Origin of the sequence: Dysosmobacter sp. (genome assembly GCF_034093755.1) — a bacterium.
GTDB lineage: Bacteria > Bacillota > Clostridia > Oscillospirales > Oscillospiraceae > Oscillibacter.
In genome coordinates this window covers 1-56,662 of record NZ_JAXEBZ010000036.1, presented here as the reverse complement: position 1 = coordinate 56,662, position 56,662 = coordinate 1, and the positions used below count along the sequence as shown (strand labels likewise).

The following is a 56,662-nucleotide window of genomic DNA, read 5'->3' as shown; positions in this document are numbered from 1 at the left end:
GGCCTGGTAGCCGGGTACGTGGGCCAGACCGCCATCAAAACCCGGAAGGTCATTGACCAGGCTCTGGGGGGCGTGCTGTTCATCGACGAGGCCTACGCCCTCAACGGCACCGGCGACAACGACTTCGGCCAGGAGGCCATTGACACCGTGCTGAAGGCCATGGAGGACCACCGGGACGATCTGGTGGTGATCGCCGCAGGCTATGACGGGCTGATGGACGATTTCATCCACTCCAACCCCGGCCTGGAGTCCCGGTTCAACCGCTTCCTCCACTTCGATGACTACACCCTGGACGAGATGATGGCCATCTTCGACATGCGCTGCAAAAAGGCCTGCTACACCCTGGCGGAGGAGGCCCGGGAGCCGGTCCGGGCCTGCATCGCCGAAACCAGCCGGGACGCCGTCTCCTTCGGCAACGCCCGGGGCGTGCGGAACCTGTTTGAAAAGCTGCTCACTGCCCAGGCCAACCGGGTGGCCGGTCTGGACACCGTCACCAAGGAGGAGCTGATGACCATCCTTCCCGCCGACGTGGCCGCCGTCCGGGAGGAAAAAAACGCCGAAATCTGATACCATTTGTAATAAAAGCACAAAAAACTCCCCTCTGTTTTCAGGCAGAGGGGAGTTTCAGCGTTTTTCAGATACGGAAGCACTTCTGGATGGACTTGTACCGTCCCAGCACCAGGACGGTCTTGTCCGCCGTCAGCACCGTTTCCGGAGTGACCTCCATGTTCAGCGCTCCGTTTTCCCGGACGCTGAGGACGTTGATGCCGTACTTCTTCCGCAGGTCCAGCTGCATCAGCGACTTGCCCTGCCACTCCTCCGGCACCGACAGCTCGTAGATGGAGTAGTCCTCGTTCAGCTCCACATAGTCCAGAATGTGGTTGGACGAGCAGCGGATGGCCGTCCAGGCCGCCAGCTGCTTTTCCGGATAGACCACCTCGTCGGCGCCGTTGCGCAGCAAAAACTTCTCCTGCACGTCGGTGGCCGCCCGGGCGAACACGTATCTGGCCCCCAGCTCCTTCAGCAGCGACGCCGTCTCCAGGGAGTCCTGAAAGCTGTCGCCGATGGCCACGATGCAGGCGTCGAAATTGCGGATGCCCAGGGAGGAGAGGAACTCCTCGCTGGTGCTGTCGCCGATCTGGGCGTTGGTGACGTAGGGCAGCACCGCGTTGACCCGCTCCTCGTCGCTGTCCACCGCCATCACCTGATGGTTCAGGGCATTGAGCTTCATGGCCACGTGTTTTCCGAACCGGCCCAGGCCGATCAGCAGTATGGATTTCATAGGCTCCTCCTTATCCAATGGTCAGTTTTTCCTGGGGCAGCCGGGCGGTGTTGCCCACAGTGCCGGAGGCGGCGGCGAAGATCAGCGTCAGGCCGCCCACCCGGCCGCAGTACATCAGCAGAATCAGAATGCACCGGGACACCGTCCCCAGCGTGGGGGTGACGCCCAGGCTCAGCCCCACCGTGCCCACGGCGGAGGCCGTCTCAAACAGGCACGTCAGCAGCGGCAGCCCCTCCACCCGGCTCATGATCAGCCCGCCGCCCAGAAACAGCGTCAGGTACATGGTCAGCAGCGTGGCGGCGTTGCGCACCGTGTCCTCGGCAATGCGGCGGCCGAAAAACTGGGTGTGCTCCCGCCGCCGGAACACCGATGCCGCCGTGGACAGCAGCACCGCGAAGGTGGTGGTTTTCATGCCGCCGGCGGTGGAGCCCGGCGAGCCGCCGATGAGCATCAGGATCATCATGACGGCGGTGCCGGTCTCGCTGAGGGCCGTCAGGTCCACCGTGTTGAAGCCGGCGGTCCGGGCGGTGACCGACTGGAACGCCGCCGCCCACAGCCGCCGGGACACCGGCAGTTCCTTCAGCTCAAAGAAGAAGAAATACAGCGCCGGCAGTACCAGCAGCAGTGCCGAAGTGGCGAGAATCACCTTGCTCTGCATCCGGTAGCGCCGCAGGCGCACGCCGTGGGTCCGCACATCATCCCAGGTCACAAAGCCGATACCGCCGATGACAATCAGCGCCATCACGGTGAGGTTCACCGCCGGATGGGCGGCATAGCCGGTGAGGGAGGAATAGGGGGAGCGATAGCCCATCAGGTCAAAGCCCGCGTTGCAGAAGGCGGACACCGCGTGGAAAACGCCGTACCACAGCCCCTTCCAGACCCCCAGCTCCCGGCCGAACACCGGCCACAGCGCCAGCGCCCCCAGCAATTCCATCACCAGCACCGTCCGCAGGATGAAGCCGGTGAGCCGGACAATGCCGCCCACCTGGGGCGCGGAGATGGCCTCCTGCATGGTGCTGCGCTGCCGGAGGCTGATGCGCTTGCCGGAGGCCAGGGACAGCGCGATGGCCACCGTCACCACGCCCATGCCCCCCACCTGAATCAGCCCCAGCAGCACCGCCTGGCCGAAGCCGGACCAGTAGGTGGCGGTGTCCCGCACCACCAGACCGGTGACGCAGACGGCGGAAGTGGCGGTGAACAGGGCGTCGCCGAAGGAGGCTCCCCCGCCGTCCCGGGTGGCGATGGGCAGCATCAGCAGAAGGCTTCCCAGCAGGATGGCCCCCGCGAAGCCCATGAGAATGATTTGTGAAGAGGAGAGTTTTCTCAGAGTTCCCATATCCCATCCATTTCCCGTCCGGTCGGGCGGCTTGCATTTTATCAGAATTTTATTATATAATATCGGTGTTCATAAGTATACCACATTTTGAAATTTTCCGGAAAGGATCTGCTGATTTGAACCGACACCATTCATTTCACCGGCTGCGCCTGCCCGTGTGGGGGACGCTGCTGCTGGCCGTTCTGCTGGCCGGCTTCTATACGCTGCTGTGCCTGTGGGCCCAGCCCAACAGCCTCCGGGCCATTGTGGCGGTTTTCCGCGGCCAGCCCCTGCTGATCGTCCTCAACGCCCTGCCTGTGGGGCTGACCATCCTGTGCCTGACCTTCCTCTTCCGGAATGTATTCGCCGCGGCTGCGGTGGGCGGCGGCGTGTGGGCGGTGCTGTCGGTGGCCAACCGCATCAAGATCGAGGTGCGGGACGAGCCGGTGTTTCCCCGGGACCTGGGGCTTCTGAAGGAGGCCGGTGCCGCCGCCGGCGGCTATGATATCCACTGGCCCGTGGGGGTCATCGCCGTGGTGGTGATGGTCACGCTGATCATGCTGGCGCTGGCGGCGCTGACAAAGTGCGGGCCCTTCCCCATCGCCGCCCTGCGGCGCTGGTGGTACCGCGCCCTGGGCGCCCTTCTCAGCGGCGGCGCGCTGGCGGTGCTGATTCTGACGGTCTACGCCTCCGGCGACCTGTACAACAGCTTTTCCGTGTCCAACGCCTACCACGTCCCCGTGGTGTTCAACGAGCTGGGCTTCCCCTACTGCTTCTGCCGCCATTTCACCACCTACACCGTGGACAAGCCGGCAGGCTATTCCCGGGCAGAGGCGGAGAGCTGGGAGACGGGAGACGTACCCGGTCAGGGAAAGGACGTTCACGTCATTATGGTGATGAACGAGGCCTTCTCCGACCTGACGGATGACCCGGCCTTTACCTACCCTGCGGACAATGATCCGCTGGCCAGCCTCCACGCTGCCCAGGCGAGTCAGTTCTGCGTCTCCGGCCGCATTGTGGTGCCGGGGTTTGCCGGCGGCACCGCCAACACGGAGTTCGACGTGCTCACCGGCATGCAGACCAACGCCCTCTCCGCCACCACCACCTCCGCTCTGCGGGCGGTGAACCGGAACGTGGACAGCCTCTTCCGGGTCTTTGACAGCGACGGCTATCAGACGCTGTTCATGCACCCCGGCGATGACTGGTTCTACAACCGGGAGAACGTGTACCGCTGGTTCGGCGCGGAGGAGACGCTGTTCGCCGACGAGATGGCGGATCTGCAGTACAAGGGCCGCTGGGTCACCGACGCATACATGGCGGACCTGATTGAAGAGAAGTTCGACGATGCCCTGGAACGCGGGGACGGCCCCGTGTTCAGCTTCACCACCACCATCCAGAACCACATGTCCTACACGGCGGACAAGTACGGCCCGGATTACGACTATCCCGCCGTGGAGACCACCGCAGCGCTGTCGGACCAGTCAGACACCCTGCTGCGGGTGTATATCGAGGGTCTCCGGGACGCCGACGCCATGCTGGGGTCCCTGATGGACCGCTTCTCCCGGCGGCAGGAGCCGGTGGTGCTGGTGTTCTTCGGCGACCACCTGCCTTACCTGGGGGACAACCAGCTGGCCTACCGGGAGCTTGGGTCCCAGGTGGCAGTGGCGGAGGAGGAGCGCACCGACCTGTACTGCCCCTATGAGGTGCCCTACGTCATCTGGGCCAACGATGCCGCCGCCGCGGCTCTGGACTGGGACAGCGCCGTCTCCTCCCTGGACCTGCCTGCCGATGGCCGCATCAGCGCCTGCTATCTGGGCCAGGCGGTGCTGGAGCTGACGGGCCGCGGGGAGGAAAGTCCCTGGTTCGCCTGCCTGGGGCAGGTGCGCCGGGAGCTGCCGGTGATCCAGAAGCAGACCGCCGCCCTGATGGACGGCACCGTGGTGAAGCAGGCGGAGCTGAGTGCGGAGCAGCAGTCTCTCATCTCCAGACTCCGCTGCTGGAGCTACTACAAGCTGAAGCAGAAAACCGTTCCCTGAACGCAAAACATCCCCTGGCCTGACGGCCGGGGGATGCTTTTTCCGTATTCACAGGGCCGTGCCACTCTTGGGTCGGAACAGCCTGGCCATGTCCACGCCCTCCGTCTCCAGCAGCCGGACCTTGGCGTCCAGCCCGCCGCCGAAGCCGGTGAGGCTGCCGCCGCTGCCCACTACCCGATGGCAGGGAATCAGAATGGCCACCGGATTGCGGCCCACGGCGCCGCCCACCGCCTGGGCGGACTGCCGCCGCCCCGTCTCCGCGGCGATGGCGTCGGCGATACGGCCGTAGGTGGTCACCTCCCCGCAGGGAATGGCCCGCAGCTTCGCCCACACCCGCTCCTGAAAGGCAGTGCCTTCCGTGCGGACAGGGGGCACCGGGCCGGGGTCCTCTCCGGCAAAGTAGGCCGCCAGCCACCGCTCCGTCTGCCGCAGCACCGGCAGCTCCGGCGCCCGCGTTCCCTCCGGTGCCGGCCGGGGGCGGCCCCGCCGCAGCGGAAAGTCCAGTCCTGTGACAGCCTCGCCGTCAGAGATGACGGTCAGCGTCCCCACAGGACTCTCCACTGTGGTGTAATACCTCACGCCGCACTCTCCGCCTCCGGCGTTGCGGCCTCCGGAGCCGCGGGAGCCTCCGCTGCCGCGACCGTCGCCCGGATGATCTCCACGCTGTACGCCGTGATGAGAGTGCCGGAGGTCTCGGTGTCATAACCGATCTCCACCCGGTCGCCCACGTTGAGGATGACGGCGTCGGCGGCGTCAGCGGCGCTGATGACGTAGTAGTGCTGATCGCCCTTCAGCCGCAGGAAATAGTGGCTGTCGCCGTTCATAACGGCGGTGCGGATCTCCTCGATGGTGCCGGACACCGTGTCCCGGCTGGGTTCGATGATCTCCGCCTGCTCCTCTTCAATGAGGCCGTTTTCCGCCAGCGCCTGGCGGTAATTGGTCTCGCATGCCGCCACCGTGGTGCCGGTGGAAACGATCTGATACTGCTCCACGTTCACCATGGCGTACATCTTCACCAGGCCCGCCGCGTCCTTCAGTGCCATGAAGTAGGTGGGCTGGTCGGCGATGTTCAGCAGCAGCGGGAAGGTGGCCTCATAGCGCATCTGCTGCACCTGGCCCTCGGCGGACCGCTGGGCAGACTCCTCGGTGGCGCCGGCCACGGAGTAGAATTTGGTCTCCTTTGTCCGCTGGTTGCTCAGCAGAAAGCCGATGTTGGACTGGTCCGAGGTAACGGAGGTAACGCCGGTATACATATACACGTCATCTCCGATGGCAATATAGTTATAGCCGTCGGTGGTCTGGGTCACGTCCCGCTGGCCCAGGATGGAGTTGAAGAAGCCGTTTTTGTACAGGCCGTAGTAGTCATACTGCTGCATGATCAGGTCCGCCACATACACCTGGTCCACCCAGGCGGGGACCTCCTCATAGTACTCGCTCTCGCCGGTAACGGCGTTCACCAGCACGGCGCCCCGGATGTCGGTGCCGCCGAACAGGCCGATGGTCCGCACCACCCGGGGGCAGATCCAGTAGGGGGTGCCCTCCTCGTCGATCTCAAACACGGGATTGGCGAACATATAGGTGGGGTAGCGGAACCGGATGTGCCGGTAGAGGTTGCGGTTGAAGTGCTCGGCGGTGGTGTATTTCATGCCCTCCTCCAGGCGCACCACCTCCACGTCCTGGGTCACCATGTCCACAATCAGGTAGGCTGGCAGGCCGTTGGAGCGGTTGGTGAACCACTTGATGATGTCGGCGTAGCCCAGGGAGGTGACCCGCACAGGCCGTCCCTGATAGTTGATCTGGGTGTAGTTGTCCATCACCTCGAACTGGGACACCATATCCGCCAGCTCGCCCAGCTTCCGGGCGCCCAGACGGGCGGCGGAGCTGCGGTCCAGCATGGGAATCTGGTGGAAGGAGATCTCCTCCACCTCCGCGGCGAAATCGCCGGGCTCCACCGTCAGCAGCTTGCTGTAGCTGTTGGCCCGCAGCACCACCCAGGAGGCGGCGGTGCCCACCAGAATCACGGCAAACAGCACCACCACCGCCGCGAAGGGGACGGTGCACTGCTTGCGCACGAAGGAGAGGTATCCCTTGACCCCCTCTCCCTGAAACCCGGAGGTGATGACGGCGCAGATACAGTACACCGCGCAGCAGAGGAACACAAACAGGTAGAAATCCTCGTCATGGAAATTCAGAGCCGGCAGTTCCAGATAGAAGTACACCAGCGCGAACACCAGCGTCACGCCGATGTTCAGCAGCGTGCGGGTGAAGGCGTTGCCGATGGGCTTGCGGGCCTTCCGGGCCTTCCGGGGCCGTTCCTGCTGGAACTGGGAGAAATCCGGGCCCGCCCCGCTTTGCTGAAAGCCGCCGAAGCCGGGGCCGAAATGGAATGAAAACGGCATAAACATGCTCCTTTCCTGTGTTGGCATTCGCTGTTGCGTTTATGATACAGGAAAAGTGTGAACAAATCAAGTCGCCGGGGGCGCCTCCCGCTCCACCCGCACGCTCTGCTCACCGGCCACCACCCGGGCGGTGTCGCCCCGCTTCAGTCTGCCGTCCAGCAGCTGCTCCGCCGCCGGGTCCTCCACGGTCTCCCGCAGCCTGCGCCGCAGGGGCCGGGCGCCGTACCGGGGGTCGTAGCCCTCCCGGGCCAGCTCCTCCACCGCCGCCGGGTCCGCCTGCAGTTCCACGCCCACCGCCGCCATCCGCCGGGCTGTCTCCGCGAGCATCCGCCGGGCGATCTCCGCCGTGTCCTCCTGCGTCAGCCGGCGGAACACCACAATGTCATCCACCCGGTTGAGGAACTCCGGCCGGAAGGTCCGCCGCAGCTCCTCCATAGCCGCCTCCCGGACCTGCCGGTCCCGTTCCTCCCCGGCGCCGCCGAAGCCCAGCCGTCCGCCGCCGGCAACCACCCGCTCCGCCCCCACGTTGGAGGTCATGACAATCAGGGTGTTCCGGAAATCCACCCGCCGCCCCCGGGCGTCGGTGAGAAACCCGTCCTCCAGCATCTGCAGCAGCAGGTTCCACACGTCGGGATGGGCCTTTTCGATCTCGTCCAGCAGCACCACGGCGTAGGGACGGCGGCGCACCTTCTCCGTCAGCTGTCCCCCCTCCTCATGGCCCACATACCCCGGCGGGGACCCCACCAGCCGGGACACGGTGTGGGCCTCGGCGTACTCCGACATGTCCAGCCGGATCATGGATTCCTCGCCGCCGAATACCGCCGCCGCCAGGGCGCGGCTCAGCTCCGTCTTGCCCACGCCGGTGGGCCCCAGGAACAAAAAGGACCCCATGGGCCGCCGGGGGTCCCGCAGCCCCACACGGCCCCGCCGGACAGCCCGGGCCACCGCCCGGACGGCCTCCTGCTGGCCCACCACCCGCTGCCGCAGCTCCTCTTCCAGGTGCAGCAGCCGGACGGACTCGCTCTCCGTCAGCCGGGCGGCGGGGATGCCCGTCCACCCCGCCGTCACGTCCGCCACGTCCCGGGCGGACACCGGCCGGTGTCCCCGGTTCTGCCGCCGCTGCCGCTCCTCCCGGAGCTGGCGCAGGTAGTTTTCCTCAATGCCCCGCAGCCGGGCCGCCTCCTGATAGTCCTGCCGGGCCGCCGCGGCCTCCTTGTCCTTTCCCACCTCCGCCAGCTTGCTCTCCAGACTCCGCAGCTCCGCCGATGGCTCCTCCGTCTCCATCCGCACCCGGGAGGCCGCCTCGTCCATCAGGTCCACCGCCTTGTCGGGCCAGAACCGGTCATGGATATACCGCCCCGACAGGTCCACCGCCGCCTCCAGCGCCTCGTCGGTGATTTTCAGACGGTGGTGCAGCTCATACTTCTCCCGCAGCCCCCGCAGAATCAGCAGCGCCGTCTCCCGGTCCGGCTCCCCCACGCTCACCGGCTGAAACCGCCGCTCCAGCGCCGGGTCCCCCTCGATGTGCCTGCGGTACTCGTCCAGGGTGGTGGCCCCCAGCACCCGGATTTCTCCCCGGCTGAGAGCGGGCTTGATGATGTTGGCGGCGTCCACCGCCCCTTCGGCGGACCCGGCCCCCACAATGGTGTGCAGCTCGTCGATGAAGAGGATCACATCCCCTGCCCGCCGGGTCTCCTCCAGTACCTTCTTGATCCGCTCCTCAAACTCTCCCCGGTACTTGGTGCCCGCCACCATGGCGGACAGGTCCAGGGACAGAATCCGCTTGTCCCGCAGCTCGTCAGGCACCTCTCCCAGCACAATCTTCTGGGCCAGCCCCTCCACAATGGCAGTTTTCCCCACCCCCGGCTCTCCGATGAGGCAGGGGTTGTTCTTCCGGCGGCGGGAGAGAATCTGGATCACCCGGGTCACCTCCGCCTCCCGGCCGATCACCGGGTCCAGCCGCCCGCCCCGGGCCTCCTCCGTCAGCTCCCGGGAGAACTCCCGCAGCGTCTTGATCCGGGTATCGTCCCGCTGGGCCGGGGCAGGCCGTGGCGCGGAGGAGGCGGAGGCCCGGGCAGCCTGCTCCCGGCGGCGCAGCAGCGCGCCGTACAGCTGGCGGCAGTCGCACCCCGCCAGCCGCAGCACCCGCAGGGCCATGTTCTCCCCCTCCCGCAGAATGCCGGTGAGCAGATGCTCCGTCCCCACCAGGGCGCAGCCGCCCCGCATGGAATCCTCCATGGCCAGCTCCACCACCCGCCGTGCCCGGGGCGTCAGCCCCAGAGCCGGGTCCGCCCCCGGCGTTCCCACGCCTACGCTGCGGCGGATGATCTCCCCCATCTGGCGGTCGGTGAGGCCCGCCTCCTCCAGCACCCGGTGGGCCGTGCCGGACCGCTCCCGCATCAGCCCCAGCAGCAGGTGCTCCGTCCCCACGTAGCCGTGGCCCAGTTCTCCCGCCGCCGCCTGGCTCAGCCGCAGGGCGGTCTCCGCCCCGGCGGTAAATCGTCTCTCGCCCATCTCCTCAGTTCCTCCTGTCCCGGCGGCCAGCGCCGCGTTTTCGGTTTACCGAGGTCATTTTTTCCTGTTTCCCTCCGTTTCATAACCGCCATTTCCCTCTGCCGCGGGCCTTTTTCCGGGTTTATGATTCAGTGCATTAAATTTCCCGTCTGAAATTTAACAGAATCCCTTGCTTTTTCTGCGGGGTGTGGTACAATGAATCGTACAAATTTTTATGGAGGTGCTTCCCATGGCCTACAAGATCACTTCTGCTTGCGTCAGCTGCGGTTCCTGCGCTGATGTCTGCCCCGCCGGTGCCATCAGCCAGGGCGACGACTCTTACGTCATCGACGCTGGTGCTTGCCTGGACTGCGGCAGCTGCAGCGATACCTGCCCCAACGGCGCCATCGTCCCCGAGGAATAATCGAGGATACATCTATGCCGCAAGGAGTTTTCCTTGCGGCATATTTTTTTGAAGCGTCCTGTGCCAAAAGCCCTCCGGCAGCTGCCGGAGGGCTTTTCATTCCGTCAGGGGATGATGATGTCATAGCCCCACCGGGCGAACTTCTGCTCCAGCGCCTTCCGCTCCCCGTCGGACAGGTCCTCCTGCCACAGCCGCGTCAGCAGCTTCTGCAGGTTGCTGAACGTCTCTCCGTTCCAGGTAAACACACCCTCGTCGGGGTCAAAGTCCAGCTGCGCCTTTCCGGTGTCCCGCTGCCGGACCTCCCAGGTCTGATAGGCGTCCCACAGTCCCGTCACGGAGTTGAAGCCGTAGCGCCGGTAGTTGTTGGCGATGAAGCTCCTGCTGTCCGCGCTGTCCCGGGCCGCCCGGAACAGTCCCTCGTAGTCCTGCTCCTCGGAGGGGGAATCGCTGCCGCCTCCGCCGGTTTTGGAGGCCGACTGGGTGCGGAGTTGGGCCGCCGCCTGCTCCGCCGTCATTCCCATGGCTGCCAGCTGGGCGGCGGAGGGCCGGATGCCCGCCTTCAGCAGTGCCGTGCCCGCGTCGGAGAGCAGCTTCTGCCGCTCCTGCTCCGCCGCCGCGCTCTGCTTCTGCGCCGCAAGGGTAAGCCGGCCGTTGTAGGTCCCCAGCAGCTCCCCCTCCTTCAGCAGAAACTCCTGCCGCCACTGGTCCAGATTCGCCTGAAACCTGGCGGTGTCCAGATTGTACTCCGCCGCCCACTTCTCCAGGCCGACCAGCTCCGACAGGCAGGACTGGCTCAGTGCCAGCAGTGCGTCGGCCTTTTCAAACTCTCCCTGGCTGCGCAGCTGCTCCATCTGACGGCGGGTCTCGTCCGCCAGTTCCGCCTGCCGCCGGTTCACCTCCAGCCGGCGGCCCGCCGCCGTGTTCTGCACCGCGCCGTACTGCTCCCGGCCCACGCCGCCCCGGTCTCCCCGCGCCTCGGCGTAGAGGGCCTGGTTGTCCAGGGCCTTCCGCTCGTCAATATCCGTCTGATCCCGCAGGGTCTGGAACTGCGCCTCCGCCTGCTGGCGGCTCTGCTCCAGGGCGGCAATGCCCCGGGCAGTCTCATAGTCGATGCGCTCCGTCTGCTGCCGGCCCGCCGCCTCCGCGGCCTGCCGCAGCGCTTCCCGCATCCCGCTGACGTCCGCCCCGGCCGACGATTTCTTCGCCGCGGTCACAGAGGACTTTTCCAGCGGGATGTACTGGTCCCCCTGCTGGCCGCCGGAATAGCCGTATTTGTACCGGATGGCCTCCGCCGCGCTGTGGGCGCTGGACACCCCCTGCTGATCCCCGGCCGCACTGGCCGCCTTGGCCGCCGCGCTGTACTTCTGCACCGCGTCCAGGTCCTCCTGACTCATCAGCTGCCGGTCGTACTGGGACACCACGCCCTCACTGCCGGAGGACGGGGCGCTCTTCTCCGCCGCGCCTCCGGACCCGGAGGCCGTTTTCGCCGTGGCCGCCGCCGTTTTCACCGCGTTGCTGATGACAGACGAGGCGATTTCCTTCAACAGATTTGCCATACACCCTCCTTAACCGGTCCAGCGGCTCCGCTCCGGCCGCACGTCCACATGGACAAAGGTCTTGTATACGCCGATGCCGCCCCGGTCCGCCAGCAGCGTCCCGGCCCAGGCCGCCGCCGCGGAGGGGGAGACCCCCTCCACCGCGATGTCCGCCGCCATGCCGTACTTGTGGCGGCTGTAGGCCGCGCCGCCCACCGCCTTGTTCTTCGCCTCCGTCCGGTATCCGCTGAGCACCCGCACCGGCCTGCCGAAATGGGTCCGCAGCTTCTCCAGCACCTCCACCAGCTCCGGCGAGACAAACACCGTGTCGGTGCCGTCGGAGCAGGCGAATTCCCGCACCTGAAAGTGGGGCGCCAGGCGCACCGCCCCGTCTTTGGCCCTGGAGTAGACCCGCACCGCCGCGCCGTTCATTCCCGGCCTCCCCGGGCCGCCGCGGCGTCCACCGCCCCCTCCGTGACGATGTAGCTCACCACCGACGCCAGCGTCACCATGCCGCCCGCCACGGTGGAGATCACCGACTCGTCCAGTCCAAAGGCCATGGCCAGTCCCGTCACCACGCCCGCCGCCGCGGCCCACAGCTTGCGGCTGGTCAGTTTGCTTTTCCAGTTCATTCTTTCTCCTTTCCGGCGGTCAGAGGCCGCCCCCTGCCGCCCATGCCATCACCGCCCCGGCCGCGGCGTACAGCAGCTTGTCCACCAGCCCCTCCCACCGCCGTCCGGGCTTTTCCGTCAGGGCCTTCACGTCGGCTTTGATCTCCTTCACGTCCGCCTGGATGTGCTCCTGCTCCTTGGCGAATACCGCCACGGCAGATGTCAGCTGATCCAGATCGTCCTGCCGCTTCTCCAGCGCCGCCAGATGCTCCGCCGTGTCCCCTGCCAGCTTTTCCACCGCCGTCAGGCGGTGCTCAATCCCCACTTCATCCATAGCTTACACCCCGCGCCCCAGCAGCTCCGCCAGCCGGCTGTACTCTTCCGCCGTCAGGCGGTCATTGGCAAGATAGGCGTCCATCTTGCCCTGCAGGCCCTCCGTTCTCCCCCGGAAGATCAGCAGCCTGCACAGGTTGAATACACTGCTCATGTTCATCACTCCTCTCACTCCGCCGCGCCCAGCTCCAGCAGGCACAGCCGGTACTCATGATCCGCCAGCAGCTCCAGCATGGTCTCCGCCGGGCTGACCGCCGTCTCCCTGTCTCCCTGCTCCGCCAGCCAGGCCGCTCTGGCCCCGGCATTCTCCTCCATGGCGGCGACGGTGTTCTCCCCGTCCACCGCCACCGTCACAAAGCCGTTGGCCGCCTCAAACCGTCCGTCATCCAGCGCCTCCGGCAGCCACGCGTAGCCGTCCGGCGGCAACTCTCCGCTCCAGCTCTGGATGGGCGGGCGGGAGCCGTCCGCCTCGGCCGCAATTCTCAGAATCCGCACTCCGTCACCTCCTCTCATCCGATGGCCGTCACCCGGTAGGTGGTGTTGAGTTTGTTGTTGGCTTCCACATAGTCGGTGCCGTTCCAGCTGACCGTCTCCCCGAACGCCGTCACGTTGATCTCAAACCCCTCCAGATCGCCGCTGCTGCCGTTTTGATAGAGGCCCATGGCCTGTCCCACGCCGTTGAACACCAGCGGCAGTGTGGACGGCGAATCGCTGGAACTGACGGACAGCACCTGCTGCACCACCACCAGCTTCGGAACAAAGCCAACCGCCGCGGAAACGCTCTTCGTTCCCGTTCCGGTGTACTCCACCGTACGGATCCGGGCCAGATTCACATCCGACAGATTGCCGGTGTGCAGGATGTTGTAGTAGGTCGACACGCCATCTTTCGTTTCAGCCAGCCGCAGGGCGTCGCTCAGCGAGCTTTTGTTGACCTTGTCGCTCAGCATGATCTGCCTGGAATTGCTGGTGCTTCCCGCTTCTGTGGCAATGATCTGCAAAAGATGGTTGAAATGCTGAATTTGCCCCACAGAGCCGTTGGTGGTGTCCCGGATAAACAGCTTGGGGTAGGACGCTCCGGCGACGGACAAGTTTCCCGTCATGGTGTCGCCGGTTTTGGCCACCGCGCCGATGGCCGCCGGGGTGACGGGATCACTGCCGGAAGCGCCGTGCTGGGCAGCATGGAGCAGCGCCGCCCTCTGGGAAGCCGTGTCCGCGATCTTCTGATCCAGACCGCCGCCCTCCTCCGCCCGGCTCACTGCCGCCGCCACACCGGCGGACAGCATGGTTTTCTCCACGCTGCCCGCCGGAATCTGGCCCATGACCGCCGCCTGAATGGCCGCCGCTTGGGCGGTGGAGACGGGCTTGTCCATGTCGGCGGTGTTGTCCACCTGCCCCAGACCCACGTCCCCCTTGGTGACGGTCACGTCCTCCGTCAGGGCGTGGCCGTTGACGGTCCGCCCCGCCGGCACGAAGCCCCCCTCAATGGCCGGCAGCAGCGTGCCGTTCAGATAGGCTTTCGTCTCGTCGTGAAGCTGCTGCATGTCCTGCCGGATCACCGTCTCGTCGGTTTCCACCGTGGGAAAATCCGCCGGGTTGGTCCAGCTTTTGCTGAAGCTCAGTTGCTTGAGTGCCACTTGCACCCTCCTTTCATCATCGGTCCCTGCCCAGATACCGGAACGCCGTCTGCGCCGACACGATGGACAGGTCCTGGCCCGGGCGGCAGTTGCGCAGCCCCATGGCAAAGTGCCGCACGCGGCGACACCCGGGCCGTCTCCGGGCCACGTGGGCGTATTTCTGCCCCGTCAGGCACCGGAAGCTCAGGTTCCGGGGCGCCAGATGGTAGCTGAGGGAGCGAATCTCCGTCCGGTCCTGCCGTGTCTCGTAGTCGCTGTCATACTGGATGTCCACAATGCTGTCGGTGTCGGAGCGCACCGTGAAAATGCAGTACAGTACGTCCTTCAGCCGGTCGTAGCCGCCGAAGGACAGCGGCGTGAACCGGTAGACCTTCTCAATGGCGCCGCCGTAGTCCAGGAAGTCCCGGACAAACCGGGTCAGCCGGCCGGTTCTGTCCAGATGGTAATTCGTTTCGCCGCGGCGCAGATAGGCGATGCCCAGCACGTTGTCAAAGAAGAACCAGCTGGGGTCCTTCCGGCCTGACACCGTGTAGTCCCAGGCGTAAACGTGTCCCCCGGCGCACAGCCAGTACCGGCTGTCATCGTCGAAGGCGCAGACCCCGTCCGCCCCGGCATCCGCCGCGTCCGCCAGCAGCCCCGGCCGCCGGGAGGTGCCGTTGACCTTCCGGCTGATGCACACCATGTTGTTCTCCAGGGCCGCCGAGGAGTCCCGCAGGAAAAACACTCCCTGCCGGCTGTTGGCAAACACCAGGTTGTTCTCCACCAGCTGAATGGTCCAGGGCAGGTCGCAGCCGATGCGGCTGTTGACGGCGGCGTAGGTGAGGGAGATGCTGTCCCGGCCGTCCACCGTCTCCACGCTCCACTCCGCCCGGCCCACGCTGCTCTCCTTGAACAGCACCAGCATCCCGTACTGGCGCCCGAAGCCGGTCACGGCGTCCGCCGTATCCCCCGCCAGGTTGTAAAAGGGCATGGGCCAGTAGCCGGGGTTCATGCTCAGGTGATCGTTGCCGTTCCAGAAAAAGGCGTTGGGCTGGGCGGCACAGCCCCCCAGCACCATGCACACGCCGTTGTCCCCGCCGTACACGGCGGCATAGGGGCAGTCCATGACGGCCTCCAGCGCCTCCGGGTTGGCCTTCTCGTAGGTGATGGTCACCGTGTTGTTGGTGGGCGGGTCCGTCACCGGCGGCGCCGCGGCAAAGGTGACGGTGCCCGCCGCCGTGTCCGCCGTGTAGTCCGTCCCGGCAGTCAGGGCCGCGCCGTCCACCGTCACCGCCGTCACGCTGTCCACGTTCCCCACCGGCAGATGGTACACCGTCACCCCCTCCGCGGCGTTGTACCACACGGTCTTGCCGGAGGAGAGCCGGTTTTCCGGCTGATAGGTGTCCCCGGCGCCGGTGGCCGGATCGGCGTTGATCACCGTCACCGGCACGTAGGCCGCCTGACGCATGTCTGTCACCGTGAAGCCCGCTTCCCCGGCGGCAATGCGGAAAAACCCGCCCCGGTTCTTGTAGAACAGCCACTCGCCATACCGCAGGAAGGTGCCCCGGTTCTCCGGCACCTGGCCGCAGAGCTTCACCGGCGCCGCCTCCGTCAGATCGGAGCAGTACAGCCCGTCGCCGATGTGGAAAAACCCGTAGCCCCGGAAGGGTTCGACGCAGCAGGCGTAGCCGGTACCCTCCGCGGACCACACCAGGCGCTGGCCGTCCCGGCACTGCAGCAATCCGTCCTGCCACCAGAGGTTTTTCATCTCCGGGGACTGGTTGGGGGGAAGCCGGTAATCCAGCTCCTGCAGATTCAGCCCGCCGTCCAGCCGGGGAAAGTCCAGCAGCTGCACCGGCCGTCTCTCCGGCAGCGTGGGATAGGGAATGCCCATGTCAGTCGCCCTCCCCTCCGTACACATCCTCCACCGTGCCCACCTCCGCCGTGACTCCGGCGGAGAGGCGGCTCAGCCGCCGCTCATACTCGTTGCGCAGCGCGGCGTAGGCGAATTCATCCTCCTGCATCACCAGGTACGCCGCCGCGTAACACACGGCGGCGTGGAGGACCTCCGGGTCCTCCACAATCTCCAGGTCCTCCGCCGCGTCCAGGGGCAGCTGCGCCGGGACGCGGTCATACTCCACCGTGTACGTCTCCCCGGGCGGCACCAGGATGTACTTCCCCTGCAGGCGGTAATCGTTGGTCCGCCGCAGCCTTCCGCCCCGCAGCACCGTCACGCCGCCGGTGCGGAGGGCGTGGCAGTCCTCCGGCAGGGGGCAGCGCATCCACCCGCCGTACTCCTCTCCGCCGGTGAGAACCGCTGCCGCCGTGTCCGGCTTTCCCTCCGTCCGCAGCTGCGCCAGCGCCTCGTTGAGCAGCAGCGGAATGCGGTTCAGGTCATCCGCCTGGCAGTTGTAGGCCGCCGGCGTCTCCTTTCCCGCGATGGAGTATTTGCGGACCAGGCTCAGCACCTGCCGGCGGAGATCGCCGTAGGCGGCCGTCATCAGCAGACCTCGGCGGTGCCGTAGCCCAGAGGCTTGCCGGCGGAGTCCACCTCCGCCACGGCCACCACGCTGCCGGCGGCGGCAGTCAGGGTGACGCCGGAGCCGGTGAGGGCGCTCCAGTTGGAGGCGGTGATGGCGGTGCCGTAGGTGACGGTGTCCAGGGCGTCGGCAGAGGACTTCACCTGGTACTTCCAGCTGTTGCCGCTCTCAGGGGCGCCGGGCTCCACCACCAGGGCGGCGGTGCCGCTGCCGTTGACGGAGGCGGTGACATTCAGGGGCTTGAGCACCGGCTGGGCGCCGTGGTAGTACACCGCGTCCGCCTTCTCGTTGAGCACGAAGCAGTCATAGATCACGCGGCCCTCCACCAGATAGCCATTGATGCCGGGGGGATTGTCGTGGATCTTGAAGCTCTCCAGCTGCTTGGGGCCGGTGGCGGCCATGGGATGGGTCATCAGGAACGCGCAGCCCGCCGGCAGCCGGGAGGCGGGCACCTTCACAATGTGGCAGCCGTCCACCTCGCCGATGACGCCCTTGCGCAGCATCTCCTGGGACCGGTCGCCGTAGCGCATGAAGGCGCTGTCCTGCTTCAGCAGGTTGGCGAAGCGGTAGGAGCAGAAGCACACCCGGCCCTGGTCGGGCACGTTCCGGTTGCCCAGCACCTCCATGCCGTGGAGGAACTGCTCATAGGCGTTGGCACGGGTCAGCTCCGTGGTGGAGTAGTTGCCCCGGGCGGTGGCCCGGGCAGCCAGGGTGCGGAACACATAGGTGTCGTACTCCGGCACCCACACCTCCCGGATCTGGCGGCTGAGGGCGCGGCCCGCGTCCATAACCATCATGGACTGGGTGCGGTCGCCCTGGTCGATGATAAAGGTAAAGGCCCGGTCCCTGCCCACCTTCAGGGTCTGCACGCTGCGGGTCAGGTCATCGGGGGTGCCGTAACGGCTGGTGCCGCTGCGGGTGTAGTCCCGCATGGCCACCACCGGCACGGAGTAGACGTTCACCGTCTGCACGCCGGTGAACTTGTAGTGGTTGTTCAGGGCCATCACGGCCTGGGACTCCCTGTGGAACTTCTCGTCCACCTCGGAAGCATACTTGCTGGCCAGATTCATTCCGCCTGCCATTTCACATCATCCTTTCTGTCATTCAAATCGGTTACCACTGTTCCATGTCCTCCCGGAGGCCCTGCAAAAAGGCGCCCCGGGGCCGGGAGGCGGTGTCTCCGCCGCCGGTGACGCCCCGGACAGGGGCACGGCCGGCGGCGTCGGCGTTCTGCCGCAGCACCGCGTTCTCCTGGCGCAGCTCCTCCGTCTCCCGGACGGCCTGCCGCTCCCGGTAATTCAGATAGGCCTGCAGAAGGCCCGCTCCCGCCGCCGCGTCCATGGCCACCTCGTCGGGGAACTCCCGCAGGTCCGGGTAAAGGGCCCGCACCTGCTCCGCCTCGGCGGCGAAGTCCCGCTGGGGCTCCGTGGGGACCGCCGTCATTTTTTCCTCTTCCATGTTCTGCTCCTTTCTCGTTTTTGTATGGACCACGCCGGTCGCCCGGCGTCAGTCTTCATCGGCTTCGCTCCTGGCCCTGCTGCAGCACCGCCCGTCGGGCCACAGCAGGCAGCTCCTGCAGCCGGTTCTGCATGGTGCCGGTGAGCTGCTCCGCCACCCGACTCTCATCCACCGGGCCGCCCTGCACCGGACCGCCGGCGCCGGCGGACGTGCCCTCCGGCTCCGCGGCGGCGCGGCTGCGCAGCTCCCGCAGCAGCTCCTCCTTTTTGGGAATCAGCTTGTCGGGGATGCGCTCCAGGTACTGAATCACATCCAGGGTGCCGTCCCGGCGCAGGTTGTCCAGGGTCTGGCTCATGGCGATCTCGCTGAAATAGGTAGTGGCGCCCACGTCCACCCGCATCCGCAGCCACAGGTGCTTGAACCGGGAGAAATCGAAGCTCCGCACCACCCGGCGGCTCACCCGCCGGGTCCGCAGCAGCCCGGTAACCGGGTCGATGGACACATTCCCCGCCCCGTCGGTCACCGGCTCCTCCAGTTCCCGGTCCGTCACCACCGGCCGGGTGCCGTAGTAGGTGCCCATCATGTCCAGCAGAATGGCGCCGATGTCCTCCACCCACTCGTAGAGGCCCGCACGCACGTTCTCCAGCGGCACCTCCGCGTTGGTCTGCAGCACCATCAGCGCCGAGGTGTTGTCCGGCCGCACGTTGCCCATCTGGGCGTCGGTGGCTCCCAGGCACTCCTTGGTGTAGGCCATGGCCTTGTCGATGAGGGCAAAGATCTGATTGCTCATCTCCGCCGGCTGCAGATGCTGGGCCACCTGGCCCACCGCCTGTCCCGGCTGCAGCCCCCGGACGCCGATGGCCTGGCCCACCTCGTTGCTCCAGCTGGAGATCAGGTCGGCGTTGTACACCGTCTTGGGGAATGCCATCAGCTGCAGGTGGCGCATGGCGGTGGCAAACATGGTGTTGATGAAAATCTGGTTGGGCACGATGCCCGTCACCAGCGCCCGGCCATGGTACTGGTTCTTCTGCTTCTCCCAGTTGCCCCAGGCGATGGGATAGCGGGACAGTCCTGTGTCCACGTCCTGGTAGATGACGGCGGTGCGGGTGGCCTTGGTGACGTGAATGGTGCTCTCCCACCGCTCCACCGTCCCGTCCGCCCGCTTCACCGGGCGGCTGCACCGGGTGTACAGGCACACGTACAGCGCCTTTCCCCCCTCCTCCGCGGAAAGCTCCGTCCGGCCGCCCACGCCGGAGAAGTGTCCGTTCTCGCTGTCGGCGGTGATGCGCTCCGCCTCGGCGCTGCCCCGGGCCTCCGCCTCCTGGCGCAGGTGCTCCACCGTGTCCCGGCCCACCAGCAGGATGTAGGGCTGGTCCTCCACGCAGGCGCTGGCGGGGTTTCCGAACATGACGTTGACGCCGTCCACCAGCTCCATCCGGATCTCCCCCCGCCGCTGCCCGAAGGCTCCGCCGTAGGGCATGGCCGTGGGGTCGAACCAGAAGTGGGCGCAGTAGTCGCCGCTGCGGGCGCCGTCGTAGAGGGCGTCCCGCAGCCGGTACTCAAACTTGAACTTCTCCAGCAGGTTCCCCACCTCCGCGTTGGCCACGTCGGCAGGGTCCTCCCCCTCCTGTTCCTCCGGCGCCCCATAGTAGGCCAGAGGCTCGAACCGCAGCGCCACGGCGCTGGAGGTGAGGGAGGCGATGAACAGGCTTGCAATGCGCTTGATGATGTTGAAGGTGGGCTTGGGCAGCTCCCGCATGGCGGGGGTGTCCGGCAGATTCAGCCACTGGTTGCCGCTGAAAAACTCGGTGTTGGTGTCCACCAGCGCGTACTGGCTGGGCACCAGCCGCTCGTTGTAATCCCGGCCCGCCTCGTAAAGCTTCCAGGCCAGGGTGGTGTCATTGTCCCGCATTTACGCCTCCTTCCCGCCGTAGGCCCGTTCCACGGTGTAGTTCTGCAGCAGCCGGAAGGCCTCCTGTTCCTCCTGCAGCCGTCGCCCCTCCCCCTCGGAGAGGGCCTCCGCCGTGGGCCGCGCCTGCCGCCCCGCCAGCTGCCGGCCCAGCGCCATTCCTGCCAGCAGCAGTCCCACGGCTGCCGCTCCCCCGGCCAATCCCAGTAAAAATGCCATTGTTTTCCTCCTTTTCTTATGAACCGTATACGTCGTACAGCGCCCCGCCGAAGCCCGCCTCCTGCTGCCGCGCCTGGCCCGTCTCCCCGGCACTGTGGAGCAGATAGGTCAGCGCCTGGGTGGAGGAGTCCACCATGTCATCGTGGCGTCCGGCGGGAAAGGACGACCACTGGTCCAGAAACTCCCCCAGCCACCAGGCGTCGGCAGGCAGGTACACATGCCCGCTCTCGATGGCGGCGGACACCGCGTGAACCCGGGCCGCCTTGCCGCCCCTCGGCTCCACCGGAACGCAGAACATCTCCCGCTGCAGCACGTTGATGACGGCGCTGCCGTTGGCCTTGTCCTCAATCAGCACCGCCCGGGCGTTGGGATACCGCCGCTTCATCTCCCGGATGGCCCCGATGGTTCCCAGAAAGTCCAGGTGCCGGTTGACGCACCACCGCAGGTAGTAGTCGTTCCCGTGCTTGCCCCACACGGTAATGGCCACAAAATCGTTGGCGTCCCCGTCCTTGAAGGCGGCGTCCACGCTGATGACCTCCGCCGCTAGCGCCGGCATCTCCGATTCCCGGTAGGTCCTCCACCACTCCCGCCGCACCAGGTTGCCGCCCTCCACCCCGGGCGCGCACTGGTACAGCGCCGCCCAGGCCCGCTGGCCGCCTCTGGGGTCCTGTAGATAGGAGGCTTTGAACTGCGCCAGCCACCTCTCGTCCTTTCCCAGCTCCGGGCACAGCGCCGCCCCCGCGGGGCGGCCCAGCGGGTCCTCCCGCTCCGCCTCCACCGGCAGCCGCAGCAGCCGGATGTGGCGCTCCGTGGTCAGCAGCCGCCCCGCCAGATCGTCCTCGTGCCAGGGGGTCATGATGACAATCACCTTGGCCCCTGCCGCCAGCCGGGACTTGAAGCTGTTCTGCCACTCCTCCCACAGCCGCTCCCGGTAGATGGGGCTGTCCGCCTCCTGCCGGTTTTTGATGGGGTCGTCCAGAATCATCAGCTCTGCCGGGTTTCCGGTGACGCCGGAGAGAATGCCCCGGGAGATCATCCGCCCCCGGTGCCCCGCCAGCTCAAATTCCGCCGCCCGGTCCACCGCTCCCACCCGGATGCCGAACAGCCGCTGCCCCCAGGCCTTCACCTTCTCCTTGTTCCGCCGGCAGAACCGCTCCGCCGTCTCCTCGCTGTAGGAGCCCTGAATGATCCGCGTCTCCGGCCATCGCCCCAGCACCCAGGAGGGCAGCGCCTCCGTCAGCGTCATGGACTTGCCGTGCTGGGGCGGTGTCTCAATCACCAGAATGTCGTAGGCGTGGCCCGTCTCCGCCTCCACGAAGGCCTGCACCTCATCCGCCAGAAACCGGGACAGCCGGGTCTCCACCCATGCCGGCCCGTTCACCAGCGCCAGATAGGCGGCGTACCGCCGCCGGGCCAGTTCCCGCCGGGCCAGCTCGGCAGCCGCCGCCTCCGCCAGTGCCCTGTCAGCCCTGCTCACATTTCACGCTCCTTCCCGCCAGATGCCGCAGTTCCTCGTCCGTCAGGCCGGAGAGGTCTGCCGCCGGCTTTGCCGCCGGTGTCTCCGGCTCCTCCGGTCCGGCGGCGTCCCGCAGAAATTTGGCGGCGGAGGTATCCCCTCCCGCCGCCTTCATCCACTGCCGGTACGCCAGCGCCTGCCCGCCGGTGGGCGCCAGTCCCCGCCGCTCCAGCTCCTGCCGCAGCTCATCCTCCCGGGGCAGCTCCATCTCCAGACACGCCAGCGCCGCCGCCCGCAGGCTCCGCTTCCGCTGCTTCGTCATCTTCCCAACGGCTCTCACCTCCTTTCCGGGCATGAAAAAAGACCGGCGCGCCTTTCGGCCCGTCGGTCTCTCCTGTATTTCCAGCATAGAAAATAACACGGATGGCGCTGAAAAGGCAACGCCAAACGAAAATTTTTTCTGCCGTCCCCGCCGCTTACCGTATCTTTGCCGCTTCCCCGCCGTTCCACACCCGCTCCGCCTGCCGGATGGCCGCCCGGTGCCAGTTGAACAGCGTCCGCTCCGTCCCGGCGGCAAAGCCCTCCGCCGCCAGCTCCTCCCGGACCCGGGGCCAGGACCGTCCCAGCAGGTACCGCTGCTCCAGCACCGCCGCGTTCCGCCGTCCGTCCCGTTCCCCCTCCATCACCGCCAGCATTTCCCGCACCCGCCGCCGGGCCGCCGCCAGCGCCGCCTGCCGGCGCCGCACCTCCTCCACCAGATCCGCCGTCTCCGCCCAGCTGTCCTCGCCGGAGGACACGCTCCCCCGCCGGGTACCGCCGTAGCCCGCCGTCATCCGGCGGCACCGGGACAGCCGGCTCTCCAGCCGCCGCCGGGCCGCCCGCAGACGCTCCGCCTCCCGCTGCGGCCCCGCCAGCAGCTCCATCACCTGTTCCTCGTTCATTGAATGACTCCCCCTTTCCGGATCACAAGGCAGCGCTCACACCCGATGACGCCCCGCCCCGGCTCCCGTACCTGATACTCCGGCCACGCCGCCCCGCAGACGGCGCACCGCTCCGGCTTCTCCTCCGGCGGCTCCGCGGGCCGCTCCGGCTCCCTCACCGCCGCCTCCTTCTCCGCCGGGGCATGGCCACAAACTCCGGGCACTCCAGCACCCGCCAGCCCCCCTCGTACAGCGCCGACGGCTCCGCCCGCCAGCCCGGCACCGCCTCCCCGTAGGCCCACCGGCAGGTGCACACCCGGCAGTCGGCGCACAGGCTGATGTACGGGCTGACAAAGGGCCGCCCCGGCCCCCGGGGCTTCACTTCTCTTTCTCTCATGCATCCTCCTCCGTGTCTTTTTTAGGACACTTCAATGGACAAATCAGGGCGCTCCCTTCCGGGACCGCCTGTCTCCCGCAGAAGTGTCTTTCTTGCGACACTTTCACCATACCTCGCAGAAGTGTCTTTGTCAAGATATTTTTCTTGCATTTCCCAAATTTTTGTGTTATCATCAGGACACAGAGAGGAGGAATGCCTGATGTACACTCTCGGCAGCCGCATCCGGGAAACCCGCAGGGAGCGGGGACTCACCCAGGAAGCCCTGGGCGAAAAGGCAGGCATCCAGAAATCCGCCGTCGCCAAATATGAGAACGGCCGCATCGAGACCGCCAACGCCGCGGTGATCCGCCGGTTCGCCGACGCGCTGGGCGTCACGGAGGACTATCTCCGCTGCACCCTGATCCACGATCTGGAGAGCCGGGGCATCACCGTGTCCGAGGGGCCGGAGGGCGCCGTCTGCACGGACTCCGTCACCGGCGGCACCGTCCGCTATGACCGCGCCGATTGGCGGCGCCTGCAGGAAGAAAACGATTTCCGCACCGTCTGGACCGCATTGCAAGGCACCCGGCCCCTGCCCCACGCCCAGTACCGGGAGGTCCTGCAGGAAAGCGGCATCCGCCTGCTGCTGGACGCCGACGCCAAGGTGTCCCCGGAGGACCTGGAGGACATTGTGGAGTTCATCAAATTCAAGCAAAGGAAGAATGGCCGTTGAAATACTACCGCGGCGTGGACTACTTTCTTTTCTTTGAGGACTTCCCCCACATGGGCGTCCCCGGCGTCATCGCCGCCAACAGCGACGGCACCGCCAATATCTATATCAACACCCTGTACAGTCCCGACTGTCAGCGCCGGGCCATCCGCCACGAGCTGCGCCACCTGGCCCGGAACCACTTCTACTGCGACTGGATGACCCTGGAGGAAAAGGAGCTGGAGGCGGAGGACGTGGAGGACCCCTCCTGCGTGTTCGGGGAGGACTTTTCCAGCGTGGAGTGGGTGGAGCCCCCGCCTTCCCCCCGTCCGGACAATCCCTTCCTCCACCCGCCGGAGGTCATCCCCCTGTTTTCCGGTCTGGACGCTCTGACCCGTCTGGCGGCCCGCCGCCGTCCCACGGCCCCTGAGCGATGAAAGGAGGCACCGCCATGGAGCGCAGCGACCTGCTCTGTCCCGGCGGATACCGCATTTTCTATGATGACGCCCTGTTTCCACCGGGGACGGACTCCTTCCTGCTGTCCGCCTTTCCGGCCCTGAAGCCGGGCCTGCGGGTCTGCGACCTGGGCAGCGGCACGGGATTGCTGTCCACGCTGCTGCTGCAGCGTCAGCCACGGATGACCGTCACCGGCGTGGAGCTGCTGCCCCGGGCCGCGGCGCTGGCCCGCCGGGGCGCGGAGGCCAACGGCCTGACGGACCGCCAGACCGTTCTGGAGGGGGACCTGCGAAGCATCCGGGACCTGCTTCCCGCCGGCAGCTTTGATCTGGTGGTGTGCAACCCGCCTTACTACCCCGCCGGCAGCGGCGCCCTGTCCGCCGATGATTCCCGCCGCGCCGCCCGGTCCGAAACCGCCTGCACCCTGGAGGACGTGTGCCGCGCCGCCGCGTATCTGCTGCGCTGGGGCGGCAGCTTCTGCCTGGTCCACAAGCCGGAGCGGCTGACGGACCTGCTGTGCGCCCTGCGCCCGGCAGGGCTGGAGCCCAAGCGGCTGCGGCTGACGGAAGTCCGTCCCGGCCGGGCCCCGTCGCTGGTGCTGCTGGAGTGCCGCCGGGGCGGCAAGCCGGGCCTGACCGTTCTGCCGCCGCTGGTGCTGGAAACCCCGGACGGCCGGCCCACGCCGGAGCTGAACGCCATATATTTTCGTACAACGGAGGAAACGCCATGAGCGGAACGCTGTATCTGGTGGCCACTCCCATCGGCAACCTGGGGGACTTCTCCCCCCGGGCCGTGGAGACGCTGCAGTCCGCCGATTTTATCGCCGCCGAGGACACCCGGGTGTCCGTAAAGCTGCTGAACCACTTCGGCATTAAAAAGCCCCTGGTGAGCTACCACGAGCATAACCACATCACCGCCGGCCAGTCCATTCTCTCCCGTCTGCTGGCGGGGGAGACCTGCGCCCTGGTGACAGACGCCGGCACCCCGGCCATCTCCGACCCCGGGGAGGACCTGGTGCGGCTGTGCGCGGAAAACGGCGTGCCGGTGTACGCCATTCCCGGCTGCTGCGCCGCCGTCAACGCCCTGGCGGTGTCGGGCCTGCCCACCGGCCGGTTCACCTTCGAGGGCTTCCTCACCGTCAACAAAAAAAGCCGCCGGGAGCGGCTGGATTCCCTGAAAAACGAAGAGCGCACCATGATCTTCCACGAGGCGCCCCACAAGCTCTGCACCACCCTGGACGATCTGTGCACCGCCTTCGGCCCCCAGCGCCGGATCTCCCTTTGCCGGGAGCTGACCAAGCTCCACGAGGAGACCATGCGCACCACCCTTGGCCAGGCCGTGGAGTATTACCGCGCCACCGCCCCCAAGGGAGAGTACGTGCTGGTGGTGGAGGGCGCTCCCCCCGCGGAGGAAGCCGCCCTGACGCTGGAGGAGGCGGTGGCCCTGGTGAAGAAGCTGCGCTCCGACGGCCGCCGCACCAAGGACGCGGTGAAGGAGGTGGCGGAGCACTCCGGCCTCTCCCGGAACGAGCTGTACGCCGCCGTCATCGCCGCCGACTGACCGCAAAACCGTCCCTGCCCGCGTTTCTTTCCCGCGGGACCCTCAGCACGCAAAAAACTGCCCGACGGACCATCCGTCGGGCAGTTTTCTCACTTTTTCAGCACTTTTTTGATCTTCGCCTTCATCTCCGGCGACAGCGCCTTGGCCGCCGCCCGCACCGGCAGGGGCCGCAGGCGGAAGTACTGCTTCCGGACCTCCTCAAAGGGCCGCAGAACGTAGGCGGCAAAGAAGGCCGCCCGGTCGGGGCAGAAGGCCGTGGGGGACACCATCCGGGGATTTCCGGCCACCGCCCGCTCCATGGGATAGGGCACCCGGCTCACCGGCAGCCGGTCGAAAATGTGGCTGCCGTGGGGGGTGTTCACCATCAGCATCGAGATGCCCTGCTTCTGCTGGTCCGCCAGCTCGTCGGGCTTCAGCCCCCAGAAGTCCCCCAGGGTAAAGTCCCCGGGCCGGGACACGGAGGTGTAGGCGCAGCGGTAGCAGCTGGGCCGCAGGAACAGCGCCCGGCCGAAGGCGTGGCCGTACTCCGTACTGAACAGCGGCGCGGACTCCACCGCCCCGTCGTCATAGGTCATGGTCAGATGGCTGTTCTGCCACCCGGACACCTTGTTGCGGAACCGCACCGACCGCAGCTTCCGGTTCTGCTCCGCCTGAAGGAGCGCCGCGTAGTCCTCCCACACGCCGGGGGAGGGCACGCCGTGGCACACCAGGTCACAGGTGGTGAGATTCTCCGGCCGGCAGCCCAGGTAGCGGTACAGTCCGTCCACCTGGCAGGGGGTGCCGGAAAACAGCACCGGCCGATTCTCCAGCAGCTTTTTCACCTCCCGGTAGGTCTCCCCCAGATCGCTCTGGACGTACTTGGCCCCCCGCAGGTGCCGCAGCTCTCCCTTCGTAAAGCAGGCGGTGTGCCGCAGATGCATGTTGCTGTCAAAGGCGGCGCCGAACACCACGCCGCCGCTCTCCAGGGTGTCCTCCGCCAGCAGGGAGAACACGCCGCCGGAGGTGGAGTCCTTCCGGACGGTCTCATCCCGGTTCCAGGCGGCGTATACCACCGGCAGCGCCTGCTGCTTCCGGGGATGGAGCGCCGGGCAGACGGCGGTGCAGCGGCCGCAGCCCACACACGCCTCCGGATTCACCACGGGATAGGCGAAGCCCTCCCGGTCCCGCTTCATGGCAATGGCGTCCTTGGGACAGCCGCTTTTGCAGGCGGTGCAGCCGGTGCAGTCCATCCGGTCCGCCAGCCGGGGTCCGGCGGCAGCCGCCGTCTCCGCTGTCTCTTCCGGCAGCGGCTCATTCTCCAGGGCGCACCGCAGGTACTCCAGGGAGTCCCGCCGCTTCTCCTCCAGCCGCTGACGGACGCCTTCCCAGTCCACCTCCGCCGCCAGCTCCGCCGTGTCGCCCTTGCCGATGATGCGGTCCGTCAGCCCCAGCCGCCCCAGCAGGCTGTAGGTCCGGGAAACCTCCGGCTTCGCCATCTCCGACGGCGCCACCGCCGTGAAAAAGGGCTTTTCAAACTGCACGGAAAACACCGTACCGTGGAAGGAGTTGGTGCAGACGTAAGCGGCCCCCCGGAACAGGCCCAGAAACTCCGCCGGACCGGCGTCCAGCACGCAGTGGGCCTTGGGGTGAACCTTCTGGCGGATGCCGCACAGCTGCACCACCGGCAGTCCCGTCGCCTCCGCCAGCCGGGCGATGTAATGGCTCAGGGCCCCGGGCTTGCTGATGCAGTAGACGAGGATGTATCCGCCCCGGAATTTCGGTGCCGCCGCCAGCTGCCCCCACTCCTCCTGCCGCAGCAGCAGCGTGGGGTCCAGCACCACCCGGGCCTCCCGGCCCGCCCGGCGGATGATCTCCCGGCCCTGCACCTCCCGGGCCGACAGGTGGGAGAACTGGCTCAGATAATCCCGCAGCTCCTGCTCCATGCTCTCCGGCACCCGGGGGATGCCGAAGGAGGGGGCGTAGGCGATTTTCCGCCCCTGGGTAAAGCCGCTGAAGTACACCGGGTCAAACCTCCCGTCAGGGAAGATCTTGGGGTTCCAGATCTGGTCGCTGCCGGAGAGGTACACATCGTACTCCGGCGGCTCCCGGTACAGCTCGTCCCGTGTCTCATAGTGCCGCTCCGTCACGTGGAGGTGCTGCCGGGTGAACTCCTCAAACCGGTCATACCGGTCCTTCAGCGCCCTGTAGTGGAGAGCGGTGTGGGCGTCCGCCGCGGCGGCGCCGGGACTGACAGGCTTCCGGAACAGGTCGTTGTTCTGATTGACATAATAATTCAGAATCTCGCACCGTCCGCCGAAGGTCTCCACGGCGTGCTGGGTGGCGTAGGCCTGCAGAAACGCCCCGTAATGATGGATATGGTAAAAGGTTACAAGTCCCGTATTCAAGCAGGGTCCTTCCTTTCCTGTGAAACCGTGGGGTTGATTGAACGGGAATCCGTTATTCCGCCTGATTCATCTCGCTGAGGTCCAGCCGGGGCAGGGAGTCGTCCTCCCGCACCCACTGCTCCACCTCCACCACCTCAAACTCCGTAGGCGTCCGGCGGATCACCACCCGCTCCAGCCCGGAGTTGATCACCTGGCGGCGGCACATGGAGCAGGAGGTGGCGTCTCCCAACAGCGCTCCTGTGCGGGCGTCCCGGCCCACCAGATACAGCGTGCCCCCCACGATGTCCCGCCGGGCGGCGGAGATGATGGCGTTGGCCTCGGCGTGGACGCTGCGGCACAGCTCGTACCGCTCCCCCCGGGGCACCTTCATGGCCTCCCGGGTGCAGTAGCCCAGCTCCGAGCAGTTGACCCGTCCTCTGGGCGCGCCGTTGTAGCCGGTGGAGATAATCTCGTCATTGTTGACAATGATGGCGCCGTACACCCGCCGCAGGCAGGTGGACCGCTCCAGAACGGTCTCGGCGATGTCCAGATAGTAGTTTTCCTTGCTGATCCGGCCCATAGGCGTCCCTCCAGTAAACAAGTAGAATCGACAGTGCTATTGTAGCATGTCCGCCGGGGAAAATGCAACAGCAAAGGCGCGGCGCCCTTGCGTTCCCATGGATTTCCATGGTGCATTGTAATCATGGATTTTGCCCCAAAGGAGGTTCCGCTGATTGGCGGAAAATTCCTCCCCATCCTCCTGTACTGCCGGGAGGATGATGTCTGACTCCGCTTCCCGCCGAAGGGTCCGCCCTCCGGCGGGAATTCTTTTGCGCTTCTCCAATCACCGGCGCAGAGCGTCCCTCCGCACGGCGATCAGCTCCGCGGTGATGGCCACCGCCAGCTCCTCCGGCGTCTCCGCGCCGATGTCCAGCCCGATGGGCGCGTGAACCCGGTCCCACTGTTCCTGCCGGAACCCGTCCGCCAGCAGCCGCTCCCGGCAGGCGGACAGCTTCCGCTTGGAGCCAATACAGCCAATATATTGTACATTTTCGCTCAATATCTGCTTCAAAACCTCGTAGTCAGTCTGGGGATCGCTGGTGAGCACCACCGCGAAGTCATGCTCTGTCAGCGTCACCTGCCGATACACCTCCGAAAACGGCCCGCAGAGAATCTTCTCCGCAAACCGGAACCGCTCCCAGACCTCCTCCGGCCGCCAGCCCTGGTACACCACCACCCGGAACCCGGCCCGGGCCGCCGCTTCGGCAAGGCAGCTGGCCACATGGCCGCCGCCGAAGATGTACAGCCGCCCCGGCCGCTCCACCATCACCGACAGCCACCCGTCCTTCCAGACCGCCCGCTCCTGCAGCATTTCCGGGTCCCAGTCGCCCAGCGCGGCCACAGCCGTCTCCGTCACCCGGGCGCCCTGGAACTTCCGCAGCAGCCAGACGCCTTTGCTGTCAGCCGCCCATTCCGCCATCTGCTGGATGGTCCACAGCATCCCGCCGTCCAGATACTGAAAATGCAGCGTCACCGTGCCGTCCGCCCTGTCTCCGTCTCCCTGTACGTACCGGAAGGTCCGGATCGCACTCTCTCCCTGCCGCAGCAATTCCTCACACAGCTCCAGCGCCTCATACTCCACGCTGCCGCCGCCGATGGTCCCGTCGGCGCTGCCGTCCTCCAGCACAACCATCATGGCCCCGGCCTTTCTGGGAGTGGTCCCCTCCGTCTCTGTCACCGTCACCAGTATGGCAGCCTGTTCCTCCGCCAGCTCCGCCGCCAGCCACTCCATCGTTTCCCGCATTGCAGCACACCCCTTTCTCTCTCCATTTTGCCCCACGCCGCCAGCCCTGTCAAGGATTTCCGCTTTCCGCCGTGCCATTCCGCCTTGCGCCCCGGCCCCGGCTGTGGTACGATAGAAAAAACAACGGAAAGGAGCCCTTCACATGCCCGACGTCTGCGCCCTGTGCGGCAAAAAGCTGTCTCCATTCGCCCCTGATCCCCTGCCCTGCGGCGATCAATCGGAAAGCTTCTGCTCCAGGTGTTATGACCGGGTGTTCGACCTGTCGCCGCTGGGCCGCGCCCGGCTGGTGCTGTCGGAGGGCCACCCCAGCCATCCGGATGCGCTGCGGCAGGCGCTGGAGAAGCAGCAGGCCCGGCAGGCCGCCTGCCGCGCCGGCAAGACCTGTCTCCGCTGCGGCGGCGAGATGTTCCGCCGCGGGGAGTACCGGCTGAAGCTGGGAGAGGAGACCCTCTTTTTCAGCAGTCTGAACCGCCTGGCCTCCGGCTCCATGAGCGTTGAGGTGCTGTGCTGCCAGCAGTGCGGCAAGCTGGAATTCTACGATCCGGAAATCCCCGGACACCCCTGACAGAAAGGAGGCCCTGCCCCGTGCCCAAGGTCCTGTTCACCGCGTCTACATACGGCCACCTGGCCGCCTTCCACCGCCCCTACCTGCAGGCCTTCCGGGCCATGGGCTGGCAGGTCCACACCGCCGCCGGCGGCGGGCTGCGCCCTCTGCCGGAAGCGGACCGGACGGTGCTACTGCCCTTTGAAAAGAAAATGACCGCCCCCGCCAACTTCGCCGCCCAGCATCAGCTGCGGGAGCTGATGGAGCAGCAGTCCTATGACCTGATCTGCACCCACACCTCCCTGGCCGCCTTCTTCACCCGCCGGGCCGCCGCCGGACTGAAACACCGTCCGCCGCTGGTGAACATGTCCCACGGCTACCTGTTTGATGACAGCACGCCTGCCCCGAAAAAGGCAGTGCTGCTGGCGGCGGAGCGGCTCACCGCCCCCCAGACGGACCTGCTGCTGACCATGAACCGGTATGACTACAGCGAGGCCGTCCGCCGCCGTCTGGGCCGCCGGGTGGTGAACATCCCCGGCGTAGGCGTGGACTTCGCCCCTCTGGACGCCCCCACTCCCGCCCAGCGGGCCGCTCTGCGAACCCGACTGAATATTACAGAAAGTGATTTTCTTCTGATTTATGCCGCGGAGTTTTCCTCCCGAAAGCACCAGTCCACCCTCATTGACGCCCTGGCCCAGCTGCCGGACCGGGTGAAGCTGTGCCTGCCGGGCAGCGGCGCGCTGCTGGAGGACTGCAAGGCCCAAGCCCGGCGTCTGGGGGTGTCGGACCGGGTCCGCTTCCCGGGCTATGTCACCGACATGCCGGAGTGGTACGCCGCCGCCGACGGCGCCGTCACCTCCGCCCGGTCGGAGGGCCTGCCCTTCAACGTGATGGAGTCCATGTACTGCGGACTGCCGGTGGTGGCCACCGCCGTGAAGGGTCACACGGACCTCATCGACCACGGCCGCACGGGCCTTCTCTACCCCTTCGGCGACGCTGCCGGCTGCGCCGGACAGATCCGCCGCCTGCTGGAGGAGCCGGGCCTGGCCGCCGCCCTGGGGGAGGCCGCCCGGGCCGCCATGGCCCCCTACAGCCTGCCGGAGGTGCTGCCCCAGGTGATGGAGCTGTACACTTCCGTTCTGCCGGAGGGGCTTCGCTCCCCCGTCTCTGCCCTGTAAAGGAACCCCGCTTCCGGTCTCCCGGAAGCGGGGTTTTTCACGCTCAGAACGTGGCGTCCTCCAGATATTTCTGCAGAGTGGAGTAAATCACGCTCTCCCGCCGCCCCTGCAGGGCGCGGCACAGGGAGATGAACTCCTCTTCCTGATAATCCAGCTCAATGGGCCCCATCCGGCCTTCATTGAAGGCCTCCAGATAGTCGCCCGTCTCCACCACACCGTCCACAAACGCGGACACATCCTCCGGCCCCAGCTGCTTGGCGGCCCAGCGGTAGGTGTAGATCAGCCGGTTCCACGCCCAGCTGCTGGAGGCCTCCTGCTCAATGCCCAGCCTGCAGTCCCGGAAAAAGTCCTCAATGGCCCGGAAGGGTATGTCGTAGTACACCGCCACGCTGCGGCAGGCGGTAAACTCCTTCCGCTCCCGCAGTGCCACCGCGCAGTCGCCGGCCAGGTCGTAATCCTCCCGGTCGCCGTACTGCAGCGCCGTCTTGATGATGGCCACCTTGTAGTCATCGGCATCATACACGTCAATCCGGTCCAGCTGCTGGGCCTTGGCGATAAACTCGCTGGCGGAGGAAGTGCCGAACACGATCATCTGATACTTGGCATACAGATTGGCGCCGCTGAGCACGCCGAACACCGCCGTCACGGCAGCCAGCGCCGCCGTCACCGTCCGCACCGCCCATCTGGCCGTTTTCTTCACGTGTTCGCGGCAGTCCGGCACCATGCAGATGGCCGCCAGCACAATCATCACCGCCGTTTGGTATTCCTGATGGGACCAGACCACCTCCACCATGGAGTGGAACGTCATCATCATCAGGCAGGCGAACAGCGCCGCGTACACGGGGTCGCCGCTGCGGCTCCGCCGCCGCACCACCGTCCAGTAGGCGGACCCCAGCAGGAACAAAAACGCCGCCAGGCCCACAATGCCGGACTCCGCCATCACCTGAATAAAGTGGTTGTGGACGTACTTGGACTCATAGTAGAAGTCCTGCACCGCCGTGACCCGGCCTTCCACGCCGCCCAGGCCCCAGCCGGTCACCGGCCGCAGCTTCCACAGCCGGATGCCGTCCTGCCAGAACACCATACGCTGGATAAAGTTCTGGTTGGTCCGCAGGCCCTGGATTCGGTTGGCGGCAAACCCGGGCAGCAGCCGGTAGCCCAGCTTCAGCGCCGTTCCGTCGGACAGCGTCACCCGGTTCAGGGCGCCCTCGCCCTTCATCTGGAACCACACCACTTCGGAGTCCTCCGGCACGGTGAATTCCGCCCCGGCCAGCCCGCCCTCGTAGACGGTAGTCTCCGTGTGCATCATCAGATCCTTGCTGTTCTGGGAGTAAATCCGCACCGCGGCGTCCGCGCCCTCCGCCGTCACGGCGTAGCTGCCGGGAGCCAGATACACCGCCCGGGACAGCGTCTCCCCGGCGGTCAGGGCAGTCCCGCCGGTGATGTTCACCGCCAGCGCCACGTACACCGCCAGCACTGCCGCGAAACCGCCGATGCCCACCAGCGCCGCCTTTCCGTGCTCCCGCAGCCGCTCCCCAAGAGCCAGACCCGCAAACCGGTCCAGCACCCAGATCACAGCGCCGCAGACTGCCGACAGCACCACCGGCACCGCCGCCGCTGCGGAGCCCTCCTTGCCAAGTCCCACGGTCGCGCCGAAGGCGCACACCACCGTCACCACCGCCGTCTCCACCATCAGGATAAACAGGGGCAGCTGGTGCTCCTTCCGGCTCACCGCCACATACAGCAGGCAGGTGACGAAGAAGGTGGCCATGGCGCCCATGGAGAAGCTCAGCAGAAACGCCAGCGCCTCCATGCCCAGCGCCAGATAGGCCGGCAGGGCCTTCCAGCTCTTCCGGTCCTCCTGGGTCTGCACCAGGTAGAGAGCCGCCAGCAGCGCCACGCCCAGCAAACCGGCGGACACGTTGGCGTTGCCGTAAATACCGGTGATTCGCACCCCCGCCTCATAGCCGGTGTAGACAGTGGTGTCATAGCCGATGAGCTGCCGGGCCATGTTGAACAGCGGGGTCACCACATTGGTGGAGGACCCCTCAATGCAGAGGAAAGCGATGATGGCGGCGCAGCCGGTAAACCACGCCAGCAGCCGGCGGGTTCCCGGCGCCCGGACCAGCACCAGCAGAAACACGGAAAAGGCCGCCAGAATCTTGCAGCTCTCCTGCACGGCATAGTCGCCGAAGGAGGAACCCAGCCCGGAACACAGGCAAACCGCGCCGTAGAGCAGCACGCCCACCGTCAGCGGCGCCATCCGCTGCTCCATCTGAGGCTTCCTGCCCAGGACAAAAACCAGCGCCGCCAGTGCCGCCACCAGCGTCACAATGCGGTTCACGTCCGTCAGCACCAAAAACATCATCAACGGAAGCACGACAGTCCCGATCCGGTCCATCGCGCTCCTTGTGTTCTCTTTCATGGCATCCTCCATGTCATCGGCGGCCCCTGCCGCCGGGATTTGTCAACAGCAGTCTTATTTTACACACTTTTCCCGTCAATTTCAACCGCTGCGGGGGTTTGTTTACAAAAAGCCATCCTATTCCGGCAAAAAAGGACCCGCTCCTTTCGGAGCGGGTCCTTTTTACCTCACACTTGCGTGTTCGACTGTGCTTGTCTGCGCAGATTACTGCTCAGCGTCGGTCACAGTGCGGACGGCAACGAAGATGACCTCCTCGTCGTCGAAGAACACGGTAGCGGTGACAGTCACGCCGTCCTTATCGATGGCGTTCTGCAGGCGGGTAGCAGTGGTGATCTCGGACTTGTACATATCGGCGTCGCGCTCGTCGTCTTCGCGCTCGTCGATGATCACAACGTTGGAGGACAGGTCGACGTCGTCAGCGAACACATAGCCGTTCACGGACACGGTCAGAGCGCCCTTGTACAGACGGGTCAGGGTGCCGTCCACGAAGCCGGTCTCATCCTTGTACTCGTCCAGAGTCTCGGTCAGATCCTCCAGCTCGGTCTTCAGGGTGTAGATGCCGTCATCGTCCACGGTGAACTTGAAGTAACGGCCCTCGAGGTTCTCGCTGGCCTTGTTATCGAAGGTGATGTCCTCAACAGTGCCGGTGCCGTCCATGAAGTAGACCTCGCCAACGCGGCCGTCAGCGTTCTTGCGGTTGGGGTTGTCAGAGAAGTAGATGACATCCTCAGCGCTCATGGAGTTGTTGATCTCGGTAGCAGCGATGACAACGTGCAGGGCGCTGCGGGTGCTGCCGTTCTTCTCGGAGACCACAACGATGCGGGCGTTGGTGGCGTCGACGCTGGTAGAGCCGGTAGCGGTCTTGACGTCGATGTCAGCGCCGGAATCCTCGATCTTCAGGAAGGCGGTGTCGTCCTCGAAGTAGAACTTGGTGGAGCCCAGCTTCATGTTGCTGTCGTCGCGGGCCAGGTCGATGGAGGCGTCGTCATAGTCGACGTCGATGTCATCGGTGCCCTCGTACAGAACGGCGGTGTACTTGCCGTCATCCTCGTCGAAGCTGTACAGGTAGCCGGGAGTGGGATACTTGTTCTGCTCGTCCTTGTCCAGCTTGAACTCGGCAACAGTGCCGTCCTTCAGGGACACGGCCTGAGCATAGTCAACAGTGCTGTTCTCATACTTGCCGGTGTCGTGGCCGATCTCGGTCACATAGTAGACGTCCTCCAGAGCAGCGGTGTTGTCGCCGTCAATGCCGATGACATAGCCGTTGGGATCCAGATAGATGGTGTACTCGTCGCCGTCGAAGTCGAAGTTGGTGTCGGCCTGAGCGGCGGCAGCGCCGGTCATGGGATAAGCAGTGCCGTCCACAGTGATGGCAGCCTTGGCGCCGGACTTGTAAACGGTAACCTTACCGGTGACGGACTCGGCAACGTTGGAAGCCAGAACGTCATCGTCCTTCTCGCTGGCAACGATGGCCAGGACGGTGCCCTCGGTGTAGGTCTTGGCGTTGAAGCCCTTGATCTCGGCCTTGTCGTCGTGCTTGTCGTACAGGGTGGCGTCAGCCTCCAGGTTGAACTCGCCCAGAGCCTTCAGCTCCACAGCGTAGGAAGCACCCTTCTTGGTGTCGGCGGTGGACAGCTCGTCGTTGACCTCGTCGATCTCAGCAACAGAGTAACGGATGATGACCACGGTGGTGAACACGTCGTCGTCATCAACGGTCTCCTCGAAGACCTCGATCTTGTCGCCGGCGTTCAGCTTGTCGCCCAGGGCAACGATGCCGGACTTGCCGTTCAGGTAGACAACGGGATCCATCTCGTCGTCATCGTTCTCAACGAAGTCATCCTCGTCCAGGTTCATGTAGTCGGTGTCCAGCAGAGCTTCCTTCAGGGTGACACCGGTCTTGACCAGGACATACTCCTCGTCAGCGGCGTTGGCGAAGGTGCCGACGGACTCGCCGTCATACAGCCACTTGGTGCCGGGACGGCCGAAGGAGTCAGCCTTGTCCTGAGCGTCCAGCTTGGTGAAGTACTTCTCGGCGAACTGCAGGGTCTTGGTATCCCAGATCTTGATGCCAGCCTTGTTGCCGGACTCAACTTCCTTGGCCTTGGAGGTGGTGTTGATGACCACGTCGCCAACGGTGATCTGAGTGTTCTCCTCATACTCAACCATGGTAGCCTTCAGGGTGTTGAAAGCATACAGGCAGGCCTCTTCACGGGTCAGAGCCTTGGTGCCAACGAAGTTATCGTTGCCATCCTCCAGCTCCAGGTTCAGAGCCAGCTTGGCAACCTGGATGGACCAGTTGGCGCCGGTGAAGCCCTCGTACTTGCCCTCATAGCCCAGGGCGCCCAGCAGCATCTTCATGAACTGGTAGCCAGTCACGGTGCCGGCGGGCTTGAAGGTGCCGTCAGCATAGCCGTTGATGATGCCCTGCTGTGCGCAGTAGGCGATGTAGCCGGCAAACACGTGGTTAGCGGGAACATCCTTGAAAGGAGCGGCGTCGGCGCTCAGAGCGTCGGCGGTGGTGGGGCCAAGGATCATGTTGCAGATGATCTTGGCGGCGGCACCACGGGTCAGGGTGCCGGTGGGGTTGAAGGAACCGTCGGTGTAACCATCGATGATTCCGCAGGCGGAGATCACGGACACAGCTTCTTTGTACTCAATGGAGCTGTTGTCAGTGAACGCGGCGCTGGAACCGACGACAACCAGAGACATGGTCATCACCAGAGCCAGAGCCATGGACAGGAACTTTTTCATGGACTATTACCTCCTCTTTCAAATTTGCCGGAAACCCGGCAGTCCATAGTTCCGAACATCCGAGGAGGAAGTTCCGGTCCGTTCGCACGGCACACATACCGTGGCATGCCGTTCCTGTATCTGCGCCGGGCAGAGAAACAGGAGCCTCTTCCTCATCTGTTCATGATGCATGATAGCAAACCGGAATTCGATTTGCAAGAGGTTATCGCCCTTTGTAATACAACTGTAACATTGTTTCAGAATTGTTGCAAGCGGCAGAACCCTGTTGTATTTGACGCGGTTCCGCCTGAAAAAGTTCCCGTCTTTTCCCCTGAAAACGGCAAAAAGGGAGCCTCCCCGCCGCATTCCGCGGCAGGGAGGCTCCCGAATGCCTTTATATTATATAATGTATGTCCTTCCGCCGCTCTCACGTACCGGCGGGCAGCTCCGCTTCCGCCTTCTTTTTCTTCTTTCTGCCGAACCCGCGGCTCAGATCGTCGATGACGGAGTAGAACACCGGCGTGAACACCAGCGTCACAATGGTGGAGATCACCATACCGGAGATCATGGTGATGCCCATGTCGGTCATCATCTCGTTGGTCTCTCCCCAGCCCATGGCCATGGGCACCATGGCCAGCACCGTGGTGAGGGTGGTCATCAGTATGGGCCGCACCCGCAGCGGGCAGGCGTGGAGGATAGCGGTCACCCGGTCCTCGCCTCTGGCCCGGCGGATCTTGATGTACTCCACCAGCACGATGGAGCTGTTGACCACCGTACCGGCCAGCATGATGATGGACACCAGCGCCAGCATGGACATATCCCGGCCCGTCACAGGCAGGGCGAACAGGGCGCCGGTAAAGGCCACCGGCAGAATCAGCATCACGATCACCGGCATGCTGAAGGACTCAAACTGGACAGCCAGCACGAAGTACACCAGCAGCAGCGCCGCCGCCAGGGCCAGGCCCAGATCGGCGAAGCTCTCCATCATGTCCTCGTAGCTGCCGGCGGTCTCGGCAAGATAGCCCTGGGGCATGGGATAGTCGTCGAGAATCCCGTTGATGGCCGCCGTGATGGCCGCCGTGTCGCCGCTGATGGTGCTGCCGGTGATGGTGGCCTGCCGGCTCTGGTTGGACCGGACAATGCTCTGGGGTGCCTGCACAATGTTCACATCCGCCACGGCGGACAGGGGCACCGAACCGCCCATAGGCGTGGTGACGGGCATGGAGCGCAGGGCGTCCAGGCTCCTGGAGGCGCTGCCGTCGCCCTTCACCATGACGGTGTAGTCCTGGTTATTGATGGTGACGGTGGTGGCCTCGATGCCGGTCAGCTCGCCGCGGACGGCGGCGCCGATGGAGGCGGCGGTGAGGCCGTACTGGGCGGCGTTCTCCCGGTTCAGGGTGACCTTCACCTGGGGCACCTTCTCGGAGAAGGAGTTCTCCACGTCCACCGCGTCGGGCAGGGCGGCGATTCTGGCCGTCAGATCGTTGGTGATCATCTCCAGGGTGTCATAGTCGTCGCCGGTGATCTCCAGGCTGATGTCATCGCCGCTGCCCATGCTCATGGTGCTGGTGGCGCTGACGGTGATCTCGCAGCCGGCGATGTCCTGCACCGCTTTGCGCAGGTCGGCTTCAATGTCAAAGGCGGTGCGGTCCCGGTCGCTCCGGTCCACCAGCATCACGCCCATGGTCACGTCGCCGCCCAGGGACATGCCGGACCCGCCGCTGACAATGTAGTAGAGCTGCTCCAGCTCCGGAACCTCCCGCTCCACAATGGCGGCCACCCGGTCAGCGATGGCGCCGGACTCCTCCACCTCCGAGCCGGTGGGCATGGAGATGGTGATGCTGACGGCGCTCTGGTCCATGTCGGGAATCAGCACCATTTTCGTGTTGACCAGGGACAGGATGAACACCACCACCAGCGCCAGGGATGCCAGCATGCCGGTTTTCAGGTGGCGGACAAAGTAGCCCAGCAGGCCCATGTAAATGTTGTTGATCCGGGCCGCGAGACCGCTGAGCTTCTGCCCGATGGCGCTGGGCTTCTTCTTTGCCTGCTTCTCCTCCAGACGCCGGACCTTCTCCTCGTCCAGGGTGAAGTAGCACAGCAGGGGCACCAGGGTCAGGGAAATCACCAGAGACGCGCCGATCAGCGTGGCGATGGTGAAGCAGAAGTCCCGGAACATGTCGCCGGCCATGCCCTCAGTCATACCCAAGGGCACAAATACTGCCAGAGTGGTCAGGGTGGACGCCACCACCGAGGAGGTGACCTCCCTGGTGCCCTCCACGCAGGAGGTCATCCGGTCGTGGCCCTCCTTGCTGAAGCGGTTGATGTTCTCCAGCACCACGATGGAGTTATCCACAATCATGCCCACACCCATGGCGATGCCGCCCAGGGACATCATATTCAGCGTCAGGTCCAGGAACTTCATGGCCACGAACACCGCCAGAATGCACACCGGCATGGAGATGGCGATGGTCATGGTGGCGGAGCCCCGCCGCAGGAACAGGAACACCACGATGGCCGCCAGCACCACGCCCTGCAGGATGTTCTGCACGGCGCTGCTGACCACCTGGCTGATGTAGTCGCTGGCGCTGTAGGGGATGGTGTAGGCGATGGTGGGGTTATCCTTCTTCAGCTCCGCCATCCGCTTCTCCACCTGCCGGGCCACGTTCATCTCGTTGGCGCCGGACTGCTTGGAGACCTGCAGCATCACGGCGCTGGCGCCGTCCACCTTAGCCAGAGCCGACGGGTCCAGCGTCTCCATGTACACGTCGGCCACCTCGGACAATCGCACCGTGCCGCCGGTGGGCAGGGAGATGAGCATATTGGCCACGTCCTCCACCGACTGGAACTTGGCGTCGGTGGAGACCGTCAGGGTTTTGGAGCCGTTGTCCATGTCGCCGCCGGGGTACAGCAGGTTCTGTCCCGCCAGGAACTGGGCAATGTAGCTGCCGGACAGCCCCAGGCCCGCGGCCCGGGTGGCGTCCACATCCACGGCGATCTGCTGCTCCAGGCCGCCGTTGACGGTCACCTGGGCCACGCCCTCAATGCGCTCCAGACCGGGGACGATGATGTCGTTGGCGGTGTTTTCCAGCTCCGTCAGGTCGTCGCCCATCATGGCGATCATGGCCGTGGGCATCATCTCGCTCATGTTCATGTTGATGATCACCGGGTCGGACACGTCGTCCGGCAGGGACACCAGGTCGAACTTCTCCCGCAGCTTGGTGGCGGCGATGTCGGTGTTGGTGTCATTCTCATAGGTGATCATAATGAGGCTGACGCTCTCCGAGGACTGGGATTTGATGGAGTCAATGCCGGAGACGGACATGATGGCCGCCTCCAGGGGGTCCGTCACCAGCTCTTCAATGTCGCTGGGAGTGGCGCCCACGTAGGTGGTCATCACCACCGCCATGGGCATTTCCATGTCCGGCATCAGGGCCATCTGCAGCTGGGTGGCGTACATCACGCCGAAGATGACCACCATGATGGTCGCCAGAATGGTGGTAACCTTATGCCGGATACAAGCCTTCGCAATATTCATCGGCAGCTCAGTCCTCCCCGCTGACCACGCGGACCGCCGCGCCGTCGCTCAGATAGGACTGGCCCACCGTCACCAGCAGCTCGCCGCCGGTGAGGCCGGAGGTGATCTGGGTGACGCCGGTGCCGGTGAGGCCGGTGGTAACGGGCACGTACTTGGCCGTGCTGCCGTCCACGATGTACACATGCTGTTCCTGGCCGCTGGTGAGGATGGCCTCCGTGGGCACCACCACCACGTTGTCCGCCCGGTCGGTGTGGAAGGTGACGTCGGCGAACATGCCGGACAGCAGCCCCGTCACACCGGAGGGCACCGTCAGCGTCACGGTGTACAGCTGGGTCTGGACGTTGGCCGTCTGCTCCACGGCGCGGATGGTGGCGTCGAAGGTCTGGTTGGCGGCGGCGATGGTGACGCTGGCCTTGTCGCCGATGGTCAGCTTGGGCACCAGCGTCTCGGACACGGACACGGTGATCTTCATCTGGTCCGCGCCGTCAATGGTGGCCACCGGCATGGCGTTGGACACATAGCCGCCCTCGGTGGCGGTGAGGCTCAGCAGCGTGCCGGAGATGGGGGCGATGATGTTGCCGTTGGCGTCCACGTTCTCCATCACGTCGCTCAGCTGCTCCACGCCGGACTTGGCGCTCTCAATGCCCGCCTCCAGCTGGGCCAGGGCGGAGTTGCGGCCCGCCACGGCGGACTTGTAGTTCAGCTCCGCCTGGTCTACCTCCAGCTGGCTGGCGGCGCCGATGTCAAACAGAGCCTTGGTGTTCTTCACGTTGTCCGCGGCCAGGGCCACCTGCTGGTCCAGAATGGCCTTCTGGTCCTGATAGCTCTGGACCGTGGAGCTGTAGCTGATGTTGGCCGCGTTGTAGGAGGCCAGGGTGCCGGCCAGATCCAGGGTGCAGATCTTGTCGCCGGCCTCCACCCGGTCGCCGGCCTCCACGTACACGGCGGTGCACTTGGCGGCGGCCGCCACCATGATGGTGGAGGTGTTCTCCGCCGTCACCTTGCCGGAAACTCTGCTCTCCGTGGCAATGCTGTCGGTGGAGACGGTCTCCACCTGCACCGCCACGCCCTTGTTTTCCTCCGCGTCGGTTTCGGCGGAGGTGCCGCCGGAGGCGCCGCAGCCGGCCAGCAGCGTCATGGACGCGGCCAGGCACAGGGCCGTCAGTCTTTTATGCTTCATCAGATTCATGGTTCTTTTCTCCTCCCGTCAGTTCAGGATTCCGGTGTTCACGGCCCAGCAGTAGGCCCGGTACGCGGTAAACAGGTTATGTTGGGCGGTCTCCACGTCCTTTTCCGCCGCGGCCACCTTGTCCCGGGCGTCCAGCAGCGCGTTTTGGGAGATGGTCCCCTGCTGGTATTTCAGCTCGGAGGCCTGGCAGTTGGCCCGCTCCAGCTCCAACGCCGTCTCCTTGGCGGCAAGGGTCTGGCGGTAGTCCGCCACGGCGCTGAACATGGTGTGGAACTTCAGTTCATAGGACTGCACCGCCGCCTGATAGGTGTACTGGGCGGCCTTCCAGGTGTGCTCGCCGGATACCCGCATGTAGTTGCTGCCGCGGTACTGGTCCCGCACGTCATCCCAGGCCTCTTCCGCCTCGGTGAGGGTCAGCCGGGCGTCGAACATCTCATAGCTCTTCTCTCTGGCGGTCTCCAGATCCTTCTCCGCGTCCATGGCGGCGATCTGATCGTCCGTCACCTGGGGAACGGCCCCCAGCGTCAGAGAGCCGGTGATCTCCGCCCCCACCAGCTGCTCCAGCTGGGCGGTGTAATCGCCGATGTTCCGCTCCAGGGTGGCGATGCCGCTGACCAGGCTGGCCCGGCCGGACTTCACCTGCTGGAGTGTCAGGGCGGAAATCTGGCCCATGGAATACCGCAGCTCCATCTCCTGCAGGGTCCGGTCCACGGAGGCCAGCTGCCGCTGCAGCTCCGCGTGGGAGCTGTTCATCTCCAGCAGCGCCACGTACAGGTTCTCCGCCGCCATGACCATCTGATCCTCGGCGTTGTTCAGCTGGCGCACCACGCCGTCATAGGTCCGCTGGGTCTTGCCGTCGATCAGGTCGTCAAAGGCGCTTTTCAGAGAGGTATAGCTGCTCTGCAGGGAGCTGAAGGTGGCACCCTTCATGCCGATGGCGGACAGCACCGCGTCGGTGTACTCCTCCGGCTTGGTCAGCATCATGAACTTCATGCTGGCAATGCCGTTGAGCTTGTCCCGCATGTTCTTCTCCATCTTCTCGAAGTCGATGGCGTTTACGGAGGCGATGCTCTCATTCAGCGCCTGAATGGTCAGGTTGTTCTCCCGCACCCGGCTTTCCAGGTTGGCGAAGGACAGCGTCCCCGCGGCGTCCGGCTCCGCCACGTCCGGGGTTTCCGCCGCATCCGGGGTCTCCGCCGCGGCAGTCTCTCCTTCAGCGCCGCTCTCCGCCGCCTGCGCCTCACCGGCGGCCGGCGCGGTTTCGGCCTGCTCCGTGTCCGCGGTGCCCTGGGCCGCCGGCTCCTCCGCGGCGGCTGCCGCCGTCTCACCGGCCGCTGCCTCCTCCGCGAAGGCAGCGGTGACAAACAGCCCGCAGCACAGGCTCAGCGTCAGCCCCAGCGCTATGATCCGTCTCATCTGCTTCATGGATGTACCTCCTGCTCTGTTTCCGCTGCGTAACTCCACAGTTTCTCGTAAATCTCCCGGATGCGCCGCATCAGCCGCAGCGCATCCTCCGCGTCCTCTTCTCCCAGCCGCTCCAGAAGCGTCTGGACCTCGTTCACCGCGGCGGCAATGCACTCCTCCGTCCGGCGCCGGCCCTTCTCCATAATAAAAATACGGACCTTCCTCCGGTCCTCCTGGTCGCTTCTCCGCTCAATATATTCCTTCCGCTCCAAAGCGTTGAGTACATTGGCCACCCGGGCGGTGGAAATGTGAAACTCCCGGCTGATGTCTGACGGCGTCACGCCGTCGCCCCGGTAATGGATGTAGCCCAACACCCCCAGCTCACCGCCGGAGACGTCTCTCATGTGCCGGGTCGCCCCTTCCCGGAACAGCTGGGCGAACTCCGACAGCAGGGTCTGGGCCATCTCTCTGGACTCCATGTCCTCCCCCCATCCCAAAATTATCTATCAGCGTTAGCAATCGCCAAGACGTTTTCATTGTACTCAGTTTTTTCCCGTTGTCAATCGATTGAATAACTTCGTAACAATTTCTTCACAAACGGATTTTTTCGGTTATTTTCCGCCTGCAACTGCCGCGGCGGCCCTGTGAAACCGCGCGGCGCCTCCGGCTCCATGCTGATCTGATTGTACCGGAACACGGCTCCGGGGAATAGGTGGTTTTTGCAGGAGGATGTGTCCGTTTTCGATGCGAAAAGACGGAGGAAGCCTTCGGCTCCCTCCGTCTTCATATCTTGCTTTTTCCCTTTCACCCGGGGTTCAGGTCTTGTAGCAGCCGCCGCCGATGAACTCCCGCAGCAGGGAGGTCTTCGGCACATCGTCGGCGGGAATGGGCAGGAAATAGTTGAGGAATTTCAGCAGCCGCTTGGCCTCCACATATTCCTCGCAGTCCCTGGGCACACCGAACAGCAGCGGCTCCACGTAGGGCTTCAGCAGCGCCGTCTCATAGATCAGCGCCGAGTTGAACACCACGTCCGCGCTGTCCTGATAGGGGAAGATGTTATTCTCCTCTCCCTTCCGGACGGAGGGCCACATCTGGATGGTGGCCCGGGCGCTGTAGCCCCGGGTGCGGGCGTCCCGCTCAATGCGCCGCAGCAGCCGGGCGTCGGTGGTGGGGATGCGGTTGTGGTCGTCGATGTTCAGCGTGGTCAGGCAGCTGATGTAGATCTTGTACTTGCTCTCCCGGGGCAGGGCATGGGAGAACTGATCGTTGAGGCAGTGGATGCCCTCGATCACCAGCACGTCCTGCTCTCCCAGCGTCAGATAGTCGCCGTTGTACTCCCGGATGCCCTTTTTGAAGTTGAACTGGGGAATCTCCACCGTCTCGCCGGCCAGCAGCCGCTTCATGTCGCCGTTGAACTGCTCAATGTCCATGGCCCCCAGGCTCTCAAAGTCATACTGGCCGTTTTCGTCCCGGGGGGTGTCGGCCCGGTTTTTGAAGTAGTTGTCGGTGGCGATGGCGTGGGGCCGCATGCCGCAGGCCATCAGCTGGGTGGACAGGCGGTGGGAGAAGGTGGTCTTGCCGGAGGAGGAGGGTCCGGCAATCATGACGAACCGCACGTCCTTCCGCCGGGCGATCTCCTGGGCGATGTCGCCGATCTGCTTTTCCATCATGGCCTCGTGGGACAGAATCATCTGGGTGGCCTTCCCCTCCGCCACAATGTCATTCATCTCCGCCACGTTGGTGATGCCCAGCGCCTCGCCCCGCAGCGTGGCGTCATGCATCTCCCGGAACACCTTCCGGGAGGGCCGGAACTCCGCCAGGTGCTCCGGGTCCTTCTGCCCCGGCAGCTGCAGGACGAAGCCGTCCTCAAAGAGCCGGAGGGCGAACCACTTCAGATACCCGGTGTCCGGCACCATGTAGCCGTAGAAGTAGTCGGAGAAGCCGTCCAGGGTGTAGATGTTCACCCGGGAGTTGATGCGGAAGCTCAGCAGCCGGGCCTTGTCCCGCATTCCCGTCTTTTCAAACAGCTCCACCGCGTCGTCGGTGGGCACGGACCGCTTGTCCAGCGGCAGCGCCAGGGAAACCAGCTCCCGCATCCGCGCTTCCACCCGGTCCAGCAGCGGCTGGTCCGGCGTCAGTGCGCCCTTCACCCGGACAAACAGGGCGTGGCCGATGGAGAACTCCACCGTCACCCGCTCCACGTTCTCCCGGCCCGCCGTGTCGTAAAGCGCCCGCAGCATCAGCAGCACCGCGCTGCGCTCGTAGGTCTGGATGCCCGGCTTGTCCTCCGCCGTCACCATTTTCAGCGTGCAGTCCCGGTCCACCGTCTTGTGCAGCTCGCACAGCTTCCCGTCCCGGTTCACCAGCAGGATGTCATGGGCGTAGTCCTTCTGCACGTCCGCCGCCACGGCGCGGTAAGGGGTCCCGGCGGGATAGCTGCGCTCCACGCCGTCCACCGTCACCTTCCACTGCTTTCCGTTCTCCATAAAAATAGCCTCCTTTCAGGCTGTCTGTCCTGCCGCGCCTGCCGCGGCGCCATATTCCCCTTCAGTATACCAGCTTTCCGCCGGAAAAGCTACCCCCGGAAAACACCCCGGCCCTCCGGCCGGAAAGCCGGAGAACCGGGGTGTCTGTTCCGTCAAATGGTCCGATACCGGCGGGCCATTTCCTCGTCACCGGCCAGCAGGCAGGCGTACTCCGCCTCCCGGCGGATGCGCGCCCGCTCTTCGCCGGAGATTCCGGGGTCCCACGCCGCCCGGTCAGCGGCGGCGCAGGCCTCGTCGCAGAGGGTGCGCGCCGCCGCCTGCGCGGCGGCCGCGTCCCGGTTTTCCAGGGCGGCCATCATCGCCTCCGTCCGCTCTCCCACGGCCGCTTCCGGCGCCCTTCCCGCGGCCCTCCGGGCCTCCAGCAGCGGCGGCAGAATCTCCGCGGCGGGAAATCTGTAATCCAGGGTGCCGCTGTCCCAGCCGTGGAAGTCCGAGGCGGCGGAGCAGCGAAGCGGCGGGCAGCACTTTCCGGCCATCTTCCGCGCGATGCTCTGCTCCTCCGCCGACCACCGCCCGTAAAAGGCCTCCGCCGCCAGGCCCCCGGCGTCGGCAAAGTCCTGCATCAGCTGCCGCACCTCCGGCAGCTCCAGTCCGTAGGACAGGGGGTGGGCCAGAATGGGAATGCCGCCGGCGTCCAGAATGGCCCGGACGCAGTCCGCCAGGGAGTGGTAGACGGCGGGCTTGGGCGTGTAGGCCAGCTTCGGGCCCGGATGGTCGCCGATGTAGCGGTCAAAGACGTCCGCCACCGTTCCTCCCGGCAGAAGCCCCTGGCGCAGAACCTCCCGGGCCACCACAGCCCGCCCGATGTGGTTCTGGGGGTACGCCGCCTGCAGACTGTCAAAATCCCCGGCGAAGGGGAGGCCGCTCCTGCGGAGATTCTCAATCATCCGGTTGACGTACTGCCGCTGCAGCGTCTCGGAAAGGCGGTTGCCTGCCAGGAATCGCTCCATTTCCGCCGTCAGCCGGAAATCCAGCCCGATCACATGGACCTCCAGATTCCTGCGGCTGCCCACGCTGTGGTTGGCGCTGAACTCGCAGCCCTGGAACACGGTCATGTCCGGGAAGCGGCGGCGGACCTCCCGGAGCGTCTCCTCCGGAAGGGCTGCGTTGTGGTCGGTGACGCAGAGGCAGCCGATGCCGTACTGCCGCGCCTGGGTGAGCAGCTCCTGCAGCGGCAGGCAGCCGTCGGACCGATCCGAGTGGAGATGAAAATCGCAATACGGAAGCTGTTTCATGAAATTTCCTCTCTTTCTTCTGGATGGAATCAGCATAGCACGAATCCCTCCGCCGGAGAATTCCGGAACACCGGGGCCGGAAATATTTTTTTCATCCCCTTTTTATTCCGAAACGGCAAAAGGGAATCCGTTTCCGCCGGAAATTTTCGTCGGGCCATTCCCAAACGGGCAGCCGGGTGGTATGCTGTCAGCAGGGAGGGATTCTATGAAAATTCCGCAGGAGAACAGCCGGATGTTCCGGGAAAACACACAGAAAATCGCCGCCTTTTTCGGTCTGAGCGAGCTGTACCTGCTGCAGGACAGCAGCAGGGTCACTCTGCCGGACAACTTTCCGTCCAAAACCACCCTGCACAAGTTTGTGAAGAAGGAGGGGGCGGAGCTTCCGACCCTGAAAACGGTCAACAGCATCGCGGATTTCTGCAACAAGACGTTTTCGTTCACCATCCCCCTGACCGCGGAGGACCTGCTGACCCGGCCGCTGGGGGAGCTGCATCCCCTCTCGGACTGCGGCCGTCAGCCGGAGGATGAAAAGTGGCTGAGCGGGACCCTCTTTTGCTACTACTGCAAGCGGGACTACACGGAGGACCCGAAAAAAGGACAGGCGATCATCCAGGGCGGGCTGCTGCACCTGGCGGAGAAGCCCCAACAGGGCATCCGGAAGGCCTGGCTGGTAATGGGCTTCACGGACGACGGGCAGATGCGGCAGGCCGCCGGGGAGATCTTCGGCACCGGGGCGGAGGACAGCTTTTTCCCCCGTTACCGGCGGTTCCGGGACCGGGCGGCGGAGCCGGAAAAGTCCATCTACTTCTTTGAGGGCACCTTCCGGGACAGCCTTACCCTCATCACCGGCGAACTGAAAAAGCGGAGCGCCGGCCCCGCCGCCCGGTCGGAGTGCCTCTCCCTGTTTCTCCACGGCCACCCCTTCTCCCATCACAAGCGCTACCGCGGCGGGCTGGCTATGGCCCTGCGCTTTGTCCCGGAGCATCAGCTGCTGCAGTCGTTCCGCTTCGGCATTTCCGCCCACCCGCTGGACTGGACCGCCCCCCAGCTTCCCGCCATGCTGATCTCCGGCAGTGAGGACACGATCAGCGTGGACTACAAGGCGGACAACATCTGGTTCCGCTATGCCCTCAAAAAGCACGACAGCTCCGGAGAACCGTAACTGACCCGTCAATAAGGCCCCCGGATTTCCCGCGGCGCGGGAAATCCGGGGGCCTTTCCGGTTTTGGGGAGCGCTGGTGTCTCTCACCAGCCCATTTCCGCCAGCCAGCGGCCCAGGGCCTCCTCCCGCTGCTCCGCCCCGCCTGCCGGGGAGAACTCTCCCCGGATGCTGCCGTCCAGAAGATACAGAATCCTGCCGCACCGGGCAGCCACCCTGCTGTCATGGGTCACCATGAGAACGGTGGTGCCCTCCCGGTTCAGCCGGGTGAACTCCTCCATAACCTCCCGGGCGGCGCTCTGGTTCAGCGCTCCCGTAGGCTCGTCGGCCAGCAGGATTTTCGGCCGGTTGATCAGGCTCCGGCAGATGCAGGCCCTCTGGAGCTGGCCGCCGGACACCTCCGTGATCCTCCGCCGCGCCAGCTCCCCGATGCCCATGGTCTCCATCAGCCGCCGCGCCCTGTCCGCGGCCTCCCGCCCGGCGGCCCTTCCCCTGCTCAGGCGGCAGGCGGGCAGCATGATATTGTCCAGAAGATTCAGGTTTTTCAGCATGTTCATCTGCTGAAACACGAACCCCATCCGGGTGAGCCGGAGCCTTGCCCGCTCATCCTCCGACAGGCCGCACACCTCCGTCCCCTCCAGCCATACCTCTCCGGAATCCGGCCGGTCCATGCCGAACACCTGATAGAGCAATGTGGATTTTCCGGAGCCGGAAGGCCCCATGACGGCCACCATCTCCCCGTCCTCCACGGTGAAACTGATCTTCTTCAGAATTCCATCCTTACACAGGTTTTTCACAGCCAGCAGTTCAGACATCTCTCTATTCCTTTCCCTTACAGCACTCATATGCCCGGACCCGGTCCGCCTCCCGCAGGCCCAGCGCCGCCCCGCAGAGCACGGTGACCGCCGTGATGCCGGGCATCAGGCCCAGCACCACCCCGCAGTCCGGCAGAAACCGGAAGCCCGCCGCGCCCAGCGTCTGCAGCAGCAGCCCCGCCAGGCGCTCTCCCAGCAGATTCCCGGCCAGAATGCCCCCGGCAATTCCGGCCAGCAGCACCGGCAGAAGCCTGCCCAGGTACAGCCGTTTGATCTCGCCCCCTGTAAAGCCCAGGGCCTTTCTCAGGGAAATATCCCGGCGGTCCCGCTCCGTCAGCAGCCGGGTGAACAGCGCCACCACCGTGAACATCACCAGCACCGCCGCCAGAACCGCCACCCGCGCCGCCCCGCGGATCTCCTGAATGGTCTGCCCGTAGGTGTCGGTCACATACTCCTGAATGTCCACGGCCTTCACGGCGATGCCCCGGTCAGACAGGCTGCTGCCGAACCCGGCCAGCCACTGCCCCCTCGGGACGCCGTCTTTCAGCGAGACATAGATCACGCTCCACATCAGCGGTCCGCCGCCGGGCAGGCTGGCCGCCTTGGCCGTCTTTCCGCCGTTGGTGATGTCCGGGTAGATGCCGCAGACCCGGTATTCCCGCGGACGGTCCCCGGCGGAGATCGTCAGCCCGTCCCCCACGGACACTCCCAGTTCCTCCGCCCACAGCCAGGAGAGGGCAATCTCGTCCTCCTGCCGCGGCGCCTGCCCCGCGGCATAGGCCACCGGGAAGACGGTGTGGTCCCCCTGCTCCACCTGCATGCCGGCCCAGGAGCCGTCGGGAAGGGCTACCCGGCAGGAGCCAGTCCGCAGGGCGGTGAAGCGGGCCACCTGCTCCTCCCGGGCCAGCAGCTGCTCCACCCGGGCGGTTTTCTCCCCGATCTCCTCCGTCTGCCGGAGGTCCAGCCGGATTTCCCCGTCCCCGATGCCCATGTAGGTGACAAACCCGGGGTCCGAAATGGTGCTCAGAAGATTCTGAGGCAGAATCATCAGGAAAACGCCCAGGGCAATCACCACCGCCACAATCCCGTACCGGGATGGGAGGCGCCCGCCCTGCCCGTTCAGGGCCTCCACCGCCGTCAGCCGCTCCGCCCGCTTCAGCGTCCGCCGGACGGACAGCAGCAGAATTCCCTCCGTCACCGCGGCGCCGGCCGCCGCCGCCAGAAAGCCGGTCAGCCCGCCGGAAGACGCGCCGTACAGCTCCCGCATCCGGGCGGATACGGCGTCCCGCGCCAGAAACGCCGCCAGCAGGCCCGCCGCGGCGCCCAGGCCGGCCAGCGCCCGGAACTTCAGAAGATACAGCTCCCGGATTTCTCCGTTGGGAATTCCGACGGCCTTGAGCATGCCAATTTCCCGACTGTCCGCCTCCAGCCGGGTCAGCAGCGTAAAGCGGATGCAGAGCATGGAGATCAGCACCAGCACCCCGCTCACCAGGAGAATCACCAGAATCATCAGCCCGTCCGACAGCGCGTTCATCATCCGGATCAGCGGCTTTGTGATGGCCGGTCCGTTGGCGGGCAGACCGGCGTCCGCGTAGGCCGCGGCAAAGGCGGTTGCGTCCGCCCCCTCTCGCAGCAGGAACTCAATCAGGGACTCCTCACTTCCCTGGCTTTTCAGCCGGTCATAGTCCGTCCGGCTCACCAGAAACCGCTTGGAGGACGCCAGCATGGCGTTCATCTGGGAATCCCGCAGAAATCCGGCGATGGTGAGGCTGACGTCCCCGATCCGCACCGCCTCCCCCGTCTCCAGGCCGTACTTCTGCCGGTAGCAGACGGGAACGTAAATCTCTCCGCTCCGGACCTCCTCAATCACCCGGTTCTCCAGGTCCACCAGATAGTCAAACCGCCCGCTCTGCACGCAGACGCCGTTGTCCTGGGTGCTGTCCGCCAGGGAATGGCCGCCCAGCATGAGGTCGCTGTTCTCCAGATTCAGAAAGCGCAGGGTCTGGTAATCCAGCACCTGCTCCTGCTCTCCGGCAAACCGGGCCAGGGCCGCCTCGTCCGCCTCCCCGGCGTGCATCTGCAGGAAATCCGGCGTCCGGGCCGCCGCCATCAGCGTGTCCACCGCGCCCAGCAGCCCCACGGACAGAAGGCAGGTCAGGGCCAGCAGGAAGGCGCTCACCGCCATGAAAAGCCAGGTGGTGACAGCCTGCAGCCGGTTGCCCTTCAGGTCATTCCACAGGATTCTCGTTCTCATTCCCCGCTCCTTTCGTCTCCAGCTCCCGCACCGCCCGGACGGAATACACCGCCAGGGCCATCATCCCCAGCAGCACCCCGGAGGCCATGATGACGGCGGCGGCTCCCCGGCCGACGCCGATCTGAAACCGCTCCCCGATTCCGTCCGCCAGAACGCCGGCCAGGCCGTAGGCCACCACATAGCCCACCTGCGACAAAAAGCCGATGAACCCCCACGCCCTGCCCTGCAGCTCATCGGCGATGTTGGTCCGCACCAGGAAATCCAGGCTGTTGTTGGCCAGGGGCAGCATGGCGAAGAACAGAAATCCGGCGGCGCAGATCAGGCAGAGGTTCTCTTTCAGTCCGAACAGCACCATGGCGGCACCGGCGGCGGCCAGGGAGGCGGACAGCACCTTCAGATACCCTCCCCGAATGCCCCGGACCCCCAGATACACCCCGGAGACCAGCATGCCGGCGGCGGAGACCGTTTCTCCCACCCCCAGGGCGGCGCTGCCGGCGAAGTCCAGAATCAGCGGCTCCGCCAGCACCTGAAAGGCCCCCATCAGGCAGGTGATCACGGAGGCCAGCAGAATCAGGAGGAACACCCCCCGCTTTTCCGTAACGGCCTGCCAGCCCGTCCGCAGGGCGGCGGAAAACGGCTCCCGCTCCGCTGCCCGGGTCTCCAGCCCCTTTCGCACCGCGGCGGTGCAGGCCACCGTCAGGAAGAAGGTGGCAATGTCCAGAACCAGCAGCAGCCGGACGTCCCACACCGTCAGCAGCGCGCCGGCCAGCACCGGGGAGATGAGATACCGGGCGCTTCCCGCAAGGCTGACCATGCCGCCGGCCCGGGAGTACTCCTCCCGGGCCAGGAGGTCCGTCACCGTGGCCCGGTAGGACGGCTCCAGCAGCGAGGAAAAGACCGCGCTGACCGTCACGCCCACGCAGATCTCCGTCAGACTGGCGCCGCCTCCGCACATGCAGAGCAGAATCAGCAGAATCCCGACGGCGGAGCAGCCGTCCCCCGCCATCATCAGCAGCCGCCTGTCATAGCGGTCCGCCAGAACCCCCGCCGGCACGCTGAGCAGCAGCGTGGGCAGGAAGGCCAGAAGGGTGATCAGGGCCATGTCCGCCGCCCGCCCGGTCTGTTCAAACACATAGACCCCCAGGCCGAAGCTGGTCAGTCCGCTGCCCACGGAGGACACCAATTCCCCCGCCCACAGCAGCAAAAACCGCCTGAAATTGCCCTTTCCGCCCATACCTGTCTCCTCCGCTTTTAGACCGACTGTCTGTCGGTTAGAATTCAAAACAGAATGGAAAGCGTGTTTCCAGGCTTTCCATCATGCTTCGTTCCGGTTTCTGTTCTCCCGGCGTCCCGTTCCGCTCTTCCGGAAAATCTCCATGATAGGCTCCTGCAGGCTGCCTTCCGCCATGCCCATGAGCCGCTCCATGTTGTAGATAAACCCGGCGATCTTCCGCTCCCGCCGCTCCGGGCTGAGGCCGGCCGCATTCAGCTCGTCAAACGCCACGTTTGCGTAGAGAATCGCCATCTCCACCACCGATTCCGGATACCGGGTCCGGCAGATTCCCTGCTGGATGCCCTCCTCCACCAGCTCCGTCAGAATGGGGTTGATGCCCGCCAGCAACGTCTCCTGCATCTTCTGATGCATCAGCGCGTTCCGGGGGCGGTGCACCTGCTCCATGATCTCGTGGCCGATTTCCGACTCCACGTTCAGCGACAGAATCGCCTTGGTCAGGCGCTCCAGCACCGGCAGCTCCTTCTGCCGGACGATCTCCCCCGCCCGCCGGGTCAGCCGGCCGGTGATCCGCTGAATCACGCCGTCCAGAATCTCCTCTTTCGATTTGAAATGGTAGTAAAGGGTGCCTCTGGCAATGCCCACCGCCTCCAGAATGTCCCCTGTGCTGGTGTTGTCAAAGCCCCTGGCGGCAAACAGCTTCTCCGCCGCGTCCAGGATTTCCTCTCTCCGCTCTTCCGCTTCCTTTACAATCCGCATATTCCTCTTCCTTTACCGACTGTCTGTCGGTTGCACTATACCGGATTTTTCGGGAAATGTCAACCCCGCCGTGCCTGTACCCCGGGAAGGTGTCCAGCGCCACCGCGTGGATGCTGCAGAAGATGGACTTTTCCAGGTTGGGGTTGTCCCGCTTCAGGCGGCGGATCAACTCCGCGTCCCGCCGGAGGCCTCAGGCGCACCGTCTCCGCTCCGCAATCATCCACAGGAAATAGCTGTGAATGGCCGTGTCCTCATTCAGCTCCGGATGGAAGGCGGTCACCAGCTGATTTCCCTGCCGGGCCGCCACAATCCTGCCGTCCACGGCGGCCAGCACCTGGGTGCTGCCGGAGACGGATGCGATATAGGGCGCGCGGATAAAGGTCATGGGCACAATGTCCACCCCCTTGCAGGGGGCCTCCGTGTAAAAGCTGCCCAGCTGCCGGCCGTAGGCGTTGCGCCGGACGGCGATGTCCATGGTGGCGAAGCAGGGCACGCCGCCCTCCACCTCCCTGGCCAGCAGAATCAGTCCCGCGCAGGTGCCGAACACCGGCAGCCCCGCCGCGATGCGGTCCCGCAGGGGCTGAAACAGCCCCAGGTCCCGCAGCAGATTCCCCATCACCGTGCTCTCGCCGCCGGGGAGAATCAGCCCGTCGAAGGGCCGCTCCAGGTCCCGGGGCTGGCGGATTTCAAAATGGTCCACCCCCAGCCGGTCCAGCGTGGCGGCGTGCTCCGCAAAGGCCCCCTGCAGGGCCAGAATGGCAACCGTCATCTCACTTCCCCCGTTCCGCCATCAGCAGGGCGATCTCCTGCTCGTTGATGCCCACCATGGCCTCGCCCAGGTCGGTGGACAGCTCCGCGATGCGCCTGGCGTCGGTGTAGTTGGTGACGGCCTGGACGATGGCGGCGGCCCGCCTGGCGGGATCGCCGGACTTGAAGATGCCGGAGCCTACGAACACGCCCTCGGCCCCCAACTGCATCATCAGGGCCGCGTCAGCGGGAGTGGCCACGCCGCCGGCGGCGAAGTTCACCACCGGCAGCCGGCCGTTTTCATGGACATACCGCAGAAGCTCCACCGGTCCCTGCAGCTGCTTGGCCGCCTCGAACAGCTCGTCCTCCCGCAGGTTCTGCACCCGGCGGATTTCCGCGTTCATTGCCCGCATGTGGCGCACCGCCTGCACCACGTCGCCGGTTCCCGGCTCGCCCTTGGTGCGGATCATGGACGCGCCCTCGGCGATGCGCCGCAGCGCCTCCCCCAGGTCCCGGGCGCCGCAGACGAAGGGCACCTTGAATTTGGTCTTATCGATGTGGTACACATCGTCGGCGGGAGACAGGACCTCGCTCTCGTCGATGTAGTCGATCTCGATGGCCTCCAGAATCTGGGCCTCCACAAAGTGGCCGATGCGGCACTTGGCCATGACGGGGATGGAAACAGCCTCCTGAATGCCCCGGATCATCTTGGGGTCGCTCATGCGGGACACGCCGCCGGCGGCCCGGATGTCCGCCGGGATGCGCTCCAGCGCCATGACGGAGCAGGCGCCGGCAGCCTCGGCAATCCTCGCCTGCTCCGGCATGGTCACGTCCATAATGACGCCGCCCTTGAGCATCTGGGCCAGTTCCTTGTTCAGTTCATATCTTGTCTTTCCCATAATATCTATTTACATCCAAGGTTTATTGGTAAATAGATCATATTACAATCTGACCTCATGAAAATAGCCAGTTTTATACTTTTTTATAAGGTCAGGCGCCGCTGTTTGCCTGCTGCCGCCTGAAAAACCTCTTGCCAAAGCCATCCGGATGCGGTATTATCCTAATAATCCCATAGGGTTAATATGTATTATACAGGAGGGGAAGCAGATGGCAAAGAACCGTCTGGAAAGCAAATACGTCACCGTGGCTCCCGGCGTGGAGCTGCACTTCTGGGAAAAGGGCGAGGGAAAGCCCCTGGTATTCATTCCCGGGCTCACCTTCTCCGGCGAGATTTTCAAAGCGCAGATGGAGCATTTCTCCTCTGCCTACCGGGTGATCGCCATGGATCCCCGTGGCCAGGGCTATTCCTCCAAAACCGTGGACGGCAACGACTACCTGACCCACGGCCGGGACGTGGCGGCGCTGATGGACGCCCTGGGGCTGGAGGACGTTGTGCTCATCGGCTGGAGCACCGGAAATCTGGACACCTGGAGCTACGTGCAGCAGTTCGGGAAAGACCGGCTGCGGGGCGTGGTGACCATCGACATGTCGCCGCTGCCTCTGTCGCCTGATCCGGCCTGGTGGACGGAGGGCACCATTGAGGAGCTGTCCGCCGTGGCCACCCAGCTGCTGACCTCTCCCGAGGGGTCCCGGGGCTTTTTCAGCGAGTACGCCACCGGCGTGATGATTCAGCACGAGATGGAGCCGGCGGAGCTGGACTATCTGCTGGACATGTCCGCCCGCACACCCTACTGGATCTGCAGGGCCCTGTTCTGCGACGCCATTTTCTCCAACTTCCTGGACACCGCGAAGGATGTGGGTGCCTCCATGCCCAGCCTGATGTTCATCGCCGAGCACTGGCAGGACGTGGCCAAGCCCTTTGTGGAAACCCAGCTGCCCGGCTATGAAACCTGCGTGATGGGCGGCCACCTGATGTTCTATGAGTATCCCGAGCAGTGGAACGGCGTGCTGGAGGAATTCCTGCAGCGCCTGTAAACCCAAATTTTGTAAACCGGAAATTCATACAGTCCGGCGGTACCACCGCGACAGGGACCCGCAGACGTACAATGACCAGAACGAAAAACCAGGGAGCATCATGCTTCCTGGTTTCTGTAGGATTCATTTCAAAAACACTTTATATTTCTTTCCGCATTTTTCGCAGGAGACAGGCATACTTTCGCCTGTATACAAAAGGAAAATCTCATCGTTCTGCTCCAGGGTGACTTCATTGCCGCATTCGCAACGGCACACAGGGACAGGAGAAAGCGCCGCAGCTTCTTCTTCAATATAAACACTGGCTGCATCCAGATCGATCACTTCAGGCTCATCCAGCGGAACCTCCGTCACAAGATCGCCGTTACCGCTGTTGAGAATATAGTGCGGGCATTTCCGCAATTCTTCATATTCCTCTTCAGAGTATCCCTGATAAACCTCGCTGAACTCCGCATAATCATCAAATTCATCCGCATGCAGAATCAGATACCAGCAAGAGGATTGGACAGACAGGATGCCGTTTTCGTACTTGATGAGGAAGTCCATGTATTCACCGGCACTCTCGCTTGTATCAACCGTACCGGAAATCGTCAGGGAGGAAAGATCCGGAGCGTTCCTGACCATCAGCTCAGCAAGTTTGACCACATCCTGAACCCATACGAATTGATAGCTTCCTTCAATTGTGATGCAATCTTTTCCCATCAGGGATTCATCCTGAAACGCGGCGGCCAAAACAGCGGTTGCCTTTTTGATTTCATCTTCCGCTCCGGCCAACTTGATGGTGTAATCTGAGCAAGCGTGCATACAATATCCTCCAATTCATGTAATGAAAAAACCCTTGAAACCATTGCGGTTTCAAGGGTTTTCTGGAGCTGCTGACCAGATTTGAACTGGTGACCTCATCCTTACCAAGGATGCGCTCTACCGACTGAGCTATAGCAGCAAATGGCGACCCGGATGAGGCTCGAACTCACGACCTCTAGCGTGACAGGCTAGCGTTCTAACCAACTGAACTACCGGGCCATATGGCAGGGGCAGAAGGATTCGAACCCTCGGCACGCGGTTTTGGAGACCGCTGCTCTACCAGCTGAGCTATACCCCTATCTCGCTTGCGGAGACCCGTCCGGCGATACCATAAATGGTGGGCCTTCAGGGACTTGAACCC

Annotated in this window: 52 protein-coding genes and 3 tRNA genes (1 of these 55 cut by a window edge); 11 read left to right on the top strand and 44 right to left on the bottom strand. The window is 65.0% G+C overall.

Features of this window, described 5'->3' with window-relative positions:
* Positions 1–567 carry the 3' portion of an AAA family ATPase gene (locus SOX55_RS04960; protein WP_325286331.1) on the top strand. Its footprint begins 495 nt before the window's first position, so 567 of the gene's 1,062 nt are visible here — the last part of the coding sequence; its start codon lies beyond the left edge, outside the window; it ends in the stop codon at positions 565–567.
* A gap of 67 nt (positions 568–634) precedes the next feature.
* Here the strand turns inward: SOX55_RS04960 and SOX55_RS04955 are convergent, their stop codons facing one another.
* Together SOX55_RS04955 and SOX55_RS04950 are read right to left on the bottom strand one after the other, a co-directional pair.
* Positions 635–1,282, bottom strand: a complete 648-nt coding sequence (locus SOX55_RS04955; RefSeq protein ID WP_325286330.1) for a potassium channel family protein — start codon at positions 1,280–1,282, stop codon at positions 635–637.
* Positions 1,283–1,292: 10 nt separating this feature from the next.
* The gene (locus tag SOX55_RS04950; RefSeq protein ID WP_325286329.1) at positions 1,293–2,618 is read right to left on the bottom strand and encodes a TrkH family potassium uptake protein; all 1,326 of its coding nucleotides are present in this window, start codon (positions 2,616–2,618) and stop codon (positions 1,293–1,295) included.
* Between the two features lie 116 nt (positions 2,619–2,734).
* Between SOX55_RS04950 and SOX55_RS04945 the strand changes: the two genes are divergently transcribed.
* Entirely contained in the window at positions 2,735–4,633 is a 1,899-nt protein-coding gene (locus tag SOX55_RS04945) for an LTA synthase family protein (RefSeq protein ID WP_325286328.1), read from the top strand.
* Between the two features lie 48 nt (positions 4,634–4,681).
* Here SOX55_RS04945 and SOX55_RS04940 read toward each other — a convergent pair whose 3' ends face one another.
* From SOX55_RS04940 to SOX55_RS04930, 3 genes are all read right to left on the bottom strand, one after another.
* Positions 4,682–5,212, bottom strand: coding sequence for a methylated-DNA--[protein]-cysteine S-methyltransferase (locus tag SOX55_RS04940; protein ID WP_325286327.1), 531 nt, complete (start codon positions 5,210–5,212; stop codon positions 4,682–4,684).
* Entirely contained in the window at positions 5,209–7,032 is a 1,824-nt protein-coding gene (locus tag SOX55_RS04935; RefSeq protein ID WP_325286326.1) for a CvpA family protein, read from the bottom strand. Before SOX55_RS04935 ends, SOX55_RS04940 begins: the two co-directional genes overlap by 4 nt.
* 66 nt (positions 7,033–7,098) lie before the next feature.
* Entirely contained in the window at positions 7,099–9,546 is a 2,448-nt protein-coding gene (locus SOX55_RS04930; RefSeq protein ID WP_325286325.1) for an ATP-dependent Clp protease ATP-binding subunit, read from the bottom strand.
* A 229-nt stretch (positions 9,547–9,775) separates the two neighbouring features.
* On the opposite strand from SOX55_RS04930, the gene SOX55_RS04925 reads away from it, so the two are divergent.
* Positions 9,776–9,949 carry a DUF362 domain-containing protein gene (locus SOX55_RS04925; RefSeq protein ID WP_325286324.1) on the top strand — a complete coding sequence of 58 codons (174 nt, stop codon included), beginning with the start codon at positions 9,776–9,778 and terminating at the stop codon, positions 9,947–9,949.
* Between the two features lie 104 nt (positions 9,950–10,053).
* Here SOX55_RS04925 and SOX55_RS04920 read toward each other — a convergent pair whose 3' ends face one another.
* The 18 genes from SOX55_RS04920 to SOX55_RS04835 form a co-directional block, all read right to left on the bottom strand.
* Positions 10,054–11,505: a hypothetical protein gene (locus tag SOX55_RS04920; RefSeq protein ID WP_325286323.1), complete on the bottom strand. Its 1,452-nt coding sequence runs from the start codon at positions 11,503–11,505 to the stop codon at positions 10,054–10,056.
* Positions 11,506–11,514: 9 nt separating this feature from the next.
* Positions 11,515–11,916 (bottom strand): YcbK family protein, encoded by a 402-nt coding sequence (locus tag SOX55_RS04915; RefSeq protein WP_325286322.1) that lies wholly within the window; start codon positions 11,914–11,916, stop codon positions 11,515–11,517.
* A complete protein-coding gene (locus SOX55_RS04910; RefSeq protein ID WP_325286321.1) occupies positions 11,913–12,116 on the bottom strand; it encodes a hypothetical protein in 204 nt (67 codons plus the stop codon). The genes SOX55_RS04915 and SOX55_RS04910 overlap by 4 nt, the downstream gene beginning before the upstream one ends.
* 19 nt (positions 12,117–12,135) lie before the next feature.
* Positions 12,136–12,429 (bottom strand): hypothetical protein, encoded by a 294-nt coding sequence (locus SOX55_RS04905; protein ID WP_325286320.1) that lies wholly within the window; start codon positions 12,427–12,429, stop codon positions 12,136–12,138.
* Between the two features lie 3 nt (positions 12,430–12,432).
* Positions 12,433–12,582 (bottom strand): hypothetical protein, encoded by a 150-nt coding sequence (locus SOX55_RS04900; RefSeq protein WP_325286319.1) that lies wholly within the window; start codon positions 12,580–12,582, stop codon positions 12,433–12,435.
* Between the two features lie 14 nt (positions 12,583–12,596).
* Positions 12,597–12,923 (bottom strand): hypothetical protein, encoded by a 327-nt coding sequence (locus tag SOX55_RS04895; protein ID WP_325286318.1) that lies wholly within the window; start codon positions 12,921–12,923, stop codon positions 12,597–12,599.
* Positions 12,924–12,937: 14 nt separating this feature from the next.
* Positions 12,938–14,062: a hypothetical protein gene (locus tag SOX55_RS04890; RefSeq protein WP_325286317.1), complete on the bottom strand. Its 1,125-nt coding sequence runs from the start codon at positions 14,060–14,062 to the stop codon at positions 12,938–12,940.
* A gap of 16 nt (positions 14,063–14,078) precedes the next feature.
* Positions 14,079–15,935 carry a hypothetical protein gene (locus SOX55_RS04885; RefSeq protein ID WP_325286316.1) on the bottom strand — a complete coding sequence of 619 codons (1,857 nt, stop codon included), beginning with the start codon at positions 15,933–15,935 and terminating at the stop codon, positions 14,079–14,081.
* 1 nt (position 15,936) lies between these two features.
* Positions 15,937–16,542: a phage adaptor protein gene (locus SOX55_RS04880; protein ID WP_325286315.1), complete on the bottom strand. Its 606-nt coding sequence runs from the start codon at positions 16,540–16,542 to the stop codon at positions 15,937–15,939.
* Entirely contained in the window at positions 16,542–17,663 is a 1,122-nt protein-coding gene (locus tag SOX55_RS04875; protein WP_325286314.1) for a N4-gp56 family major capsid protein, read from the bottom strand. Before SOX55_RS04875 ends, SOX55_RS04880 begins: the two co-directional genes overlap by 1 nt.
* Before the next feature lie 31 nt (positions 17,664–17,694).
* Complete coding sequence (locus tag SOX55_RS04870; protein WP_325286313.1) at positions 17,695–18,039, bottom strand: hypothetical protein; 345 nt, start codon at positions 18,037–18,039, stop codon at positions 17,695–17,697.
* A 55-nt stretch (positions 18,040–18,094) separates the two neighbouring features.
* Entirely contained in the window at positions 18,095–19,951 is a 1,857-nt protein-coding gene (locus SOX55_RS04865; RefSeq protein WP_325286312.1) for a portal protein, read from the bottom strand.
* Positions 19,952–20,167 (bottom strand): hypothetical protein, encoded by a 216-nt coding sequence (locus SOX55_RS04860; protein ID WP_325286311.1) that lies wholly within the window; start codon positions 20,165–20,167, stop codon positions 19,952–19,954. It abuts the gene before it with no gap.
* Between the two features lie 16 nt (positions 20,168–20,183).
* Complete coding sequence (terL, locus tag SOX55_RS04855; RefSeq protein ID WP_325286310.1) at positions 20,184–21,644, bottom strand: phage terminase large subunit; 1,461 nt, start codon at positions 21,642–21,644, stop codon at positions 20,184–20,186.
* On the bottom strand, positions 21,631–21,945 hold the full coding sequence (locus SOX55_RS04850) for a hypothetical protein (protein WP_325286309.1): 315 nt from the start codon (positions 21,943–21,945) through the stop codon (positions 21,631–21,633). Before SOX55_RS04850 ends, terL begins: the two co-directional genes overlap by 14 nt.
* 154 nt (positions 21,946–22,099) lie before the next feature.
* Positions 22,100–22,564 carry a hypothetical protein gene (locus tag SOX55_RS04845; RefSeq protein ID WP_325286308.1) on the bottom strand — a complete coding sequence of 155 codons (465 nt, stop codon included), beginning with the start codon at positions 22,562–22,564 and terminating at the stop codon, positions 22,100–22,102.
* A complete protein-coding gene (locus SOX55_RS04840; RefSeq protein WP_325286307.1) occupies positions 22,561–22,722 on the bottom strand; it encodes a hypothetical protein in 162 nt (53 codons plus the stop codon). The genes SOX55_RS04845 and SOX55_RS04840 overlap by 4 nt, the downstream gene beginning before the upstream one ends.
* The gene (locus tag SOX55_RS04835; RefSeq protein WP_325286306.1) at positions 22,719–22,940 is read right to left on the bottom strand and encodes a hypothetical protein; all 222 of its coding nucleotides are present in this window, start codon (positions 22,938–22,940) and stop codon (positions 22,719–22,721) included. Before SOX55_RS04835 ends, SOX55_RS04840 begins: the two co-directional genes overlap by 4 nt.
* A gap of 199 nt (positions 22,941–23,139) precedes the next feature.
* Between SOX55_RS04835 and SOX55_RS04830 the strand changes: the two genes are divergently transcribed.
* From SOX55_RS04830 to rsmI, 4 genes are read left to right on the top strand one after another with little or no spacing between them, the layout of a single operon-like run.
* A complete protein-coding gene (locus SOX55_RS04830) occupies positions 23,140–23,652 on the top strand; it encodes a helix-turn-helix domain-containing protein (RefSeq protein ID WP_325286305.1) in 513 nt (170 codons plus the stop codon).
* Complete coding sequence (locus SOX55_RS04825) at positions 23,649–24,065, top strand: hypothetical protein (protein ID WP_325286304.1); 417 nt, start codon at positions 23,649–23,651, stop codon at positions 24,063–24,065. The genes SOX55_RS04830 and SOX55_RS04825 overlap by 4 nt, the downstream gene beginning before the upstream one ends.
* A gap of 14 nt (positions 24,066–24,079) precedes the next feature.
* Positions 24,080–24,814, top strand: a complete 735-nt coding sequence (locus SOX55_RS04820; protein ID WP_325286303.1) for a tRNA1(Val) (adenine(37)-N6)-methyltransferase — start codon at positions 24,080–24,082, stop codon at positions 24,812–24,814.
* Entirely contained in the window at positions 24,811–25,644 is an 834-nt protein-coding gene (rsmI, locus tag SOX55_RS04815; protein WP_325286302.1) for a 16S rRNA (cytidine(1402)-2'-O)-methyltransferase, read from the top strand. Before SOX55_RS04820 ends, rsmI begins: the two co-directional genes overlap by 4 nt.
* An 89-nt stretch (positions 25,645–25,733) precedes the next feature.
* Here rsmI and SOX55_RS04810 read toward each other — a convergent pair whose 3' ends face one another.
* The 3 genes from SOX55_RS04810 to SOX55_RS04800 form a co-directional block, all read right to left on the bottom strand.
* Positions 25,734–28,028 (bottom strand): polysaccharide pyruvyl transferase family protein, encoded by a 2,295-nt coding sequence (locus SOX55_RS04810; protein ID WP_325286301.1) that lies wholly within the window; start codon positions 28,026–28,028, stop codon positions 25,734–25,736.
* A gap of 52 nt (positions 28,029–28,080) precedes the next feature.
* Positions 28,081–28,587 carry a deoxycytidylate deaminase gene (locus SOX55_RS04805; protein ID WP_325286300.1) on the bottom strand — a complete coding sequence of 169 codons (507 nt, stop codon included), beginning with the start codon at positions 28,585–28,587 and terminating at the stop codon, positions 28,081–28,083.
* A gap of 264 nt (positions 28,588–28,851) precedes the next feature.
* Complete coding sequence (locus tag SOX55_RS04800) at positions 28,852–29,811, bottom strand: XdhC family protein (RefSeq protein ID WP_325286299.1); 960 nt, start codon at positions 29,809–29,811, stop codon at positions 28,852–28,854.
* 142 nt (positions 29,812–29,953) lie between these two features.
* Between SOX55_RS04800 and SOX55_RS04795 the strand changes: the two genes are divergently transcribed.
* Positions 29,954–30,376: a hypothetical protein gene (locus SOX55_RS04795; protein ID WP_325286298.1), complete on the top strand. Its 423-nt coding sequence runs from the start codon at positions 29,954–29,956 to the stop codon at positions 30,374–30,376.
* Between the two features lie 20 nt (positions 30,377–30,396).
* A complete protein-coding gene (locus SOX55_RS04790) occupies positions 30,397–31,533 on the top strand; it encodes a glycosyltransferase (RefSeq protein WP_325286297.1) in 1,137 nt (378 codons plus the stop codon).
* 43 nt (positions 31,534–31,576) lie between these two features.
* On the opposite strand, the gene SOX55_RS04785 is transcribed toward SOX55_RS04790, so the two are convergent.
* The 8 genes from SOX55_RS04785 to SOX55_RS04750 form a co-directional block, all read right to left on the bottom strand.
* Positions 31,577–33,958, bottom strand: coding sequence for an O-antigen ligase family protein (locus SOX55_RS04785; protein WP_325286296.1), 2,382 nt, complete (start codon positions 33,956–33,958; stop codon positions 31,577–31,579).
* Between the two features lie 204 nt (positions 33,959–34,162).
* Entirely contained in the window at positions 34,163–36,709 is a 2,547-nt protein-coding gene (locus SOX55_RS04780; RefSeq protein WP_325286295.1) for an S-layer homology domain-containing protein, read from the bottom strand.
* A gap of 406 nt (positions 36,710–37,115) precedes the next feature.
* The gene (locus SOX55_RS04775; protein WP_325286294.1) at positions 37,116–40,226 is read right to left on the bottom strand and encodes an efflux RND transporter permease subunit; all 3,111 of its coding nucleotides are present in this window, start codon (positions 40,224–40,226) and stop codon (positions 37,116–37,118) included.
* A gap of 7 nt (positions 40,227–40,233) precedes the next feature.
* Entirely contained in the window at positions 40,234–41,415 is a 1,182-nt protein-coding gene (locus SOX55_RS04770; protein ID WP_325286293.1) for an efflux RND transporter periplasmic adaptor subunit, read from the bottom strand.
* An 18-nt stretch (positions 41,416–41,433) separates the two neighbouring features.
* Entirely contained in the window at positions 41,434–42,840 is a 1,407-nt protein-coding gene (locus SOX55_RS04765) for a TolC family protein (protein WP_325286292.1), read from the bottom strand.
* A complete protein-coding gene (locus SOX55_RS04760) occupies positions 42,837–43,298 on the bottom strand; it encodes a MarR family winged helix-turn-helix transcriptional regulator (protein WP_325286291.1) in 462 nt (153 codons plus the stop codon). The genes SOX55_RS04765 and SOX55_RS04760 overlap by 4 nt, the downstream gene beginning before the upstream one ends.
* Positions 43,299–43,634: 336 nt before the next feature.
* A complete protein-coding gene (locus SOX55_RS04755) occupies positions 43,635–45,305 on the bottom strand; it encodes a nucleoside kinase (RefSeq protein ID WP_325286290.1) in 1,671 nt (556 codons plus the stop codon).
* A gap of 152 nt (positions 45,306–45,457) precedes the next feature.
* Positions 45,458–46,600, bottom strand: a complete 1,143-nt coding sequence (locus SOX55_RS04750) for a PHP domain-containing protein (protein ID WP_325286289.1) — start codon at positions 46,598–46,600, stop codon at positions 45,458–45,460.
* A 205-nt stretch (positions 46,601–46,805) separates the two neighbouring features.
* On the opposite strand from SOX55_RS04750, the gene SOX55_RS04745 reads away from it, so the two are divergent.
* Positions 46,806–47,762, top strand: a complete 957-nt coding sequence (locus SOX55_RS04745) for a hypothetical protein (RefSeq protein ID WP_325286288.1) — start codon at positions 46,806–46,808, stop codon at positions 47,760–47,762.
* Between the two features lie 83 nt (positions 47,763–47,845).
* Here the strand turns inward: SOX55_RS04745 and SOX55_RS04740 are convergent, their stop codons facing one another.
* The 6 genes from SOX55_RS04740 to pdxS all read right to left on the bottom strand — a co-directional run bounded on the left by SOX55_RS04740 (position 47,846) and on the right by pdxS (position 54,464).
* Positions 47,846–48,574, bottom strand: coding sequence for an ABC transporter ATP-binding protein (locus tag SOX55_RS04740; protein ID WP_325286287.1), 729 nt, complete (start codon positions 48,572–48,574; stop codon positions 47,846–47,848).
* Between the two features lie 4 nt (positions 48,575–48,578).
* Positions 48,579–50,828: an ABC transporter permease gene (locus SOX55_RS04735; RefSeq protein WP_325286286.1), complete on the bottom strand. Its 2,250-nt coding sequence runs from the start codon at positions 50,826–50,828 to the stop codon at positions 48,579–48,581.
* Positions 50,803–52,062, bottom strand: coding sequence for an MFS transporter (locus tag SOX55_RS04730; protein WP_325286285.1), 1,260 nt, complete (start codon positions 52,060–52,062; stop codon positions 50,803–50,805). The genes SOX55_RS04735 and SOX55_RS04730 overlap by 26 nt, the downstream gene beginning before the upstream one ends.
* An 81-nt stretch (positions 52,063–52,143) precedes the next feature.
* Entirely contained in the window at positions 52,144–52,818 is a 675-nt protein-coding gene (locus SOX55_RS04725) for a TetR/AcrR family transcriptional regulator (protein ID WP_325286284.1), read from the bottom strand.
* 190 nt (positions 52,819–53,008) lie between these two features.
* Entirely contained in the window at positions 53,009–53,587 is a 579-nt protein-coding gene (pdxT, locus tag SOX55_RS04720; protein ID WP_325286283.1) for a pyridoxal 5'-phosphate synthase glutaminase subunit PdxT, read from the bottom strand.
* Between the two features lies 1 nt (position 53,588).
* Positions 53,589–54,464 (bottom strand): pyridoxal 5'-phosphate synthase lyase subunit PdxS, encoded by an 876-nt coding sequence (pdxS, locus tag SOX55_RS04715; RefSeq protein WP_325286282.1) that lies wholly within the window; start codon positions 54,462–54,464, stop codon positions 53,589–53,591.
* Between the two features lie 208 nt (positions 54,465–54,672).
* Here pdxS and SOX55_RS04710 point away from each other — a divergent pair, with 208 nt between their 5' ends.
* Positions 54,673–55,500 (top strand): alpha/beta fold hydrolase, encoded by an 828-nt coding sequence (locus SOX55_RS04710; protein WP_325286281.1) that lies wholly within the window; start codon positions 54,673–54,675, stop codon positions 55,498–55,500.
* A 123-nt stretch (positions 55,501–55,623) separates the two neighbouring features.
* Here SOX55_RS04710 and SOX55_RS04705 read toward each other — a convergent pair whose 3' ends face one another.
* The 4 genes from SOX55_RS04705 to SOX55_RS04690 all read right to left on the bottom strand — a co-directional run bounded on the left by SOX55_RS04705 (position 55,624) and on the right by SOX55_RS04690 (position 56,599).
* Positions 55,624–56,301, bottom strand: coding sequence for a hypothetical protein (locus SOX55_RS04705; RefSeq protein WP_325286280.1), 678 nt, complete (start codon positions 56,299–56,301; stop codon positions 55,624–55,626).
* A 63-nt stretch (positions 56,302–56,364) separates the two neighbouring features.
* Positions 56,365–56,440 (bottom strand) — tRNA-Thr (locus SOX55_RS04700).
* Between the two features lie 3 nt (positions 56,441–56,443).
* Positions 56,444–56,520 (bottom strand) — tRNA-Asp (locus tag SOX55_RS04695).
* 3 nt (positions 56,521–56,523) lie between these two features.
* Positions 56,524–56,599: transfer RNA gene (locus SOX55_RS04690), tRNA-Trp, on the bottom strand.
* Positions 56,600–56,662: the final 63 nt, after the last annotated feature.

Bases quoted from the DNA above. Each gene is read 5' to 3' on its own strand.
- SOX55_RS04930 (WP_325286325.1), bottom strand. From the start codon at position 9,546: ATGGGCGAGAGACGATTTACCGCCGGGGCGGAGACCGCCCTGCGGCTG.
- SOX55_RS04880 (WP_325286315.1), bottom strand. From the start codon at position 16,542: ATGACGGCCGCCTACGGCGATCTCCGCCGGCAGGTGCTGAGCCTGGTC.
- SOX55_RS04860 (WP_325286311.1), bottom strand. From the start codon at position 20,167: ATGGCATTTTTACTGGGATTGGCCGGGGGAGCGGCAGCCGTGGGACTG.
- SOX55_RS04780 (WP_325286295.1), bottom strand. From the start codon at position 36,709: ATGAAAAAGTTCCTGTCCATGGCTCTGGCTCTGGTGATGACCATGTCT.
- SOX55_RS04730 (WP_325286285.1), bottom strand. From the start codon at position 52,062: ATGGGCGGAAAGGGCAATTTCAGGCGGTTTTTGCTGCTGTGGGCGGGG.
- SOX55_RS04905 (WP_325286320.1), bottom strand. From the start codon at position 12,429: ATGGATGAAGTGGGGATTGAGCACCGCCTGACGGCGGTGGAAAAGCTG.
- pdxS (WP_325286282.1), bottom strand. From the start codon at position 54,464: ATGGGAAAGACAAGATATGAACTGAACAAGGAACTGGCCCAGATGCTC.
- SOX55_RS04925 (WP_325286324.1), top strand. From the start codon at position 9,776: ATGGCCTACAAGATCACTTCTGCTTGCGTCAGCTGCGGTTCCTGCGCT.
- SOX55_RS04705 (WP_325286280.1), bottom strand. From the start codon at position 56,301: ATGCACGCTTGCTCAGATTACACCATCAAGTTGGCCGGAGCGGAAGAT.
- SOX55_RS04910 (WP_325286321.1), bottom strand. From the start codon at position 12,116: ATGAACTGGAAAAGCAAACTGACCAGCCGCAAGCTGTGGGCCGCGGCG.
- SOX55_RS04820 (WP_325286303.1), top strand. From the start codon at position 24,080: ATGGAGCGCAGCGACCTGCTCTGTCCCGGCGGATACCGCATTTTCTAT.
- SOX55_RS04725 (WP_325286284.1), bottom strand. From the start codon at position 52,818: ATGCGGATTGTAAAGGAAGCGGAAGAGCGGAGAGAGGAAATCCTGGAC.
- SOX55_RS04800 (WP_325286299.1), bottom strand. From the start codon at position 29,811: ATGCGGGAAACGATGGAGTGGCTGGCGGCGGAGCTGGCGGAGGAACAG.
- SOX55_RS04870 (WP_325286313.1), bottom strand. From the start codon at position 18,039: ATGGAAGAGGAAAAAATGACGGCGGTCCCCACGGAGCCCCAGCGGGAC.
- SOX55_RS04865 (WP_325286312.1), bottom strand. From the start codon at position 19,951: ATGCGGGACAATGACACCACCCTGGCCTGGAAGCTTTACGAGGCGGGC.
- SOX55_RS04785 (WP_325286296.1), bottom strand. From the start codon at position 33,958: ATGAAAGAGAACACAAGGAGCGCGATGGACCGGATCGGGACTGTCGTG.
- SOX55_RS04885 (WP_325286316.1), bottom strand. From the start codon at position 15,935: ATGGGCATTCCCTATCCCACGCTGCCGGAGAGACGGCCGGTGCAGCTG.
- SOX55_RS04900 (WP_325286319.1), bottom strand. From the start codon at position 12,582: ATGAGCAGTGTATTCAACCTGTGCAGGCTGCTGATCTTCCGGGGGAGA.
- SOX55_RS04735 (WP_325286286.1), bottom strand. From the start codon at position 50,828: ATGAGAACGAGAATCCTGTGGAATGACCTGAAGGGCAACCGGCTGCAG.
- SOX55_RS04830 (WP_325286305.1), top strand. From the start codon at position 23,140: ATGTACACTCTCGGCAGCCGCATCCGGGAAACCCGCAGGGAGCGGGGA.
- SOX55_RS04845 (WP_325286308.1), bottom strand. From the start codon at position 22,564: ATGAACGAGGAACAGGTGATGGAGCTGCTGGCGGGGCCGCAGCGGGAG.
- SOX55_RS04745 (WP_325286288.1), top strand. From the start codon at position 46,806: ATGAAAATTCCGCAGGAGAACAGCCGGATGTTCCGGGAAAACACACAG.
- SOX55_RS04750 (WP_325286289.1), bottom strand. From the start codon at position 46,600: ATGAAACAGCTTCCGTATTGCGATTTTCATCTCCACTCGGATCGGTCC.
- SOX55_RS04950 (WP_325286329.1), bottom strand. From the start codon at position 2,618: ATGGGAACTCTGAGAAAACTCTCCTCTTCACAAATCATTCTCATGGGC.
- SOX55_RS04760 (WP_325286291.1), bottom strand. From the start codon at position 43,298: ATGGAGTCCAGAGAGATGGCCCAGACCCTGCTGTCGGAGTTCGCCCAG.
- SOX55_RS04915 (WP_325286322.1), bottom strand. From the start codon at position 11,916: ATGAACGGCGCGGCGGTGCGGGTCTACTCCAGGGCCAAAGACGGGGCG.
- pdxT (WP_325286283.1), bottom strand. From the start codon at position 53,587: ATGACGGTTGCCATTCTGGCCCTGCAGGGGGCCTTTGCGGAGCACGCC.
- SOX55_RS04755 (WP_325286290.1), bottom strand. From the start codon at position 45,305: ATGGAGAACGGAAAGCAGTGGAAGGTGACGGTGGACGGCGTGGAGCGC.
- SOX55_RS04775 (WP_325286294.1), bottom strand. From the start codon at position 40,226: ATGAATATTGCGAAGGCTTGTATCCGGCATAAGGTTACCACCATTCTG.
- SOX55_RS04955 (WP_325286330.1), bottom strand. From the start codon at position 1,282: ATGAAATCCATACTGCTGATCGGCCTGGGCCGGTTCGGAAAACACGTG.
- SOX55_RS04710 (WP_325286281.1), top strand. From the start codon at position 54,673: ATGGCAAAGAACCGTCTGGAAAGCAAATACGTCACCGTGGCTCCCGGC.
- SOX55_RS04835 (WP_325286306.1), bottom strand. From the start codon at position 22,940: ATGAGAGAAAGAGAAGTGAAGCCCCGGGGGCCGGGGCGGCCCTTTGTC.
- SOX55_RS04920 (WP_325286323.1), bottom strand. From the start codon at position 11,505: ATGGCAAATCTGTTGAAGGAAATCGCCTCGTCTGTCATCAGCAACGCG.
- SOX55_RS04740 (WP_325286287.1), bottom strand. From the start codon at position 48,574: ATGTCTGAACTGCTGGCTGTGAAAAACCTGTGTAAGGATGGAATTCTG.
- SOX55_RS04770 (WP_325286293.1), bottom strand. From the start codon at position 41,415: ATGAATCTGATGAAGCATAAAAGACTGACGGCCCTGTGCCTGGCCGCG.
- SOX55_RS04850 (WP_325286309.1), bottom strand. From the start codon at position 21,945: ATGACGAAGCAGCGGAAGCGGAGCCTGCGGGCGGCGGCGCTGGCGTGT.
- SOX55_RS04795 (WP_325286298.1), top strand. From the start codon at position 29,954: ATGCCCGACGTCTGCGCCCTGTGCGGCAAAAAGCTGTCTCCATTCGCC.
- SOX55_RS04875 (WP_325286314.1), bottom strand. From the start codon at position 17,663: ATGGCAGGCGGAATGAATCTGGCCAGCAAGTATGCTTCCGAGGTGGAC.
- SOX55_RS04765 (WP_325286292.1), bottom strand. From the start codon at position 42,840: ATGAAGCAGATGAGACGGATCATAGCGCTGGGGCTGACGCTGAGCCTG.
- SOX55_RS04935 (WP_325286326.1), bottom strand. From the start codon at position 7,032: ATGCCGTTTTCATTCCATTTCGGCCCCGGCTTCGGCGGCTTTCAGCAA.
- SOX55_RS04805 (WP_325286300.1), bottom strand. From the start codon at position 28,587: ATGGGCCGGATCAGCAAGGAAAACTACTATCTGGACATCGCCGAGACC.
- rsmI (WP_325286302.1), top strand. From the start codon at position 24,811: ATGAGCGGAACGCTGTATCTGGTGGCCACTCCCATCGGCAACCTGGGG.